A 55,751-nucleotide genomic window follows, 5' to 3' on the forward strand; every position below is an offset into this window, starting at 1 on the left:
CGTTGAGCGGCGGCTGCGTCGCCCAGCCGTTGAGGATCGCGCGATTGCCGTCGAAATACTCCGAGTAGAAGAACTTCGACGCCATCACGCCATGGGTCATGAACTCGCGTACGAACGGCGCCCAGGTGCCCTTGACGTCGTCGAAGCGTGCGCCGTCTGCACCGGTGGTGCGGAACACCCATTCGCCGAAGTCGAGCGCATCCTCGATCGTGACGCGCGGCGGGCGGCAGCGCTGATACGATAGCTCGCGACCGAACGGAAAATCGTTGGGCGGGCTCGGCACGTCATCGTCGGGCACATCGTCCGGCGGCACGCCGCGAAACCAGCCGGGCGACGTGGTGTGCCTGCCATTCAGCGACTGCCCGTCCGCGCCGAGATAGCGAAACACGCCGGGCCCGCCATTCTCGCCGCTGCGCTGATGCAGAACGAGATCGAGATAGACGTCGATATCGCAGGCATGCGCGACCGCGACCAGACGCGTCAGCGACGCTCTTGTGCCGTAGCGCGTGGCGAGCGAGCCTTGCTGGGTCTTGCTGCCGATGTCACGGGGATCGAACACGCCATAGCCGTCGCAGCCCGGCCCGGCACCGCCTTGCGCCTTCGACGTCGGCGGCAGCTGGATCGCGGTGAAGCCGACATTGCGCAGCGCGCGGACATGGGTAGCGAGGAAATCCAGCAGCCAAGGTGCGCCACGCCCGTCGACCGGCGCCGGCACGGTCACGCGTTCGCCGTGCGGACCGAAGAAGCGTCCCCAAGCTAGCAGCGCTACTCCCATGACGCGGCCTCTGGCTGGCTGCGTCAATCATGCCTTGCACAGGGATCATCCGGAAGTTGAAAATTGAGGCAAACGCCGCCGCGGAGCGAACCGCCGCTCACGTTCGCGTGCGCGGCCTCAGGCGCTAGTCATCGTCGTCAGAGCCAAACAACCGGATTTGCGGGAAGCCACCGCGCCGACGGCTGGCATAGTCATGCGCATCAAAATCCTCGCGGACGTTGCGTGCGACATCATCCCAATTGGTCTGATCGCGCGCGCCACGTGCATCGCGCGGGTCATATCGGCGGCGCTCGGCCCAGCGCTGCTGCCGCTCCGCCCGCCGCCGCTCCGACGCGGCGCGCTTCAGGTCAGAATCCCTGGCCTTGGCATAAGCATTGTCAGGAGAGGATGTTGGCTCTGTCGAGACCTGCTGCTCGACTGGCTTTGTCGCTTGCGGAGGCGGTGGCGCTGGCTTGGGTGTCTCAACCGCTACCGCTTGTGGAGGCGGCGCCGGCGGTTCAGCATTGGCCTGCGAAGTTCCCGCATCGGGCTTGGATTCCGGCCTGGCTTCGTCCTGCGCCTGCGCGGGCGCGGCGATGATCGCGCCGAAGCTTTGCGAACCAGTGAGATATTGGATGCGCTCAGACGGCGCGTTCGTCGTGACCGGAATGGCTGCGGCGCGCTGCTCCAGCTTGCTGGTGTCCGAGTCCTGCTTGGGCGCGATCGGATGCATGATGTTGCCGGCGACGATACCGCCGCCGAGACCAATGGCAATGGCGGCGACGATCGAACCGGCACCGACGAAATAGGCTGTCGAGGCGCGCATTGGTCCACTCCCTGTTTGGAGCGAGCAACGCCTGAGGATTGCCGGATGTTCCTGACATCAGCTGTTCCCTAAAGCACGATGAGTCGTCGTGCTTTAGCTCATTGTTTGCGCATGATCTTTACGGAAAATCACTGCACACTTTTCCGGATCATGCGCGCGGGAACGCCATATCAAATCTGCTGCGCGACCTTTTCCAGCCCGATGACGCGGGCGAGCTTGCGCACTTCTTCCTTCTGATCCTCACGCAGCTGGAACAGCAGCGGCATCGCGGCCGACTTCAGCTGCTGGACCTCGTCGCAGTTCGGATCGATCTGCACGTTCGGCCCGTTGGGATTTGAGAGCTTGTTGGCCGATATCTTGCGGACGACGTTGCGCAGCGCGGTCTCGACCGAGGGCCAGTAATATTCCTGCGACGACGACAGCTTCAGGCGATCTCTGATCCCCGCAATCTGCACATCGGAGAGCAACGAATAGGTTTTCTGCGACTGCGGCTTGGCGACGGCCTTCGGCTTGGCCGGGGCATCGTGAAGCGCGCCGGTCGGCACCTCTGCGGTGGCAGGTGCCTCCAATGAGGCAACTTTGGCCTCGGTGCCCTTCAGCATCGGGAAATCAGATGAGGTGGCCGCAGCAAAGGCCTGGCGCAGCGGTTCGGTCAGCATCGGCGCCTGCGACAGCCGGTCAGCCGGAACCTGCACCGGATCAATCGCGGCGGAGGCCAGCGCCAGCGTCGGAACCAGCCGGTCGGCCTTGGCGGCGCGGTTGGCGGCGAGCGGCTTGGGCGCAGGAGCCTGCGTAATCATCTCGGCGCTGACACTGGGCACACTATCGCGGCCGAGAATGGCAGTGGTGGCGGCACCGAGGACGAGGATACAGGTCAGCACGGTGATGGTGATGGCTCTGGACAAACGTCTCTCCGGAAGGACCGCTTCACGATGTTGTTAACGATGCCCGGGAAAAGGGCACGAAATAAGGCTCGAGTGTGCTTTTGCGGCGACAATCATCCTGCTTGCGGCGACAAACCAAAAGCCCTTTGATATCAAGTAGCTGCGGCCAGATCATAGGCGTCCTGGATGTCGGCGACGATCTCGGAGGCCTCCCAGACGCCACGCGGTTCGACCGATTGCAGCGTCACCGTCCAATTGCCGCCCCGGCGGGTGCGGGGGACGCTGACGATGTCGAAGCGGACATTGCGGCACAGCGGGTGACGGGCCAGCGCATGGGCGACGCGGACGCGGATCTCGTCCAGTGTTGCGGCTGTCTTGCTGTTGAGAAAATCGAAATCCATCGCCTGTCCCTCCCGTCCCGATTGACGGCCGTGAGGGGGATTCTTGGCGGGCGATGGTTAATCTGCCGTTAAGTGCGGGCTTGCGGAGCCATGCGGGATTAACCGTGCTGGGGCGGCACGGAACGCTATCGCCCCCTCGCGGTGCGGTACTCGGCGGCCGTCCGGGCCACGAGATCGGAAACCGCCATCACGTCGGTGACGCCCGATGTCGAATGTCCGCCGCTCCAGATATCGCGCCAGCGTTTGGGGCGGTTCTCGCGCGCGGCGACGTCGATGTCCTTGCCGATGTCGATCGCGCCGCGCGCCGGCAGATCGTCGGGGTCGAGACCGGCAGCGACGATCGACGGCTTCAGCATGCTGGTCTGCAAACCCGTGAACGCGGTGGTAAGCAAAATGTCGTCGGCACTGCTGTCGACCAGCATCTGCTTGTGGCGATCATCCGCCATGCTCTCGCGCGTCGCGATGAACTTTGTGCCCATATAGCCGAGATCGCAGCCGAGCACTTCGGCGGCACGCAGCGCATGGCCGTCGCTGATGCCGCCGGCGAGCACGATGATGCCATCATAGAACGCGCGCACCGCACGGACGAACGCGAACGGATTGAGCCAGCCGGTCTGTCCGCCCGCGCCCGCGGTCAACAGCACCAATCCGTCGGCGCCCGCCGCTGCCGCACGCTCGGCGTGGCGGATGGAGGCGACGTCCGCCAGCACCAATGCGCCGGCATCATGCAGCGGCTTCAGCACGGGCGCCGGCGAGCCGACCGAGGTGATGACGATCTCCGGCTTGTGCTTGAGCAGCACGGCGAGATCCTGCTCCAGCCGTGCGTTGGAGCGATGCACGATCAGGTTCGGACAGAGCGGCGCGGCTTTGCGGCCGGTTTGATCCTCGTGCTCCTGCAACCGCGTGGCAATTTCGGCGAGCCATTCATCGAGCTGCTCCGTGCTGCGGCAATTCACGGTGGGGAAGCTGCCGATCACGCCGTTGCGACAGGCCGCGACCATGAGCTCGACGCCCGACACCAAGAACATCGGCGCTGCGATCAGCGGCAGAGCGAGGCGGTCGCTGAAGCGTTGCAATCGATCGGATGTCACTCTTCCTCCCCGCACGGGCTTTGTCGTTCCATCCCGCATTCTCTGTGCTAGCGTCATCGGCAACATTGGCACGTGAGAAGCCGATGACAAAGCAACGAGGAAACATATGTCCGATCCGCTCCACGCATCGTCCCCGACTTGTGCGCAGACGCTACGGGCGTTGGCCCGCTATCCCGGCCGCACTGCTTTCGCATGGCCCGGCGGATCGCTGAGCTATCAGGGCACAATCGATCTGATCGGACGCATCCAGGGCGTGATCGCGCGGCTCGGCTTGCAGCCCGGTGCGCGCGTCGCCTTCCTCACCGCAAACCGCGCCGACACCTGGTGCGCCGGTGTCGCCGCGCAATTGTCGCGCTGCTGCATCACCTGGCTGCATCCACTGGGATCGGAGACGGACCAGCTGTTTCAGCTCGAGGATTCCGAAGCCGAGGTGCTGGTGGTCGATGTGGCCGCCTTCCGCGATCGTGGCGGCGAGCTCGCTGCGAAGGCAACACGGCTCAAGGCTATCTTCACCATGGGACCGGCCGATTACGGCGTCGATCTCTTGCAGGCAATCGAGAGCGCGGGACATGCCAGCCCGCAGTGCCTCGCAAATCTCGACGACCTCACCACGCTGAACTACACCGGCGGCACGACGGGCAAATCCAAGGGCGCGCTGCGCCGTCACCGCGAAAACGCCGGCGCAGCCGGCGCGATCCTCGCCGACTTCGAGATTCCCGACGCCGCGCGCTATCTCACCGTCGCGCCGATCAGCCACGTCGCCGGCACAAAAGTGCTGCCGACGCTGATGCGTGGCGGCACAGTGCACATGCTGAAAGGTTTCGATCCCGAGGCGGTGCTGGCGACGATCGCGCGCGAGCGCATCAATTTCACGCTGTTCGTGCCGACCATGATTTATGTGCTGCTCGATCATCCCGCGCTGAGCAAGACCGACCTCTCCTCGCTCGAGCTCGTGCTCTACGGGGCGTCGGCGATGTCGCCGAGCCGGCTGGTCGAGGGCATCGAACGCATCGGCCCGGTGTTCTCGCAGCTCTATGGCCAGACCGAATGCTACCCCATTTCGGTGCTGCGCAAGAAGGATCACGATCCCAAAACGCCGGAGCTGTTTTTGTCCTGCGGCTTCCCGATCTTGGGCTGCGAGGTCAAAATCCTCGACGACAATGACCAGGAAGTGAAGACCGGTGACGCCGGCGAGATCTGCGTGCGGGCGCCGCATGTCATGGCGGAATACTGGAAGCGGCCGGACATCACCGCCGAGACGCTGAAGAACGGCTGGGTCCACACCGGCGACGTCGCGCGCCAGGACGAGCGCGGCTACATCTTCATCCTCGATCGCAAGAAGGACATGATCGTCACCGGCGGTTTCAACATCTTTCCGCGCGAGGTCGAGGACGTGCTGTCGCAACATGCCGATGTCGCCATGGTCGCGGTCGTCGGAATCCCCGACGAGAAATGGGGCGAGGCCGTCACGGCCATCGTCGTGCCGCGCGATGGCGCAAAGCCCGATCCGGACGAGCTGATCAATCTGGTGCGGACGCGAAAGGGTTCCGCGCATGCGCCGAAGCAGATCCAGTTCGTCAAGCAGCTGCCGATGACCGGCGTCGGCAAAGTCGACAAGAAGGTGCTGCGCGCAGGCTTCTGGAGCGGCCGGGACCGGATGGTGGGGTAATCTCCCTGATTGCGGCGATGGGTTCGGAATACACGTATCGCGCGAAATGCCCCGGAATTATCGGCGTTCTCACCGGGATTCTACGGTGTCATTGTGGCCCCGGCACCACAGCGCGCGACGGAGTGCGCGCCCGCGCTGGCCACCCGATTGCCGGCGAATCAGGGAATCAACTAGACCGCTGATGGGGCTGGGAAGCGGAGTAAGACATGAGAGTCGCTTCCCTGGAAAGTGCAGTCGCCGCGGTCACGCTGATCACGGCCATCATCGTGGTGCTGTGGGAGATCAAGATCTTCTACGGAGTGTGAACAGGCAGGATGCCCTGGTCGAACACGACCAAGCATCCCTTCCGCGGCGGCGGAAGCCTGCCGTTCCATCGGCTCACGCAGCAATAATCGTGCTTTGCGGTGAGGCCTACCGCTTCTCGATCACCAGGCTCTGCACCGCGCGGCCGAAATAGCCTCGGCGGTCGGCGAGCCGCGACATCGCGAGGCCGGCGCCGTCGGGGCCGATCCAGGATTCGCCGTCGAGCAGGATCCAGTCGCCGACCGGCTGGCGCGCCAGGTTCACCGAGAGGTCGGCGTTGATGTAGGTCCAGGTGCGGAAGTCGAGCGTCGAGGCGGTGCCGTTGGAGAAATCGGCAGCGACCACGGCGCGCATCGCCTGCGAGACCGCTTCGCCCGCGACCAGCGGATGGTCGAGGCGAAACCAGATCGCGCCCGCGCCGGCCTGGCCGAAGCGGCCGCGCGCGGCGCGCATCGACATCATTCCCGCGAAGGGACTGGTCGCGCCGTGGCCGTCCTCGACCAGCGAATGCTCGGGCGACGGCAGCGTGACCGGCAAATCCCTGACGTCATCGGGCAGCGGCTGCGGCTGCCGCTTGATCTTGAGCACGGTGGCGCCGACGACCTGCACGCCGTCGGCAAGCAGCTTGATCGCGCAAAGCTGGATCTTGCGGCCCTTGCGCAAAACCTCGGTCTCGATCGTGAGCGGCGCCACCGGCACCGGGCGCATCAGGTCGATGGTGACGCGCGCGACATTCATCGGCACCGGCGTCGGAATCCGCTCCGCCGCCCACGTCACCAGCGCCGACGGCGCTGACCCGTGCTGCATGCGCCGGTCCCATGGACCGGCGGCATCGGGGCTGGTGACAACGCTGTTGCCGTCGACGCGGTAGATGGCGCTCATCGTTTCTCCGCAGGCACATTCGAAGTTCAGCAAGTGCTGTCGTCCCGGCGAAGGCCGGGACCCATACTCACAGGCCATAGTTGGTGAAGTGATATCGGGGGTTGATATCGACCGCAAACAACGATCAGTCGGGATTATGGGTCCCGGCCTTCGCCGGGACGACAAGAACTTACAACGGCGGGTCGATCGCCTCGTCGTATTCCTTCTTGAAGCGCGCGATCAGATCGGCGGCGGGGATGACGCCGTCGATGCTGCCGATGCCCTGGCCCGAGCCCCAGATCTCCTTCCAGGCCTTCGGCTTGGCGCGCTCGCCGGAGGCGTCGGTGCCGAAATTCATCTTGGTGGGATCGGAGGTCGGCAGGTTTTCCGGATCCATGCCGGCGGCGAGGATCGACGGCTTCAAATAATTGCCGTGCACGCCGGTGAAGAGGTTGGAATAGACGATATCGTCGGCCGTCGAGCCCGCGATCATCTCCTTGTACTTTTCGACTGCGTTGGCCTCCTTGGTCGCGATGAAGGCCGAGCCGATATAGGCGAAGTCGGCGCCGAGAATGCGCGCGGCGCGGATCGCCTTGCCGTTGCCGATGGCGCCCGACAGCGCGATCGGGCCATCAAACCACTTCCGCGTCTCGGCAACGAAGGCGAGCGGCGAGATGGTGCCGGCATGGCCGCCGGCGCCGGCCGCAACCAGGATCAGGCCGTCGGCGCCCTTCTCGATCGCCTTGTGGGCGAATTTCTGGTTGATCACGTCGTGGAAGACGATGCCGCCCCAGCCGTGGACGGCCTGGTTGAGCTCCTCACGCGCGCCGAGCGAGGAGATGATCATCGGCACCTTGTACTTGGCGCAGAGCTGCATGTCGTGCTCGAGCCGGTTGTTCGACTTGTGCACGATCTGGTTGACCGCGAACGGCGCCGACGGCTTGTCGGGATGCGCGCGGTCATAGGCCGCGAGCTCTTCGGTGATCCGCGCCAGCCACTCGTCGAGCAATTCCGGCGGCCGCGCGTTCAGCGATGGGAACGAGCCGACCACGCCCGCCTTGCACTGTGCGATCACGAGGTCGGGCACCGAGATGATGAAGAGCGGCGAACCGATCACGGGGATCGACAGGCGTCCCTTGAACAGAGCAGGCATGGACATTGCGGAACGATCCTTTGTTGGTCAGACGCATTGAAGGTTGGGAGCCATACCAACAAGGCAATCTTTCCACTGTCAAGTATTGCGTTTTGGCGCCGTGGCGGACGCCGTTACCGCAATTCCAACGCGCGGAATTCCCTCCTCACGCGGCAGGCAGCGTTACCCAAGCAAATCCGGATTGATCAACCGCTCGAACGAGAACATCTCGTCCCATTTTTCCTGCGTCAGCAGCTTGCGCTCGGTCACCACGATCTGGTGCAGCGACTTGCCGCTCTTGTAGCCCTCGCGCGCGATCTCGGCGCATTGCTTATAGCCGAGCAGCGGCTTCAGCACGGTGACGATGCCGAGCGAGTTCAGCACCATGTTGCGGGTGTGCTCCTCGTTGGCGGTGATGCCGACGACGCAATTCTCGCGCAGGCTGTTGACCGCGCGCTCCATGGTGCGGATCGAGAAGAACAGCGCAAACGAGATCACCGGCTCCATCACGTTGAGCTGGAGCTGACCGGCGCTGGCCGCCAGCGTCACCGTGGTGTCGAGGCCGATGACGAGGAAGCTGGTCTGGTTGACGACCTCGGGGATCACGGGATTGACCTTGCCCGGCATGATCGACGAGCCCGGCTGCAATTGCGGCAGGTTGATCTCATTGAAGCCGGCGCGCGGGCCAGAGGCGAGCAGGCGGATGTCGTTGCAGATTTTCGTCAGCTTGCTCGCGGTGCGCTTGAGCACGCCGGAGAGCTGCACATAGGCGCCGGTGTCCGAGGTCGCCTCGACCAGATCGCCGGCGAGAATGAAATCGACGCCAGTCAGCGCGCTGAGATGCCGGACCGCGAGTTTGGGATAGCCGACCGCGGCGGTGACGGAGGTGCCGATCGCGGTGGCGCCGAGATTGATCTCGCGCAGCAGTGCGCGCGCTTCCGAGATGCGTTCGACCTCCTCGCCGATCGTGGTGCCCCATCCGCGGAATTCGGCGCCGAGCGACATCGGCACCGCGTCCTGCAGATGCGTGCGCCCCATCTTCAGCACGCGCTCGAATTCGCGCCCCTTGGTGAAGAAGGCCTCTTGCAACTGGCGCAGCGCCGTCATGTAGCTCTCGAGCCGCAGGACCAGCGCCAGCCGAAACGCGGTCGGATAGGTGTCGTTGGTCGACTGGCCGTAATTGACGTGGTCGTTGGGGCTGACGTGCTGATAGTCGCCCTTTTTGAAGCCGAGCGATTCCAGCGCGAGGTTGGCGATCACCTCGTTCGCATTCATGTTGGTCGAGGTGCCGGCGCCCCCCTGGATGAAGTCGGTGACGAACTGGTCCATCATGTCGCCGGCGATGACGCGGTCGCAGCCGAGGATGATCGCATCGGCGACCTTGGCGTCGATCGCGCCGAGATCGCGGTTGGCCATGGCCGCAGCCTTCTTCACGTAACCCAGCGCCTTCACGAAGTAAGGCTCCTGGTTCATGGGAATGCCGGTGATGTGGAAGTTCTCCTTCCCGCGGATGGTCTGGACGCCGTAGTAGATGTCGTCGGCGATCTCACGCTGTCCGAGGAAGTCCTGCTCCGTGCGGCTCATAGGCGCTCCTTGCTGCTCGCGCGCGGTGTCACTTGCATCAGTTCTGGCACAGCGCGCTGGTGACGACGGTATCAGTGCGGCAATCATCCGGTTTGCGTTGCCTGCCCGGAATGAGAACTTTGGCCGAGCACTTCTCGGCGGAATCGGTGTTCAGGCTCTTGCCTTCCCTGTAGCCCTTGCCCTGGCAGAGCTGGTTGGCGGCGAGCTTGCAGTCGGGCCCGCCGCTTGACGAGACCGGACAGGCCACGCGCCCCGACACCATCGTGGACGGCCGCGCCAGGCGCGACAAATCGTTCATGGTCTCGCTTGGGCTTTTGATCGGCGGCAGGATCGAGGGCAGCTTGTCGAACAGCTTGCCCATTTCGTTGATCAGCCCGGGGTTTTCCTCACCCGCCGGCGCGGCCGACGGCGCGGGCGTCGAGGGCGACGGCGCAGCCTGCGGCCCCTGCTCCTGAAGACCGAGCGTCGGCGGCGCCGATTGCGACCATCCGGTCCCGCCGACACCGAGCAGGAGCAGCAGCACCGCTGAGATCAGTGTCCCGAGCCGCACTGCCGGATTGCCGGATCGAACCATCATGCGGCAACCGTAGCCGAAGCCGGCGCGGCGTAAAAGCGCGACGGATATGAATCCTAGATCAGCTTGATTGCCACCACGAAGCCGAGCACCAGCACGGCGGCGCCGAGCGCCACCCAGAGGCCGAGATGCTTCTCGATCCGGACCCGGATCCAGTCGCCATACCGGTTGAGCAGGATCGCCACGATGAAGAAGCGCCCGCCGCGCGCGACGATCGAACACAGGATGAAAAGAACGAGATTGTAGCCGGCAAAGCCCGAGGTGATGGTGACGAGCTTATAGGGGATCGGCGTCAGGCCCTTGAGCAGGATGATCACCGCCCCCCACTCCGCGTAGGAGGCGCGGAAAGCATCGACCTTGTCGCCGAGGCCGTAGACCTGGATCAGCCAATGGCCGACTGAGTCGAACAGCAGCGCGCCGATGGCGTAGCCGAGCAGGCCGCCGATCACAGACGTCACGGTGCAGATCGCCGCGTAGAGCCAGGCGCGCTGCGGGCGCGCCAGTGACATCGGGATCAGCATCACGTCTGGGGGAACGGGAAAGAACGAGCTTTCGGCGAAAGCCACGGCACCCATGATCCAGAGCGCGTAAGGCTTGTGAGCGGCGTCGATGCACCATTCGTAGATACGTTTCAGCATGGCGTCGCGATGAAGCACCATGGGACGGATTTGTCCATCGTCAGTTTTTGAGCGATTTGTGACGTTTCTAATGCCGCTTGCGCGCGACGCGGCCCTCGAGCGCGACAATTGGCCGCCGCGCAGCCACCCGCGGTGACGCGACTTTGGGCAGCTTCATCGGCGACTTCGGCAGCTTCTCGGCGATGCCAAGCATATCTTCACGCCGCGCCATCTCGCGCCAAACGTCCTCGGGACGCACGCCGACAGAGGCCCAGAGCACGGTGAGATTGTAGAGCAGATCGGCGCTTTCCCGGATCACGGCTTCGCTATCGCCATGAACGGCATCGATGACCACCTCGATGGCTTCCTCAGCCAGCTTCTTCGCCATTTTGGCCGGGCCGCGCTGAAACAGCCGGGCGGTACGCGATGTTGCCGGATCAAGATCCCTGGCCGCGAGCACAGCCAGATATAGCCGCTCAAGCGAATCACTCATGGTCCTCAAAACTACTCTAAACCAATGGTAGACACGTTAACATCCGACCATAAAAGCAAAGTTTAAGCCGGAGCGGCAAGCGCGCCGGCTTGTTGGTCGATGGCTTATGGCCGATCGGTTAATCGCAACCGTACCCGGAATAGCCGTGGGCGCAGACCTTGTTGTAGCCGCCGTAGCGCTCTTGGTAGCCCGAGCCGTAGTAATATGGACCATAGCCAGGGTAATATGGACCATAGCCAGGGCCGCTGTAGTAAACCGGGCCGCTGTCGTAATAGTAACCGGGACCCGGATCATAGGCGTAGGCGTCACGGCTCGCTGCGATCGCAAGCCCCGTGCCGATGGCACCGGCAATGGCCGCGCCGGCGAAGGCCGCGCCGCCGCCACCATGCCAGTGACGGCCGCCTGCGAACGATGCGGTGGGGGCGACGGTGGTCAGCGCCAGCACCGCGGCGGTGGCGAGAACGGCCTTGCGGCCGGCAAACTTCGAAAATCGGTCAAACATGGCGTGGACCCTCCTTGGGACCTTCATTGGTGCCTCGAGACAGGCTCATGTCTTCGAAACACCCGCATCCCATGTTGGGTTCCCCAACCCCAACAGAAGATGAACGGGGTTGCGTGATCGTGACGCAACCACCGCTCATCTGCCGTTCAGGTTGACGTGATCAGACTTGCCCGCAGCCAGCGCTGCGAGCGTCACGAAACCACAACAATGCGGAACCGGCGCGACCGATGGTTGGATTCAAGACGATCCTCTCTCACTGCCTGCAGGTCTTCTCGATCGTGCTTGCCGCACGCGACGTCGATGCGGCCGAGACGGCCGCGCCGTCTATGGCGATCCACCTCACCTTCGACCGCCCGGTCGATGCGAGCATGGCGCCGCTCTTCATGGCGGCAAAGGACGGTAAGTTCGGCGCCGAACACCTCAACGTGTCCTTCAACAGCGCGGCCGGATCGCCGGAAGCACTTGCGCGCGTTGCCACCGGCAATAGCGAGCTCGCGCTCATCGACATCAACGAGCTCATTCGTTTTCGCGACAAGGCCGATACGCCGCCCATCAAGGCGGTGTTCATGCTGTTCAATCGCGCGCCCTATGCGATCGTCGCTCGCAAGAGCCGCGGCATTCATTTGCTCTCCGATCTCGACGGCAAGACCGTCGGCGTCGCCGACAGCGATCTGTCGATCCGGCTGTGGCCGGCGCTGGCGCGGCAGAACGGCATCGACGTCGCGCATGTCAAATTCTTCAAGATGAGTGCGGCGGTGCGCGAGCCGGTGCTCTCGGCAGGACAGGTCGACGCCGTCGCCGGCTTTTCCTATCTCTCGGCCGTGAATTTGCGCGACCGCGGCGTGCCGGCCGACGATCTCGCGGTGCTGCGTTATGCCGACTATGGCTGCGAGGCCTACGGTTTTGCCGTCGTCGCCAATCCCGCCTTCGCCACGACGAAGCCGGACGCGCTGAAAGGCTTCGTCCGCGCGCTGATTGCGGGCATCAACGCAACTGCGAAGGAGCCGACGCGCGCGGCGGACGAGGCTGCCGGACGCATCGACGACGGCGACCGCGACCTCGAGCTCGCCCGCCTGCGCACCGTGCTCGCCGACAATATCCTGACCGACGAGGTCAGACGCAACGGCCTCGGCGGCGTCGACCCGGCGCGCCTGGAGCGCTCGATCGACCAGGTCGCGGCGGACTTCAAATTCCGCAAGCGTCCGACCGCGGACGACATCTTCGACGGCCGGTTCCTGCCGCCAATCGAGAGCCGGCTGATCAATTGAGCAAAACCGAAAGCTTCCGCTGTATCTCGCGGTCGATCCCTGCTTAGAATATGGGCCCCGCCATTCGCCCGAGTTCTTCGCCCGCATGTCCATCCCCCGCCTCTACACCCGCGTTCTCGAGCTGCTCGGCAAGGAAGCGCGGCTCGGCTGGCTGCTTGCAGTCGCCAATCTCCTGCTGGCGGCCTCGCAATTCGCGGAGCCCGTGCTGTTCGGGCGGATCGTCGACGTACTCTCCGGCAAGGCCGTGGCCGGATCGAACTCGGCCTGGCCTTTCCTGATGGCGTGGGTCGCATTCGGATTGTTCACCATCGGATGCAGCGCGATCGTGGCCCTGCAAGCCGACCGGCTCTCCCATCGCCAGCGCCAGGCGGTGCTGACCAGCTATTTCGAGCACATCCTGCAGCTGCCGCTGACCTTCCATTCCGGCACCCATTCGGGCCGGCTGATGAAGGTGATGCTCAACGGTACGGATGCGCTGTGGCGGCTCTGGCTCGGCTTCTTCCGCGAGCATTTTGCGGCGATCCTGTCGGTGGTGGTGCTGCTGCCGCTGTCGCTCTATCTGAACTGGCGGCTCGCAATCCTGCTGTTCGTGCTTTGCATCGTCTTCACCGCGCTGACGACCTTCGTCGTGCGGAAGACCTTTGGCATGCAGATGGCGGTCGAGGAACAGTATAGCGAGCTCTCCGCACGCGCCTCCGATGCGCTCGGCAACGTCGCGCTGGTGCAAAGCTTCGTCCGCGTTGAATCCGAAGTGAAGGGACTGCGCTCCATCGCCGATCAGTTGCTCGCGGCGCAGATGCCGGTGCTGTCGTGGTGGGCGCTCGTCACCGTGATCACGCGCGCCTCGACCACCATCACCGTGCTCGCGATCTTCACGCTCGGCATCGCGCTGCACGACCAGGGCCTGACCTCGGTCGGCGAGATCGTGATGTTCGTGAGCTTCGCCACGCTGCTGATCCAGAAGCTCGAGCAGGTCGTGAGCTTCATCAACAACGTGTTCATGGAAGCGCCGCGCCTGCGCGAGTTCTTCAACGTGCTCGATGCCGTGCCCGCGGTGCACGACCGGCACGACGCGATCGATGCCGGGCGGCTCTCCGGCCTCGTCGAGTTCAACGACGTCACCTTCTCCTATGACGGCAAGCGGCCCGCGATCGAGGACCTCTGCTTCACCGCATTGCCCAGCCAGACCATCGCACTGGTCGGCTCGACCGGCGCCGGCAAGTCGACCGCGATCGCGCTGCTGCATCGCGCGTTCGATCCGCAGTCCGGCTTCATCAAGATCGACGGCATGGACGTGCGCGGCGTCACACTGACATCGCTGCGGCGAAACATCGGCGTCGTGTTCCAGGAAGCGCTGCTGTTCAACCGCTCGATCGCGGAGAATTTGCGTGTCGGCAAGCCGGATGCGACCGAGGCCGAGATGCGCAAGGCGGCCGAGCGCGCGCAGGCGATCGAGTTCATCGATCGCAGCGGCGGCTTCGAGACCAATGCTGGCGAGCGCGGCCGCATGCTCTCGGGCGGCGAGCGCCAGCGGCTGTCGATCGCGCGTGCGCTGCTGAAGGACCCGCCGATCCTGATCCTGGACGAGGCGACCAGCGCGCTCGATGCAGTCACCGAGGCCAAGGTGAACACCGCTCTCGATGAAGTGATGAAGGGCCGCACCACTTTCGTGATCGCCCACCGCCTCTCCACCATCCGCAATGCCACGCGGATCCTGGTGTTCGAGAACGGACGGGTGACCGAAAGCGGAACTTTCGATGAACTCGTGGCCAAAGGCGGCCATTTCGCTGAGCTCGCCAAGGCCCAGTTCATGGTGCAGGAACAAGCACAGGCCAACGCGCGGCCCGGCGCGACTGCCGCCGAGGCTGCGGCCTCCGCCGCCAAATCCCCTTAACAAGTCCCCGTAGCACCGTCGAAATTCAGCCTATTTCATTGCGGAATACCCGCCGGAAGCCCCTATTCTCGACGCACGAGCCGGTATAGGTTTGCGCTGCCGCGAGCGGCGGCGCTGGATTTCAGAACCGAACATCAGATCACGAGAACCGTCCGGAACCGGCGGATCTCCAAGGACCGGAATCGGATAGTGCACGCCTTTCGCCCGCTGCTTCGCAAATCCCTGTTCAACCTGTTCGCTGCGACACTCGCCGCCGGTGCGCTGCTGGCGCCGCGCATTGCAAATGCCGAAGCGCTGCTTCTGATCGAAGCCGACACCGGCAAGGTGCTGCAAGCCGACAACGCGACCATTCCCTGGTATCCGGCCTCCGTTACCAAGATCATGACCGCCTATGTAACGCTGAAGGCGGTGAAGGACGGCAAGATCACGCTCGACTCGATGTTGACGGTGTCGCCGACGGCTGCCTCGCAATCGCCCTCGAAGATGGGCCTTCGTCCGGGAACGCAGCTCACCGTCGACAACGCGCTGAAGATGATGATGGTCAAGTCGGCGAACGACATGGCCGTGGTGCTGGCCGAAGGCATCGGCGGCTCGATCGACGGCTTCTCCGTGATGATGAACGACACCGCGAAGAAGCTCGGCATGACGCAGACGAACTACGTCAATCCGAACGGCCTGCCTGCGGACGGACACGTCACCTCGGCGCGCGACCTCGGCATTCTCGCCCGCTCGTTCCTGCGCGACCTGCCGGAGTATGAGTACTTCGTGCACATCCCGGCGATCCGCTTCGGCAAGCGCGTCACCGGCAATTTCAACAAGCTGATCGGCCGCTATCCCGGCGCCGACGGTTTCAAGACCGGCTTCATCTGCGCCTCCGGCTACAACCTCGTGGCATCCGCCACGCGCAATGGCCGCCGCCTGATCGCGGTGGTGCTCGGCGCCAATTCCGGCACCGCGCGCGCGGTGAAGGCGGCGCAGCTGCTCGAGCGCGGCTTCAGCCAGGACAATCTGTCGTGGCTGCGGCCCTCGCTCGGCACCGTCGAGAACCTCGTGCCGATCGACGCCTCGCCGCCGAACCTGCGCGAGGAGATGTGCGGCGGTCACCGCAAGCGGCCGGCCAGCGACGACGACGATGCGCTGATCGCGACCAATGGCGGCACCAGCGGATCGGCCTCCATGACCGGCGGCGAAGCCCAGGTGACGTTCTTTACCGCAGGCCTTCAGCCGCCGCTGATGAAGGCGTCCGAGCTGATGGCCTCGGCGCCTGCAGCTGCAGAGCCCGTGGTAGTCTACACCGGCCCGACCCGCACTGGCGCCGCCCTCGTCGCGGCGGTCGCAGCCGACACCGACCAGCAGAACCCGCCGAAGGCGCGTGGCAAGAAGTCGCGTATCGCCAAGAAGCCCGACGCCGGCAGCGACGCCAAGAGTGACGCCAAGAGGGACGCCAAGACTGCCTCCAAGACAGCCGCGGCGAAACCGGCGGCCACCAAGCCAGACGCGACTGCCAAAAGCGACGCCAGGAGCGACACCAAGACCGCGGCCAAACCGGCGGCGAGCAAGCATGCCGCAGCCAAGCCCGATGCGGCGGCCAAGCCTGCGGAGAAGCCGGTGGCGAGCGGCGACCAGGCTGCCAAGCCGGCCAAGCCCAAGGCGGCCACCAAGCCGAAGCCCGCGCCCAACAACAGCTAGGTTACGCTCCAGTCCCGTTACGCTGCGCCCGCACTTCGCACCTGCGGCAGGCGTTTGCGACGATTCCTGTAGCCACTTTCCAACCTTTGCCCTAAGCCTCGACCGCTTGCCAGCCGTTCCGGCAGGCTCGATACTGCCGGCAATGAGGCAAGCCCGAGACACAACGGGCTCTGGCGTTAGAGAGGGGAGTTTCCATGGAGCGCATCTGGCTCAAGCAATATCCGCCCGGCGTGCCCGCTGATATCGAGCCGACGCAATACGCATCGCTGGTCGATCTCCTGGAGGAGAGCTTTGCCAAGTTCGCCGACCGCAAGGCGTTCATCTGCATGGACAAGGCGATCAGCTATCGCGACCTCGACCAGATGTCGCTGGCGCTCGCTGCTTACCTGCAGGGACGCGGCCTGCAGCGCGGCGCGCGCGTCGCGATCATGATGCCGAACGTGCTGCAATATCCCGTGGCCACCGCCGCGGTGCTGCGCGCCGGCTTTGCCGTGGTCAACGTCAACCCGCTTTACACCCCGCGCGAGCTCGAGCATCAGCTCAAGGATTCCGGCGCCGAAGCCGTCATCGTGCTGGAGAACTTTGCGCACACCGTCGAGCAGGTGATCGCCAAGACCCCGGTCAAGCACGTCATCGTCGCCAGCATGGGCGATCTGCTCGGCTTCAAGGGCGTGATCGTCAATCTCGTCGTCCGCCGCGTCAAGAAGATGGTGCCGGCCTGGTCGCTGCCGGGCGCGGTGTCGTTCAACGACGCGCTTGCGGCCGGCCGCGGCCAGACCTTCAACAAGCCGAAGCTGTCGCCCGGCGACGTCGCCTTCCTGCAATATACCGGCGGCACCACCGGCGTCTCCAAGGGCGCCACGCTGCTCCACCGCAATATCGTCGCCAACGTCTTGCAGAACGACGCCTGGCTGCAGCCGGCGCTCGCCTCGCCGCCTCATGTCGATCAGCTCATGATTGTCTGCGCGCTGCCGCTCTATCACATCTTCGCGCTGACGGCCTGCTACCTGCTCGCGGTGCGCGCCGGCGGCTGCAATCTCTTGATCCCCAACCCACGCGACATCGCAGGCTTCGTCAAGGAGCTCGCAAAATACCAGGTCAACAGCTTCCCGGCGGTGAACACGCTCTACAACGGCTTGATGCATCACCCTGATTTCAAGAAGCTCGACTTCTCCAAGCTGAAGATCTCCAACGGCGGCGGCATGGCGGTGCAGCGCCCGGTGGCCGAGCAGTGGAAAGCCGTGACCGGCTGCTTCATCGCCGAAGGCTACGGCCTGTCCGAGACATCGCCGACGCTGACCTGCAATCCCGCGACCACGACCGAATTCTCGGGATCGATCGGCATTCCCGTGCCCTCGACCTGGGTCTCGATCCGCGACGACGACGGCAACGAGGTCCCGCTCGGCCAGCCCGGCGAGATCTGCGCCAAGGGTCCGCAGGTGATGTCGGGCTACTGGAACAGGCCGGAGGAGACCGCGAAGGTCATGACCGCGGACGGCTATTTCCGCACCGGCGACATCGGCGTGATGGACGAGAAGGGCTACACCAAGATCGTGGACCGCAAGAAGGACATGATCCTGGTCTCCGGCTTCAACGTCTATCCGAACGAGATCGAGGAGGTGATCGCGAGCCATCCGGGCGTGCTGGAATGCGCCGTGATCGGCGTTCCCGACAGCGGGTCCGGCGAAGCGGTGAAGGCCTTCGTGGTCAAGAAGGACCCGAACCTCACCGCCGAGGACGTGATCAAGTTCTGCCGCGAGCAGCTCACCGGCTACAAGGTGCCCAAGCAGATCGAATTCCGTGCCGACCTGCCCAAGACCAATGTCGGCAAGATCCTGCGCCGCGAGCTGCGCGACGAGAAGAAGGCTCAGGCGGCGTAAGGCCGCCTCTCCGGTTCATGACTGACATCGGCAACATCACGCCGGCCGGCATTCTCGCCTTCTGGCGCGAGGCCGGCCGCGAGCGCTGGTACAGGCCCGGCGACGCTTTCGATGCGGAGGTCCGCCGTCGCTTTCTCGGGCTCTGGCAGAAGGCGGCCGCCGGCGCGCTGGCGTCATGGGAAGACAGCGATGACGGCGCGCTCGCGCTCATCATCGTGCTCGACCAGTTTCCCCGCAACATCTTTCGCGGCTCGCCGGACGCCTTCGCCAGCGATGCGCAGGCGCGTGAGGTCGCCCGCCGTGCCATCGCACGGGGAACAGACGCGCGAGTTGATCCCATCCTGCTCGAATTCCTCTACATGCCCTTCATGCATTCCGAGCACCTGCCCGACCAGCTGCATTGCGTCGCGCTGTTCGAAAACACCGACAATGCCGAAAACCTGAAATACGCCCGCGAGCACGCCGATATCATCCAGCGGTTCGGCCGCTTCCCCCACCGCAACCACCTGCTCGGCCGCGATACCACCGCCGAGGAGCAGGCCTTCCTCGACGGCGGCGGTTTTGCCGGCTGATGACATAACGGTGAAGGGCCGGTGGCCCCTCAGCTTCCCTCGCCCGCAATATTGTGCAGTCCCGCCGCACGGTCTAAAAAGCGGGACCGATTTTCAGGGAGACTGACGATGGCGATCCAGACTGGCGACAAGCTGCCCGAGGCGAAATTCCGCGTGATGACGGCGGAAGGCCCACAGGTGAAGACCACCGACGATATCTTCAAGGGCAAGAAGGTGGCGCTGTTCGCGGTGCCCGGCGCCTACACCGGCACCTGCCACAAGATGCATCTGCCGAGCATCTTCCTCAACGCCTATGCCATGAAGGACAAGGGCGTCGACACCATCGCCATCGTCTCCGTCAACGACGCCTTCGTCATGAACGCCTGGAAGCGCGACACCGACCAGCGCGACGAGGCCATCTTCCTCGCCGACGGCAATGCCGACTTCGCCAAGGCGATCGGCATGGAGCTCGACGCCTCCGGCAACGGCCTCGGCATCCGCTCCAAGCGTTATTCGATGCTGGTCGAGGACGGCGTGGTCAAGAAGCTGAACTTGGAGGCGATGCCCGGCAAGGTCGAGGTGTCCGGCGGCGATACGCTGCTGGGGCAGCTGTAAGGCTCTCATCGCGCTCAGCCTCATTCTCGGTGTCGTCCCGGCGAAGGCCGGGACCCATACCCCCAGGATAGAGTTGCGGCGCGAGCTGGCAACCGCGAGTCTTCGTCAAACTCGATCCTGTGGTTCTGGATCCCGGCCTTCGCCGGGATGACGATGGAGAGAGGGCGCAATGCGCCCTCGCTACTCCCCCACCCTCTGCTGCAATCGTGCCTTCGCGATCCCATCACGCGCGAGCTGATCGGCCCGCTCGTTCTCCGGATGCCCGGCGTGGCCCTTGACCCAGTGCCAGCGGACCTCATGCGGCTTCAGCGCGGCATCAAGGCGCTGCCATAGCTCCACGTTCTTGACCGGTTTCTTGTCGGCGGTGCGCCAGCCGTTGCGCTTCCAGCCGTGGATCCAGCCGGTGATGCCCTGCCGGACATACTGGCTGTCGGTGTAGAGATCGACGGTGCATGGCTTCTTCAGCGCTTCGAGCGCGGAGATTGCCGCCATCAATTCCATCTGGTTGTTGGTGGTGTGCCGCTCGCCGCCGTTCAGCTCTTTTTCCTTGTCGCCGAACTTCAGGATCGCGCCCCAGCCGCCGGGCCCGGGATTTCCCGAGCAGGCGCCGTCGGTATAGATCGTGACATTGGGAAGCGCGCTCACGCGACCAGTCCTGACGGCATCAGCCCGTAGTCGCGCGCGCTGGAGACGCTCTGGTGGAAGCGCAACTTGCGAAAATATTCCAGCGGGTCCTTCGGCTTGACCAGCGCGCCGGGTGGCACGTTGAGCCAGTCGACCAGCCGCGTCAGCAGGAAGCGGATCGCGGCACCCCGCGCCAGCAGCGGTAGCGCAGCCTCTTCCGCTGTGGTGAGCTTTCGCACGCGACCATAGGCGTTGAGGAAGGCGCGCGCCTTGGTGACGTTGAAGGAATGATCCGGCTCGAAACACCACGCATTCAGGCAGATCGCGACGTCATAGGCCAGCATGTCGTTGCAGGCGAAGGTGAAGTCGATGATGCCTGAGAGCTTGTCGCCGAGGAAGAAGACGTTGTCGTTGAAGAGGTCGGCGTGGATCACGCCCTCGGGCAGATTGTTCGGCCAGACGCCACTCGAGAGATAGTCGAGCTCGGCCGCGAGGAGCGCACGCAGGCCCGGCTGCACCTCATCGGCGCGGTTCGCCGCCGCTTCGAACAGCGGCCGCCAGCCCGCGACTGACAACGCGTTGGCACGCTTGATCGCAAAATTGGCGCCAGCCAGATGCATCCGGGCGAGGCCCTCGCCGACGCCGGCGCAATGCGTCGCGTTCGGCTTGCGCGGCCAGACACCTTCGAGAAAGGTGATGATTGCGGCGGGGCGTCCTGACAGCTCGTGCAGCGCCTCACCGTCTTTCGCCTTGACCGGCAGCGGACAGCTGACGCCGTGCTCGGCGAGATGCGTCATCAGCGCGAGGAAGAACGGCAGATCGTTCTTCGCCACGCGCTTCTCATAGAGCGTGAGGATGAACGAGGCCTGCCGGTTTCCTTGGCTGGTATGCAGCAGGAAATTGGTGTTCTCGACGCCCTCGGCGATGCCCTTGTAGGAGAGCAATTCGCCGAGATCGTATTGCTTCAGGAAGTCCGCAAGCTCGTCGGCGGCAACGTCGGTATAGACCGCCATAAAAGTCTACTCGGCGGCGGCTTCGGGGCGCACCTGACGCGGCAGCGGGAAGAACTCGTTTTCTTCCGCGGCCGAGACCGTCTCCACATGCAGCGTGTAGCGCTCGGCGAACGCGTCCATGATCTCCTCGACGATCACTTCCGGTGCGGACGCGCCCGCGGTGATGCCGAGGCTCTTGATGTTGCCGAACCTGGTCCAGTCAATGTCGGTGGCGCGTTGCGCCAGCACCGCGATCCCGCAGCCTTCGCGCTCGGCGACCTCGCGCAGGCGCTGCGAGTTCGACGAATTGGGGGCCCCGACAACGATGAGCGCGTCGACCACCGGCGCCACCTTCTTCACCGCGAGCTGGCGGTTGGTGGTGGCGTAGCAGATGTCTTCCTTGTGCGGCCCGTTGATGTTCGGGAAACGCTCCTTGAGCAGCGCCACGATCTCGGCGGTGTCGTCGATCGACAGCGTGGTCTGGGTCACGAAGGCGAGGTTGTTGGGGTCCTTCGGAGAAATGGTCTTGGCGTCCTCGGCGGTCTCGATCAGGGTGACGGCGCCGACCGGAAGCTGGCCGAGCGTGCCGACCACTTCGGGATGATGCGAATGGCCGATCAGGAAGATCTCGCGGCCGCGCTTGAAGTGGATCGCGGCCTCGCGGTGCACCTTGGTCACCAGCGGGCAGGTCGCATCGAGCGAGAACAGGTTGCGGGACGTCGCGTCGGCGGGAACCGACTTCGGCACGCCATGGGCCGAGAACACCACCGGCGCCGTGGTGTTTTCGGGGATTTCAGCCAACTCCTCGACGAAGATGGCGCCCTTTTTCTTCAACCCGTCGACGACGTATTTGTTGTGCACAATCTCATGGCGAACATAAACGGGGGCGCCGTATTTATCGAGCGCCCGTTCCACGGTGTCGATCGCCCGGACCACCCCGGCGCAGAAGCCGCGGGGAGAACAAAGCACGATCTTGAGGTCTGGTTTGGCTGACATTGAGCGATCTCGGGACCGAATCACCCAATCGCCTTCTGGCGGGGGACGGTCGATGGATGGAAAAGGGCCTAAAACGGTCTGCTTGGACTTTATAGCGACTTGAGAGGGAATTGGGCCCCCTTTCGGGCGCTGTCAAGGCACTATCTATAGCAGAACCATTGCGTGGCTGCCCCCTCCGGGCTTATATAGCGCGCATTCCCTGTCATCGCTGATGACCACCGGTTTCGCCTCCTGAGGGGGTGGGCGAAGCACAAAGGAGATTTGCCATGAGCAACGCACCTCTGATGCCCAAGGCGACCGCCGTCTGGCTGCTCGACAATACCGCGCTGACTTTCAACCAGGTCGCCGATTTCACCAAGATGCATCCCCTGGAGGTCCGGGCGATCGCTGACGGTGACGCTGCGCAGGGGATCAAGGGCATGGACCCGATTTCCAATGGCCAGCTGACCCGCGAGGAGATCGAGAAGGGCGAGAAGAACGAGGACTACCGGCTCCGTCTCCAGGAGAGCAAGGTCGTGCTGCCGCCCCAACCCAAGCGCAAAGGCCCGCGCTACACCCCGGTGTCGCGCCGCCACGAGCGCCCCAGCGCCATTCTCTGGCTGCTGCGCAGCCATCCGGAGCTCAAGGACGCCCAGGTCATGCGTCTGGTCGGCACCACCAAGAGCACGATCGCCAGCGTCCGCGACCGCACGCACTGGAACACCTCCCAGCTGACCCCGATCGACCCGGTCACCCTCGGCCTCTGCTCGCAGATCGAGCTCGATTTCGAAGTGGCGCGCGCGGCCAAGGAAAAGCCGATCGATGCAGCCTATGGCGGCGCCACCCTGCTGCCGGCCTCCGAGACCACCAAGAAGGACGAGTACGAGCCGTCGGAGAAGTCGAGCGACGACCTCAACGTCGACGCCGTGTTCGCCAAGCTCAAGACGCTGGGCGGCAAGAAGCACGAGGAAGAGGAGGAGTAGTCCTCTCTCTTTTATTCGTCATCTAATGCAAACGCGGCGGGAAAACCCGCCGCGTTTTTGTTTCATTGTGAGAGGAGATCCTCGCCACACTCTCAGGTGTCGTCCCGGCCTGGTGCGCAATTGCGCACGGGGGGCCGGGACCCATAACCACAGGGTCGGGTTTGGCGAAGATTAGCCGCTCGGTACGCTTACCGCCGCGATCGACAGATCACGCGGTAGGGTCCCGGCCTTCGCCGGGACGACGACGTGCCTCACGGCCGATCGGGATGGTTCAGCATGTATTCGCCGAGATCGCGCTGACGCCGATCGGAGCGGGCGGTGGCGGCGTTGCGCTGGACATCGCGGTCCTTGCGGCAGGCCACGTATTCCGGCGAGCCCACGGCATAGCCACGGCTCTGGCAGACCGCGTCATCGTCGTCACCGCCCATCGCGGTCGGCGTCTGGTAACGCGTCGAGCAGGCGGAGAGAATGAGGCCCGCGATAGCAATCGCAAGCAACGGCTTCGCATTCATGGCAGGTCTTTCATCCTCATGGTGAGGAGCCCGCGCAGCGCGCGTCTCGAACCATGAAAGGCCCGGATGCAGCAGCGAGGCCTTTCATCCTTCGAGACGCGCCAAGCGCGCTCCTCAGGATGAGGGTTGAGCGGAAAAATGCGGCCTATTCAAGCCCCATCTGCACCGTCACACCCGCCCCTTCAGCGCCTCCCCGATCTCGTCCAGCACCTTGGGGTCTTCGATCGTCGCCGGCATGGTCCAGGCCTCGCCGTCGGCGATCTTCTTGATGGTGCCGCGCAGGATCTTGCCCGAGCGCGTCTTGGGCAGGCGACCAACGGTGATGGCGAGCTTGAACGCGGCAACGGGGCCGAGCCTGTCGCGTACCAGCGCCACGATCTCCTTCTCGATCTCCGCGGGCGGGCGCTTCACGCCGGCCTTCAGCACCAGGAAGCCGCAAGGCACCTCGCCCTTGATCGCATCCTTGACGCCGAGCACGGCGCATTCGGCCACATCGGGATGCGAAGCCAGAATCTCCTCCATGCCGCCGGTGGAGAGCCGGTGGCCGGCGACATTGATGATGTCGTCGGTGCGGCCCATCACGAAGACATAGCCGTCCTCATCCTTGTAGCCGGCATCCGAGGTCTTGTAGTAGCCGGGAAATTCGCTCAGGTACGCGTCCCTGAAGCGCGCGTCCTGATTCCACAGCGTCGGCAGGCAGCCCGGCGGCATCGGCAGCTTGATGACGATCGAGCCCATCGTGTTGGGACCGACAGGCTTTGCGGCTTCATCCACGACGTCGACCTGGTAGCCCGGCATCGGCACGGTCGGCGAGCCGTGCTTCACCGGCAGCTGGCCGAGGCCCACCGGATTGCCGGCGATGCACCAGCCGGTCTCGGTCTGCCACCAATGATCGATGACAGGCACCTTGAGCTGCTGCTCCGCCCATTCCACCGTCGGCGGATCGGCGCGCTCGCCGGCGAGGAACAGCGTGCGGAATTTGGAGAGGTCATATTGCCGGATGAACTTGCCTTCCGGATCCTCTTTGCGGATCGCGCGGAACGCGGTCGGCGCGGTGAAGAAGGCGACCGCCTTGTGCTGGCTGATCACGCGCCAGAACGCGCCGGCATCGGGCGTGCCGATCGGCTTGCCCTCATACATGATCGAGGTCGCGCCATGCAGCAGCGGGCCATAGATGATGTAGCTGTGGCCGACCACCCAGCCGATGTCGGAGCCGCACCACCAGACCTCGCCCGGCTTGACGCCATAGAGGTTGAACATCGACCATTTCACTGCGACGAGGTGCCCGCCATTGTCGCGCACGACACCTTTGGGAATGCCGGTCGTACCTGACGTGTAGAGGATGTAGAGCGGATCGGTCGCGGCGACCGGCACGCAAGGCGCTTTCTTGCCGTCGTTCATGGCCTTGCGGCGCAAGCTCGCCCAGTCATAGTCCCGCCTTGGCGTGAGGTCGCAGATCAGCTGCGGACGCTGCAACACGATGCAGGCCTTCGGCTTCGCGGTCGCGAGCTTGATCGCCTCGTCGAGCAGCGGCTTGTACTGCACGATGCGGCCGGGCTCGATGCCGCAGCTTGCGGAGAGAATGAGTTTTGGTTGCGCATCGTCGATGCGGGTCGCAAGCTCTTTTGCGGCAAAGCCTCCGAACACCACGGAGTGCACCGCACCGATGCGCGCGCAGGCGAGCATGGCAACCACGGCCTCCGGCACCATCGGCATATAGAGGATGACGCGGTCACCCTTGGCGACGCCAAAATCCTGCATGATGGCGGCGAGCGCCTGCACCTCGGCCAGCAACTCGGCATAGATGAATTTCGTGACCGAACTGGTGAGCGGCGAATCATGGATCAGCGCGACCTGGTCGGCGCGGCCACGCTCGACATGGCGATCGAGCGCGTTGTAGCAGGTGTTGACCACGCCGCCGGTAAACCAGCGGCCGTAGACACCCTGGGTGGCATCGAAAATCTTTTTCGGCGGCTCGATCCAGTCGATCTCCTTCGCCGCCTCGGCCCAAAATCCCTCGGGATCGGCCAGCGAGCGCGCATGGACCTCGTGATAAAGACTCTTTCCCTGGGCATTCATGCAGGCGCTCCCGTTCCCTTGATTGGCCTCGCCTTGACCTGACGGCAGGGTAGAAGTCCCGCCATGACAGGGATCAAGTGCCGGCCTTGTTTGAGGGGTATTGTCCCGGGAACGGGCCGCGGTTCAAGCTGAAAAGAACGTATCTTGTCCCTCTCCCCGTTCTTACGGGGAGAGGCGAAGAGCGGCTACCCCTCCATCGCATTCAACCGCTGCAACCGGTCCCGCATGACCTTCTTCAGATCGTAGCCAGGGCGGCGGAAGCTGGCGTCGCGGGTGGCGAGGAAATCGTGCTGGGATTTGCGCAGGTCAGTCGCCGAGCGCCGGCTCATCGATTTCAGCACGCGCTCATAGGCCTCGGCGAGCTGGCGGTCGAGCATGCCAAGCTGCGGATCGGCGCAGATCACTTTCTCGACCTCGCGCTTCGCATCCGCGCAATCGAATGACGGGCCGTTGCCGGAATTCGCGGCCAGCGGCTGCGGTGGCTCGGCGCCGAACTTCGCGATCTCCGCCATCATGGTGCGGCGGCCATCCGCGGCGTTGGCGTTGCCGGGGTCGAGCCGCAGCGCCGTCTCGTAGTCGGCCAGCGCCTTCTTGCGGTCGCCCATCTTGGAATAAAGCACGGCGCGGTTGTTGTAGGTCTTCGCGAAATTCGGATCGAGCTTCAGCGCGTCGTTATAATCGCTGAGCGCTGCGCCGAACTCTTCCTTAAACTGGTAACTATCGCCGCGATTGGTGAAGAAGTTCGGCCGCGGAGCCAGCCGCAGCGCCTGGTCGTAATCGGCGATCGCCTTGTCGTAGTCTTTCATCGCGGCATAGGAGAGCCCGCGATTGTCGTAATATTCCGGCACTTTCGGATCGAGCCTGATCGCCTCGCTGTCGTCGGCAATCGATTTGTCGAGCTGGCCGAGCTTCTTGTAGGCGGCGCCACGGTTGGTGTAGCTGCGCGCCCGGTTCGGATCGAGCCGCAACGCCTCGCTGAGATCGCTCACCGCCTTGTCGTTGTCGCCGTTGAGATAATAGGTCGCGCCGCGATCGGACCAGGCCTGCGCATAATCCGGCTTCAGCTTGATCGCCTTGTCGTAATCGGCAAGCGCCCGGTCGAGCCGGCGCTGGTTGGTATAGGCCACGCCGCGCAGCTCATAAGCCTCCGCGTCCTGCGGATCGAGCTCGATCGCCTTGCTGAGATCGGACGTGGCGCGGTTGAGATCACCGCCCGCCTCGCGCAACAGATCGCCGCGCAGGCGCCAGGCGCGCGCATTCTTCCCGTCGAGCGCGATGGCGCGGTCGATGTCCCGCAGCGCCTCCGTGAGACCACCGGAGGTCCGCGCATTGGCATCGGCCCGAACCAGCAGCGCCGCGACGCGGTCAGAAATTGGATTCGAGCCTTGGTCGATGATCGCGCTGCACGCTGAGATCAACTCGGCCGGCGCGGCCTTGCTGCCCATCACGCAATCGGTGGCGGCTGAGGCTGGCGCCACCAGAATGAGGCTCATCGCTGCGCCAAGCAGGAAGGCGCGCAGCGAGGTTTTGGATATTTGCGCGGAAGAACGCGTGCCGCACATGGCCTAAAGCTCCGTGACATCGGGTTTTCACCATTGTCGCGGCGGACGAGGGATCGGTTCAAATCGGGCCTTTTCCGGCCATGACGACCCCTCAGGTGGCGAAGAACACCGTCAATAGCCGTCCACACCATTCAAGCGCTGCAGCCGCGCCTGCATGGTCTTCTTCAAATCATACCCCGGCCGGCCGAACCCCGCGTTCCGGCGTGCAATAAAGTCATCCTGCTCCCGCTGGAGGTTCTTCGCCTCGCCCTCGTTACGCGCCTCGCGCAGCACGCGCGCATTGGCCGCATAGACCTCGCGATCGAGGTCGGCGAGCTCGCGGTTTCCGCAGATCGCCTTCTCGACCGGGCGGCGCGCGCCTGCGCAATTGAAGCTGGGCTTGCCGGCGACCGCCATCTGCGCGCCAATCCGCTCGAGCTCGCGCGCGATCGCCTTGTGATTGGCCTTGGCTTTTTCGTGGTTCGGATTGATCCGGAGCGCCGCGCCGAAATCCTGCACAGCCTTGGGCTTGTCGCCCTTCTTCAGCCAGAGCTCGCCGCGCGCGTTGAAGACATCGGCAAGCGTGGGATCGAGCAGCAGGGCGCGGCTGTCGTCGGCGATGGCGCGGTCGACCTGGTCATGCCGCGCCAGTAGCGCGCCGCGCGCGACCAGCGCCTTGATCAAATCGGGCTTTGCGGTCTTCTCGTTGTCGATGATTGCGGCGCAGGCCGGGCCCGCTTTGTCCATGTCATCAGCCGCGGTTGCGGACAGGCATGCCGCAACGTCAATCTGCGCGACGGCGGCCGGCTCGCCGCCGGTCGCGGCCTGGGCCGTAGCGAGCGAAAGCGTTGAGAGCACCACGGCTCCGGACAATTGAAGAAGTTTTTGAAAACGCATGCTCGCTGCAGTCGGAAAGTCTTGCCTTGAGGCCGTACTATCCATCATACGGCCGGATTGGTGCTAGCTTGTGGCGTCGCTCAAATCGGTTTCGGGGATCTCGTGTCGACATTCGAATGGATCATCGCGCTTCTGCTCGGCGCCGTTGCATTATCGGCGCTGGCGCGGCGGATCAAGGTCCCTTACCCGACCTTTCTCGCCATCGGCGGCGCGCTGATCGCTTTCGTGCCGAACAGCCCGACCTGGACGCTGGAGCCGGACCTTGCCTTGGCACTTTTTGTCGCACCGGTGCTGCTGGATGCCGCCTTCGACACATCCTTGCGCGATCTCCGCAATAACTGGGTTCCGGTCGCAACCCTGGTCGTGGCTGCGGTCGGCCTGACCACGATCGGCGTGGCTTTCGTCGCACACCGGCTCTTCCCCGACATGCCCTGGGCCGCCGCGGTGGCGCTCGGCGCCATCGTTGCGCCGCCGGATGCCGCGGCCGCGGTCGCGATCCTGAGCCAGGTCAAGCTGCCTTATCGCATGGTGAAGGTGCTGGAAGGCGAAAGCCTGCTCAATGACGCCAGTGCGCTGCTGATCTATCGCATCGCCGTCGGCGCGGTCGTCATGGAGCACCTCAAATGGAGCGAGGTCGCGCCGACGATCGCGCTGGGACTGGTCGGCAGCGTACTGGCCGGCCTTCTTGCAGGCCGCATCATCCCGTTGTTCATGGAGCGCGTAAGGGAGGTGCCGAGCGCGATCATCATGCAGTTCGCCACCACCTTCATGGTCTGGATCGCCGCCGAGCATCTTGGCCTCTCCGGTATCCTCACCATCGTCGTCTACGCCATCACCGTCGCACAAACGGCGCCGGCCCGCATCCCGGCGCGGCTGCGGGTGCCGTCCTATGCGGTGTGGGAGACCACGGTGTTCGTGCTCAACGTGCTCGCCTTCATGCTGATCGGCATGCAGATGCGGCCGATCTGGACGAAGCTGGACGCGGACGTCCGTTGGGAATATTGCGTGGCGGCCGCCTGGATCCTGCTCACGGTTGTACTGGTGCGGCTGCTCTGGATCACATTCTACCGCACCACGCTGCGCGTGCTGATCGCCCGCGGAATTTATCATCCCAAGGATCCAAAACAGGTGGCCTCGCCGAAGGGCGGCCTCATCATCTCCTGGTGCGGCATGCGCGGCCTGGTCACGCTCGCCACCGCCTTCGCACTGCCGGAGAATTTTCCTTATCGCGATTTCATCGTCTTTATCGCCTTCGCGGTGGTGCTGGGCTCGCTGATCATCCAGGGCCTGACATTGCGGCCGTTGATCCTCGCTTTCGGCCTCAGGGATGACGACCCTGTTGGCATCGAGGTCGCGCGCGCACGCGCCATCGCCTATCGCGCCGCGCTCGATGCGATCGAGGACGATCCGTCGGAGGAGGCTGAAATCCTCCGCCTCGAATACCGCGCCATCCTGATGCAGGCCGACGACGATCCGCACGGCGGCATCACCAACGGCGAACTGCCCGCCGATCCCCTGCGCCGTCGCGCCATCGAGGCCGCACGCAAGTCGATTTTCGGCCTGCGCGCCACCGAGGTGATCGGCGACGACGCGTTCCACCGAATCGAGGAAGAGCTCGATCGCGCCGAATTGAGCGCGGGAGGATAGTTCCGCAGACGCCGTCGTCCCGGACAAGCGAAGCGCAGATCCGGGACTACTTTGGGCGGCAGCCAGCGTTGAACCAAACGCACCCTGCCCAGACTCATTTCCGATGACAACCTTGATTGACGACCGTCGTGTACGCGCGCGTGATGCGTCGCCTGCACGATATTTTTATCTCCACATGGCGCTGGCCTGTGCGGCCACCGCGTTTCTCGGCTTCACGCCGACCTATTTTGTGCCGCTCGCCCACCGGACATTTTCCGCAAGCCCGGTGATCCATTTTCACGGACTGTTGTTCTTTACCTGGTCTCTCTATTTCGTGATGCAGACCTGGCTCGCGGCGTCCGGCCGCGTGGTCAATCACCGTTCGTTCGGCATCGTCGGCGTCTCGCTTGCGACCGCGATGACGATCTTCGGCTTCCTCGCCTCCGTGCATGTGATGAAGCATTCGGCGGCGCTCGGACAGCTGGAGGCCGGCATCGGCTTCTCGATCGTGCCGATGAGCGGCATCGCGTTCTTTGCGGTGGTGTTCGTGCTCGCGATCATGAACACGCGCAAGCCGGAAGTTCACAAGCGACTGATGCTGCTCGCCGCAGTCTCGATCCTCGATGCCCCGATCGCGCGCTGGTTCATCACCTTCCTCGCGCCTCCCGGACCGCCCGGCCCGCCGCCGGTGCCGGTGACGATCGCGCCAGCCGTGGTCGCCTCGCTCCTGCTCGTCGTCGCCATGGTGCGCGACTGGCGCACCGAAGGCCGCGTCCATCCAGTCTACATTTGCGGCACGATCGCGCTGCTGACGCTGAAGGTGTTGAACTGGCCAATCAGCGAAAGCGCAGCCTGGCATGCATTCGCTGGCGGGATATTGGCGCTGGCGCAGTGATCGCTGTACAGCCATAACGCAAACTCAGCTGCGAATCCGTCACGCTGAGGTGGCGGCTCCTTCAGCGGCCCTCGAAGGGCGACGGCCCGGATGCAGCGGGCCGCTCATCCTTCGAGGCTCGCGGCGCAGTGCAAATGCACTGCGCCACTCGCACCCCAGGATGACGGGTCTTGCAGGATTGCTTCAGGCCCCTGCCTTGCACGTGATCCCGCCGTCGACCACGAGCTCGATCCCCGTCACATATTTCGACTCGTCCGACGCCAGGAACAGCGCGGCGTTGGCGACATCGAAGGCGTCGCCCATGTGGCCCATCGGCACCTGCGCGTCGCGGGTGCGCCACATCGCCTCGACGTCGCCCTTGGCGTAGCTGTTGGCGAGCCCGGCGGAATGCTCGACCATCGGCGTCTTCATCAGGCCGGGCAGGATCGCGTTGACCCGCACGTGGTGGCGCGCGAACTCGATCGCGGTGGTGCGCGTCATCTGGTTCATCGCCGCTTTTGAAGTGCCGTAGGTGACGTAGGAGATGCCCATGTGGCGGATCGAGGCGATCGAGGAGATGTTGATGATGGAGCCGCCGCCCTGCTTCACCATGACAGGGATCACGTGCTTCATGGCGAAGTAGGCGCTCTTGAGATTGACGGAGAAGACGCGATCCCAGCTCTCCTCGGTGACCTCGACCACGCTGCCCATCTCGGCGATGCCGACATTGTTGTCGAGCACATCGATACGGTCATAGGCTTTGAGGCATGCCGCGACCATTGCCTCGATCTCGGCAGGCCGCGACACGTCGGCGGTGAACGCCGTCGCCTTGCCGCCCTCGCCGTTGATGATCTTCGCGGTCTCCTCGGCAGCCGTGCCGTTGCGGTCGACGCAAAACACCTGCGCGCCCTCGCGCGCAAAGGTCACCGCAGTCGCCTTGCCGTTGCCCCAGCCGGGCCCGATCGAGCCGGCGCCCACCACCATCGCAACCTTGCCCTTGAGCCGGTCCATCGCGTGTCTCCCTTATTTCTGCTGTTCGTCGCAGACCTTCATGGTCGTGACGTTAGCACCGATGGGGTGGCCGACAATCTCGGAAAGCGTCTGGCATGTCCCGTCATGGCATAGCCGCCATTCACCGGCCGCGCCGGAATTGCCGAGCACGACCTCCGGCATCGGCGCGCGCTCAGGCCTCCATTGAAACCAGCCGTCGACGAGCCGCGCCTCGGGCGGCGGCTCCATGCCGGGGCCGGTGCCCTTGATGCGGGCCTGCACCAGTTCGAGGCCGGCAGGCGTGACGCGCCAGTCTTCCTGCCAGTCGACCTTCGCGATCGAATGCGTCCACACCAGCGTGAAGGCGGACAACGCCAGCGCCTTCACGCCGCCGGCTGTTGCGAAGCAGAGACTCACGCCGCTTCGACGACGGCAGGCGGACGCTGCCGCCACTGCCACAGCACGATTGCGGCCGAGAGCACGAAGCCCGCGGTGTCGCTGAACGGGAAGTCGCCGAGCAGGCACATCGCGGCGCCGAGCGCGACGACGCGTTCAAGCAGCGTCAGCCGCGTGAACAGGAAGCCGATCGCGACCACGCCGAACAGCGCGATCGCCACCAGCGCCTTGAAGCTCGCGAGCGCCACCGCACCGTAGAAACCGAGCTTTGCCGCCATGGGATCGCCGGCCTGCAGCATGAGCGCCGGCGAATAGACGAAGATGAAGGGGATGACGTAGCCAGCAAGGGCAATGCGCATCGCCTCCCAGCCGATCTTGTCCGGATTCTCCTTCGCGATCGGCGCCGCCGCGAGCGCGGCCAGCGCAACCGGCGGCGAGAGGTCGGCCATGATGCCGTAATAGAACGCGAACATGTGGCTCGCGATCAAGGGCACGCCGAGCTTCGCGAGCGCAGGAGCCGCCAGCGCGGCGGTGATGATGTAGGTCGGGATCGTCGGAATGCCCGTGCCGAGCAGGATCGACAGCAGCATGGTCATGATCAGCGCCAGGAATAGGCTCTTCTCACCAAGCCCGATCACCCAGCCTCCAAAAATGGTGCCGACGCCGGTCTGCGACATCATGCCGATGATGACGCCGACGATGGCGCAGGCCATGCCGACAGTGATCGCGGACTTGGCGCTCTCGGCAAGCGAGTCACGGCAGGAGCGTAGCGCCGCCATGCCGCCACGGATGAAAGCGGTGATCACGATCAGCGCCACGACGACACAAGCAACCGGCACGATCTGAAGGCCGTCATGCGACAGCGCGGCGACGACCAGCGCAAGCCCGATCCAGAAGATGGTGCGGATCAGCATCGAGGACGCGCCGGCCGTGATGCTGGCGCCGAGGATCAGCGTCACCGTGAGCGCGAGGCCCATGCTGCCGGCATAAAGCGGGGTAAAGCCCTCGAACAGCATGTAGACGAGGGCTGCGAGCGGCAGCACGAGGTACCAGCGCGTCACCAGTGCCCGCCAGGCGCTGGGGATTTCCGAGCGCTTCATGCCGACGAGGCCGTGCTTGCCGGCTTCGAGATGCACCATCCAGAAGGCGGAGGCGAAATAGAGCACCGCCGGAATTGCGGCCGCCTTGACGATCTCCGAGTACTGGACGCCGAGCGTCTCCGCCATGATGAAGGCGACCGCCCCCATCACCGGCGGCATGATCTGCCCGCCCATCGAGGCCGTCGCCTCGACGCCTGCCGCGAACGCGCGGCGATAGCCGAACCTGATCATCAGCGGAATGGTGAACTGGCCCACGGTCACGACATTGGCCACGCCGGAGCCAGAGATCGTACCCATCATGCCCGAGGCAAATACCGCGACCTTCGCCGGGCCGCCGCGGGTCCTGCCAAACAACCCAAGAGAAACGTCGGTGAAGAGCTGGATCATGCCGGCGCGCTCCAGGAACGAGCCGAACAGGATGAACAGGAAGATGTAGGTCGCCGAGACGTAGATCGGCACGCCATAGAAACCTTCAGTCCCGTAGGCGAGATGCGTGATGATCTGGTCGAAATCATAACCGCGATGGTTCAGCGGCGACGGCAGATACTGGCCGAAGAACCAGTAGACCAGACACGCGCCGCACATCAGCGGCAGCGCCGCGCCCATCAGGCGCCGCGTGCCCTCGAAGATCAGCACCGCAAGCAGCGTGCCGACCGCGAGGTCGAGCCTGGTCGGATCGCCATCGCGCGCGATCAAATCGGCGTAGAAGATCCATTGATAGAGCCCGCAGAAGAAACCGGCGGCGCCGATCACCCAGCCCAGCGCACGGCCGGCGTTGCTCTTCGCGGTGAAGTTCGCGATCAGGCCGAAGGTGAGCAGGACGAGGAAGCCGACATGGACGCCACGCACGACCTGGCTCGGCAGATAGTTGAAGGCCGCGACATAGAGCTGGAAGGTCGCAAACGCGATGCCGATCCAGTAGGCGAGCGTGCCCCACCAGCCCGGACCAAAGCCCTCCGGAAAACCATGCTCGAAATTGTCGAATTCAACCTTGATGGGCGCCGCGTCGGTGCCCTCTGCCTCTTCCAGCATTTTACTCGTCCTCAGCCGTCCAGCGCTCATAGCTTGGCACGGTCCACCCGCGCCGTCATGCCCGGGCTTGTCCCGGGCATTCGCGAAACTTCCATGCATGGCCGTACAACGTGGATGGCCGGCACAAGGCCGGCCATGACGTTCGACAGCGAGAGCTAATCCCTACTTGATCAGCCCTTTTTCCTTGTAGTAGCGGATCGCGCCGGGGTGCAGCGGAACCGGGCTGCCGGTGGCCGCCGCCTCGAGCCTGATCTCCTTGCCCGCCGCGTGCGCATTGGCGAGCTCGGGCAGCGATTCGTAGACCAGTTTTGTCATTTGATAGGCGAGGTCGTCGGAGACGGCGGAGCTGGTCACGAGGTAGTTGACCACGGCCGCGGTCGGCACGTCCTTGTCCTGGCCGGTATAGGTGTTGGCGGGAATGACCACCGAGATGAAGGGCGGGCCGATCTTGTCCACGGTCTCCTTCGGTACGGCCACCACCGCAATCGCGCTCGAGCTCGAAAGATCCTTCAGCGAGGCCACGCCGAGGCCGGCAGACTGCAAGGTCGCACCGAGCTGCCTGTTCTTCATGAGGTCGACGGATTCGGCGAACGGCAGATATTCGACCTTGCCGAGATCCTTGTAGCTCATGCCGGCGGCGGCGAGGATCGCGCGCGAGTTCAGCTCCGTGCCCGACTTGGGCGCACCGACCGACAGGCTCTTGCCCTTGAGGTCGGCGAGCGTCTTGATGCCGCTCTCGGCGGTCGCGACGATCTGGATGTAGTTCGGATAGATCGCGCCGATGGTACGCAGCTTGTCGAGCTTGCTCTTGAAGCCGGCTTCCTCGTCGCCGTCCCAGGCGGCTTTCAGCGAGTCACCCAGCGTGAACGCCAGCTCGCCGCGGCCCTGCTGCAGCAGGATCAAATTCTCGACCGACGCCTTGGTGGCCTGCACCTGCGTCTTCACGTTCGGAATCTTGTCGCCGTAGATCTTCCCGATCGCGACGCCGAGCGGATAGTAGACGCCGGAGGTGCCGCCGGTCAGCACGTTGATGAAGGATTGCGCCTGCGCGCAAGGTGCCGACGCCGCCAGAGCAAAAGCCGTGGCCACGCCGAGAATCGTCCGTTTCATGGTTGTTGTACTCCCCAAACCGGCGGCGAAATTGGCCGGATGAGGCGTTCGGGTCAACCCATCCAAAAGACAAAATAGGGCTGCGGTAAACGGCAGGAACTCGGCAGGTGCGGCGACGTGGCGCAGCCAGATGAATTCATCTGGTTGAGTCGGTCGAGCAGCGGGCTCAGTCACCTCTCCCGCTTGCGGGAGAGGTCGGCGCAACGCGCCGGGTGAGGGCTTTCTCCTCTAGGGGATTGCCCCATTGCGGAGACACCCTCTCCCCACCCCTCCCCCGCAAGCGAGGGAGGGAGCGCACCGTCCTCGCGGCGACAGCGTGTCAGCCGCAGCGAACCGTTACTGGAACGTCATGTCCAGGCACTTGGAGATGTCGGAGCCGAGCCCGGAGGAGATGGTGATGCAGCCGCGGATCTTCTGCGCGGCCATGTCGGCGGCCCAGATCGAGTAGCCGCCGGGGCCGAAGAACGAGTTGGTGTTCGGAGGCTCGGTCTCGGTCGCATCGAAATCATAGTGCCCGTCGGTCTCGAAGATGCGCGGCTTCTTGGTGCAGCCGCCGTCGGTCTGGACGTTGATGACTTCCTTGTTGTCGCGGGTCAGCGCCAGCGAGACCTGGCAGCGGAAATATTCCGAGGTCTTGGTGTTGAAGAGATAGGTGTAGGACTTGCAGGTCGCGGTGTTGAGCTTGCCCGGCGCAAGGCCACGGCTGCACGAAATCCGCTGGTTGTGGCTGAGCTGGTAATCATCGGCCCGGGCGGCCGGCGCGAGCGCCGTCAGCGACAACCCGGCAATCCAGCAAAATTTAATGACATGGCGCATTCGAATCATCCCCACCAATATCTTTGTCGTGTTGCGTTCTAGACTGAAAGCGGAACATAGTCGCGAGGGGACCAAGGGAAAATCACAAACTGCTGGGCAAGACGTGAGGCGCTGCGGCGGCATCGCAGATTGACCCGGACACGCCGTTCGTGATTTGTTCAAAATGGGCGCCCCCACGACGGGGAGGATGATGATGGCATTTTCAATCAAGACATTTGCTATGGCGGCTGCGCTGGGTGCGCTCGCCGCCCCCGCATGCGCACAAAGCGCGGCGACGCCGTGGGAGCTCAAGCCGGACACCGGCTATGCCTATGACAAGGAAGGCAAGACCTTTTCCTACAAGATGGGCACCAGCAATGCCGGCGAACTGCTGAAGGGCGCCAAGAAGGTGCCCAAAGGCACGCTGTTCTTCATCGGCCAGAACGGCCAGCTCTACATGCGTAGCGGGCAATACCTCGAAGGCGACGGCAAGTTCAAGTTCGGGTCGGATCATTAGGCTCGCGGCTCTCGCCACAAACGAAGCTGCCGTAGGGTGGGCAAAGGCGCGTTAGCGCCGTGCCCACCATTTATCAGCATGCTCTGATCTTGAATGGTGGGCACGCTCCGCTTTGCCCACCCTACGGCAGCGCCACTAAAACGCCGCCGCCAGCTCCCGCGCGCCGGCATTGTTGCTGTTGCTGTCCATCCGCGTATCCGTCACCGCGAGCAGCTTCGCCACCGTGTTGTGGCGGATCGCGACCGGGTTGCGCTCGTAGCCGCCGCGCTGGAAGAAGTTCGAGGTCGGCACCTGCTCGCGCATGGTCTGCGGCATCGTCACCATGTCGAGGCCGGTGCCGTCGCCGGTGAGATTCATCATCTCGAGCTCGGCCGCCGTGAGCGGACGGGTGTAGCCCTTGGCACGGGCGAACAGCACCGAGGTCAGGAGCTTGTGGGTCTGCAGCATCGGCCCGATGTCGATGTCCAGCACCATCGCATGCATGGCCCAGCCCTGCGCGGTGTCGCCGATCTTCTCATGCTCCGACCAGGTGTCCGGCACCGACTTCGCCTGCGCCACCATTTTCTTCAGAACGGTGAGCTTGTGCTCGAGCGATTGGCGCGCCGGCCCCGAGGTGCGCGCCACCTTGTCGGAGAGCGCACGGATGAACTCATGGCCCTGCTCGGCCAGCAGCTCGACGCTGTTGGTGGTGAGCAGCTGGTTGTAGCCCATCGCGGTCGAGATCGCGCGCTTGCCGCCATGCTCGATGCCCGCCTGCACGTCGAAATTGCCGGTGCCGCCGGTCTCGAACGAATAGACCCGCACCGCCTGCTCGCGCGTGAGCCCGGACGCGAGCGCGTAGCGCGCATACGCGCGCTTGAACTCGACCTCGGAGGTCGGCCGCTGTGGCGTGAATTGATAGAGATCCTGCGCGGCGCGCAGGAGATCGGAGGCCACCGGAAGCGGCTTGCGCGTGGGGCGCTCCGGCGTTTCCTCGGGCTCCGGATTCACCGGCCGCTTCGGCCCGGTATAGACCGGCGGTTGGTCCAGCACGTAATCGTCGAGCGTGATCTGCTGGCCGCTGCGCCGCTTGGCGTTGCGGCCGCGCCGCTTCTCCGTGACCTGGCCCCAATAGGCGCCGGCCTCGGCATCGAAGGCGCCGCGGATCTGCTGATACTCGGCCAGCTTGCGGCGATAGTCGAGCACGGCCGGCGATGCGCCCCCACTTTGCGCAAAAAACTGCGACAGGAGCTGGGCGTTAGCATTTCTGACGGCCGGCGGCAGCGTGTCGGACTCGCCACCATGTGCGGCGGGGACGAGCAGGACGAGCGCGAGTGGAACCAGCGCCAGATGTGTTCGAATCGAATGATGCATGCTGCCCTCTTAGCAGGCATCCGGTAACCGTCACGTTAACGCGCCGTTTACCTCTTTTTTCGTCTCTTGCATCACTTCCAGGCGAATACCGGCTGTTCCAAATCGGTGACGCGGGTGTGTCGCCCCGCCAGCACCTCGCGGAACTGGTAGATCAGCGCCGCCGTCGGCGCGTGGATCACGCTCATCTGGTGATGGAAGCGGATCACGCGACGGCTGCTTTCGGGGATATCAGTGAAGTCGAAGGCGTCGTCGCGCTCGATCGTGTCGAGCGCAATGCGATGAACGGAGGCGACCTCGTCCGGGTTTGGCACGATCGCGTCGCTGCTCGCGGCCCAGACCACGACCGGCGTGATCAGATAGCCGGAGCGCGTCGGATAGTCGTCGAGCAGGCCGAGCACGGCGTCGGCCGGAAGCTTGAGCGCGAGCTCCTCGTCGAGCTCGCGCAGCGCCGCTTCGACCGGCGTCTCGCCGGCATCGCAGCGTCCACCCGGCAGTGCCCACTGGCCGCGATGGGCGCGCAGATTCGATGCGCGCTTGGTCAGCAGAAACGCCGTGTCGTCGCCGTCATGGGATGCAGTCAGCGCCAGCACCACCGCGGCGCGCTTCAGCGCCAACGGCGCGGCCGCATCAGGCAGCCGCATGAATGAAGCGCAGGCATCTGCGATATTCCGTCTGGTGGCATCGCCGAAAGCTCTCATGATGCTTGACTACACCAGGACCGCGCTCGATGAAACGAGGAGAGATCAAGCCTTGCAAGGATGGACGGAGCGATGACCAGCAAGACCGCCGCAAAGCTCAAATCAGACGGCTGGACCATCCTGGAGGCCACCGGCTTCATGCACCTCGTCGGCCCGTTGTGGGAGCGCAAGGTCGACGGCCAATACGAATTCGCACTCGCCACCGAGGACAAGCACCACAACCGCCGCGGCATGGTCCAGGGTGGCGTGATGATGACGTTTGCGGACCGAACCTGCGGCATGACCGCCCGCTACGTCTCCGGCAAGGAGTACATGGCGACGGTGCAGCTCGACACGCATTTTGTCGAGGCCGGCCAGATCGGCGACATCCTGATCTCCCGCCCCCGCGTGGTGCGCTCGACCCGCAGCCTGATCTTCATGAGCACCGAGGTGACCGTGGATGACCGCTGCGTGGTGATGGCCAATGGGGTGTTCAAGATTTTGAAGGGGCCGAAGTAGGTCGCGCCGGGCTGCACCGCTGCCTCCTCATCATTGCGAGCGTAGCGAAGCAATCCAGAGTCTTTCCGCGGACGCAGTTCTGGATTGCTTCGCTGCGCTCGCAATGACGGAAGTAGGTGGCTATGCTGCTCCCAACGAAGCTCAAGGAAACAGCCCATGCAATACCGCCAACTCGGCCGCAGCGGCCTGAAAGTGTCGCCGATTTGTCTGGGCACCATGATGTTCGGCGGGCCGACGGATGAGGCGGCATCAACGCGGATCATAGCCAGGGCCCATGACGCCGGCATCAATTTCATCGACACCGCGGACGCCTATTCGAAGGGCGGCTCCGAGGAGGTCGTGGGACGCGCGATCGGCAGCAACCGTCACGCCTGGGTGCTCGCGACCAAGCTCGCCAATCCCATGAACAGCGATACGCGCAATGATCCCAATCGCGTCGGGCTGTCGCGGCGCTGGGTGCTGCAGGCTGCGGATGAAAGCCTGAAGCGGCTCGGCACCGACCACATCGACATCTACTATCTGCACAAGGAAGACCATGCGACGCCGCTGGAAGAGACGGTGCGCGCGATGGGCGATTTGATCCGCGCCGGCAAGATCCGGTACTTCGGCGTCTCCAATTACCGCGCCTGGCGAGTCGCCGAGATCTGCAACATCTGCGACCGGCTCGGCATTGACCGTCCCGTAGCAAGCCAGCCCTATTACAACGCCATGAACCGGATGCCCGAGGTCGAGCACTTTCCGGCCTGCTCCTATTACGGCCTCGGCATCGTGCCCTATAGCCCGCTGGCGCGCGGTGTGCTCACCGGCAAGTACAAGCCCGACGCCGCTCCGGACAAGGAAACGCGCGCCGGCCGCAACGACACCCGCATGATGCAGACGGAATGGCGGCCGGAATCGCTCCAGCTCGCGCAGAAGATCAAGACTCACGCCGAGAAGAACGGCATCACCGCCGGCCAGTTCGCGGTGGCCTGGGTGCTCAACTCAGCCTTCGTCTCCTCGATCGTCGCCGGTCCGCGCACCGAGGAGCAGTGGGACGGCTATATCCGCGCGCTGGACTACCGCTTCACTGCGGATGACGAGGCGCTGATCGACCGCCTGGTCGTGCCGGGTCACCCCTCGACGCCGGGCTACAATGACCCCGCCTATCCGATCGAGGGACGGCGCGCGCGGACGGCGTAAACTTTGGAGACAAGATGGTGCTTGAAGACCGCTACGGCCTGCCGCTCTCTACCACCTCCGATCAGGCCGCGTCCGCCTATCGCGAAGGCGTCGACCTCATGCTCGCCGGCTGGACCGGCACGGCGGAGACACTGGAGCGCGCGATTGCGGCCGATCCGGATTTCGCGCTGGCCCACATTGCCCGCGCCCGCGTGCACGCGTTCTACCAGCAAGGCGATCTCGCACGGAGCAAGGCGGCGCTCGCGCGCGAGCTCGTCGCCAAGCGCGGCACGGAGCGCGAGCGCTCGCATGTCGAGACGCTGGCACTTGCGATCGAGGGACGCGGGCTCGACGCGATTGCGGCAATGTTCAAGCATATCGACGCGTGGCCGCGCGATGCCGTGGTGCTGTCGCTGCCGCTTGGCGCATTCGGCCTGTTCGCCTTCTCCGGCATGGCCGATCACGACCGCGCCCGGCAGGAGCTGTGCGAACGCGTCGCGCATCATTACGGCGAGGACTGGTGGTTCCTGACCATGTCCGGCTGGGCGATGACGGAGAATGGCGATGTCGCCCACGGCCGCGCCGTCACCGAGCGCGGCTTCAATTTGCGGCGGGCGAATGCCCACGCAGCACACGCGGTGCTGCACGCGATGTTCGAGGACGGCTCGATCGAGGCGGCCGATCGTCTCGTCGACGAGTGGATTCCGACCTATGACCGCGCCGGCATCCTGCACGGCCATATTCTCTGGCACCAGGCGCTCGGCGCGCTCGAGCACGACGATGCGGCCCGCGCGCTTGCGATCTATGCCGACGTGCTGCAGCCCACTGCCACGCAGGCGCCGCCGCTCAACGTCGTCACCGACAGCGCCTCGCTGCTCTGGCGCCTGTCGGCCTATGGCCATGCCGTGCCGAAGGCGCTCTGGGTCGAGGCCGACGCCACTGCGCAAAAACTGTTCCCGAAATCGAGCCTGCCCTTCGCTGACGTCCACATGGCGCTGTTTGCGGCCGCGACACAAAATCGCGAGGCGTTGGCCGCACGCCTTGCCGTGATCGAGCAGCGGCTTGCCGACGGCAAACTGCCGGCAGGCCCCGTGGTACCCGCGATCTGCCGCGCGCTGGCAGCCTTCGCGGATGAGAATTACGCTGCTTGCGTGCGCGAGCTCGCGCCTGTCCTCGCCGACGTCGTGCGCATCGGCGGCAGCCACGCCCAGCGCGAGCTGATCGAGGACACGTTCCTCGTTGCCCTGATGCGCAGCGGCGAGCTGCCGCGCGCCCGCAACCTGCTCGACGCCCGCCTGCACCGCCGCCCGTCCCTGCGCGATACGCGCTGGCAAGCGGCGACGGCTTGAGGCAGGATGGAGAAAACACGGCCGGAGGACGCCCATGACCGAGATCGTTGCGCTGGAGGCGCTGGCCGCGCGCGTTGCACCCGGGCAGTCGCTGGCGATCCCGGTCGACGGTTCGGGCGTGGCGATGGCGGCGACCGCGGCGCTGCTCGAAACCGGTATCCGTGACCTCAAGCTCATCTGCGTGCCGATCTCGGGCCTCCAGGCCGATCTCCTGATTGGCGCCGGCGCAGTCGCCTCGCTGGAAACCAGTGCGGTGTCGCTGGGCGAGGCCGGTCCCGCGCCGCGCTTCACCGCGGCCGTCAAGAACGGCGCCCTCACTATCCGCGACTCCACCTGCCCCGCAATCTATGCCGGCCTGCTCGCCGCGCAGAAGGGCGTGCCGTTCATGCCGATTGCCGGCATCATCGGCAGCGATCTCCTCAACGTGCGGCCCGACTGGCAGGTGATCGACAGTCCTGTCGGCGAAGCGCGCAAGGTGGTCGTGGTGCCAGCGATCTCGCCCGATGTCGCGCTATTTCACGCGCCCGAGGCCGACCGCGCCGGCAATGTCCGCATCGGCCGGCATCGCGAGCTCGCCGACCTCGCTTATGCCGCGAAGCGCACGCTGGTCACCGTGGAGCGCATCGTCGATCGCAATCTGCTGGAGAGCGAGGATTCCGCCGCCGGCGTGCTGCCCTCGCTCTATGTCGATGCCGTCGCGGTCGCCGCGCGCGGCGCCTGGCCGCTGGCACTGTGGGACGAATATCCGGTCGACGAGGCCGAGATCGCGCGCTATGCGGCGATGGCGCGCAGCGAGGACGGCTTTCGCGCCTATCTCTCGGCCTTCCCGACGCATCGCAAGCGGGTGGCCTGATGTCGGCGGAACGCGAGCGGCGCGAGATCCTGATCGCCGCCATTGCCGATCTGCTCGACGGCATTCGTCACGTCGCGGTCGGCGCGTCGTCGCCGATCCCCGCCGCCGGCGCCATGCTGCTGCGCGCCCGCAACGAACGCGACGGCAAGCCGCCGGTGCGCATCTCGATCCTGGGATCGCAGGCGCACAACTTCTTCACCAATGGCGGCATCGAGCTGTTCGACTGCGCCGCGCAAGGACGGGTCGACGCCTTCTTCCTCGGCGGCGGCCAGATCGACGGCCAGGGCAACATCAACCTGGTCGGCGCCGGCGATTATCCCACGAGCCACGTGCGCTGGCCGGGCTCGTTTGGCTCGGCCTATCTCTATCACCTTATTCCGCGCGTGATCCTGTTTCGCGAGGAGCATTCGCCGCGCGTGTTCGTGCCCAAGGTCGATTTCGTCAGCGCCCGCGCGATCACGCCTGAGGTGCCGCGCCGCGGCGGGCCGCATGCGCTTCTGACCAACATGGCGCTGTTCGACTTCGATCGCGAGGCGGGCGGCTTCGCACTGCGCTCCGTGCATCCGCCCTTCACCCCGGCTGACATCCGCAAAAACACCGGCTTCGCCTATCAGGAGCAGGAGGTGGTGCGCGAAACGCCGCGGCCCGATGCCGCAACGCTGGCGCTGCTGCGCGGGCGGATTTTCGACGAGCTGGCCGAGGCTTATCCGGCCTTTGCGCGGACCATGAAGCAGGCGGCGACGGGCTAGCTCTGCCACGAAAAAAACACCGGCTTGGCGGCAAGTGCCTGCCGGGACGGATTGGGGTGATCGGGGTGAATCGCCGATGGGTGGCGCGGTGGTATTCCAGGCGGGTTTGGCGGAGCAAACGGGATCGCAACCAATTTGCGATTCGATGGTTATCGGGCGGAACTTCTGCCCGTCCGTGGCCCCCTGGCATAAGAGCCTGACGATGCGCCTCCGCCGACCGGTTCTGGCTGCAATCCTCGTCTCTCTCGCAAGTCCTTGTTTTGCCGAGTCTTCCAGCGCGATCCCGGTGAACAATCCGCCGGCTAAGCAGCATTCCTTCATCGACCTGCTGGCACTGATGTCAGGGCACTGCAAGACGCTGAAGATCGCGGGACGCACCTTCGCCTGCAAGACGGTGGCCTACGCCCATGCCGACAAGGGCCGGGTCAATTTCGCGGTCGCTGTCGACGACCCCAGCGACGCGAACCACGTCGTGTCGTTCTCCGGCGAGAACGGCAAGCGGGCCGACGACAATTCCTACGAGCTGCTGATCGACCGCATGCTGCTCAACTCCAAGGACCGGCCCAAGATCGACGGCCTGCCGGTGCCGGCGGAGCAGACCTCCACCGGCGTCTGCCGCCAGACCGGCAATTTCGCTGCCAAGAAGGTGAACGACGTCACCTGCTCCGCCACCGACTACGAAGGCCGGAAGTATGAACTGCTGTTCGTCTCCGACGGTACGCCGGTGAGCGTGCGTCGCATCAGGCAGTCGCAGCCGTCGGCCCAGGATCCGTTCAAGTAACGGCATCATTCGTCGTCGTGAGCATGTATGATCGCGGCCATGTTCTGGAGTGACCATGACGCGTGACCGCCTGTTTCTGCTGCGCCCCAATTTCGAAGATCCGGCCTATCCGGGCCGGCGCTTCTATTGCTGGCACTGCGCGCTGATCGAAGGCGTGCTCGCCTCGTTTCCGGCGCTGCCAGACAAGCTCGAGGTCGAACGCATCGCCTGGCCGAAGCCGCGGCAGGAGGTGATCGCGCTGGTCGGCGAGGAGAACCAGTGGTTGCCGCTGCTCGTGCTCGCGGGCGGCGCGACCTCGCCGCACCAGACCGGCAGCCATCGGGGACGCGCCTTCATCGCCGACAAGGACGCCATCCTTGCCGCGCTGTCAGAGCGCCACGGTTTTCCAGTTCCGCATCCGTAAGGGAGCCGTCCCTAAACGAGGGAAAATCGGCATTGCCTGGCCCCGCGATCGCCTCGCATACTCGACCAAACTGCGGAATCCGCACGCCATGCCCCACCCCCTCCCGGCCCTCATCGTCGTCGACGTCCAGCGCGCATTCGACGAATGGGAGGCGGCCGGCAAGCGGCGCAACAATCCGGATGCGGTGGCGCGCATCGTTGATCTGCTCGCCGCGTTCAGGGCGCGCGGCGCCCCGATCTTCCACATCCGCCATGAGGGCACCAAGCCGAACTCGACATTCCTGCCCTCGCGCACCGGCTACGCCGTCAAGGACGAGGCGCGCGAACAGGCCGGCGAGCCCGTGATCGTCAAACGCGTCAACAGCGCCTTCATCGGCACCGACCTCGAGACGCGCCTGCGCGCGAGCAACATCGCCACGCTCGTGATCTGCGGCGCCACCACCAATCATTGCGTGGAGACGACGACGCGAATGGCCGGCAATCTCGGCTTCGACGCGGCCCTCGTGCGCGACGCGACCTGGACGTTCGATCGCGTCGGCCCCGACGGCGACACGCATTCGGCCGAGTCCATTCACGCGATGACGCTGTCGAACCTGAACGGCGAATTTGCCCGTATCGTGACCACGGACGAGGTGATCACTGCGCTCGCAGCGGTGCGACAATAAATCTCAGCGCGATTAATCGTCGATCGTCTGCGTCGTTTCGACGCCCGCTCTCGCCGGAACGCGACCAATGCCCATCTGTTGTCACTCGACATCTCAACTGGAGTGATGACATGAAGTATCTCTTTGTCGCGATGGCCATTGGTGCGGCTGCGCTCACCGCGTCCACGGCCAACGCGGCCGGCGACGGCAAGGCCAAGCCGAACGCGCAAGTCAGCCAATCGACCGACATCAGCGCGCAGCACCGTCATGGCTATCGCCATCACAATTGGCGTCCTCACCACTACGGTTATTATCGGCCGCACTATCGCAACTATGGCTACTACCCGCGGCACCGGGGCTATTACGGCGGCGGACCCTACGGCTATTATGGCGGTGGCGGCCCCGGCGTGACGTTCAGCTTCGGTGGCAATCGCTGGTGAGACCAAAGGCCCGCAGGGATGCGGGCCTTCTTGCTCGACCCTGCAAGATGAGGGCAGCCGTCTCCAGGCCGCTCGCAAGTGCCGCCTCGACCGTTCCCATGTCGCGGCCGCGATAGAGTGCCTCGCCGGACAACAGCACGGGGCCATCGGCGCGCGCGAGAATCTCCTGCGCCGCGCGCGTCCGCGGGGTTGCCCAGGAATAGGCACCGCGGGCAAAGGGATCGTGCGCCCAATTGGCGGCTGCGGCAGCCACGACATCCCGCGCAATGTCCTCGCGCGGCAGGCCGAAGATTTTGGCGAGCGAAGAGATCCCTGCATCGATCAGTCCTTGCGGATCGAGATGCGACAGCTCCGCCGTTCGCGGACCACCGAACCATCCCGTCAGCACGGGGTGCTGATCCGGATAGCGCGTCCACCACACCGGAATCGTCTCGTCCGACAGCAGGAAGATCATGTCGGCGAGCTCTTCGCGCCGCTCGCGCCACCATGGCCGCGTGAACCGCAGCAGGATTTTGATGACGCTGCCGAAGCCGATGTCGTCCGCGGCAGCGGCCTTTGCACGTGTTGCCGCCGGCAGCGCGATCTCGCGCAGCAACGGCAGCGGTACGGTGAGGATCACGCGCTCGCAGACCTGCACCGCGCCGCCGGCGCAGCGGACATTGATCTTGCCACCGCTCTGCTCGATCGCTGAAACCACGGCGCGGAGGTGAATCGCAGCGCCAGACTTGCGGCACTCGGCCGCCAAGAAATCGATCAGGCCGCCATAGCCGCCGTCGATGCGCGCCTGCGTGGCGTGTCCGTCATTCATCCATTCGTCGCGCAGCGCCAATGTCGAGGCGCGCTCGGGGTCGGCGGCATCATAGCCCTCGACCATGCGTTCGACCGCGTGCCGCAGCCGCGCGTAGTCCGGCCCGGGAAAATGCCGGCGCAGGAAATCTGCGACGGTGAGATCGTCGGTCAGATCCCTCACCGCGGCATGAAGCTTCTCGTCATAGGGATCGCGCGGATTTTCTCGCGAGAATTCGGTGCCGTTAAAACTCCATTGCGCGCCGCCGATCGTCCGCAACGACAGCCCCGCTTCACGCAGCAGGCCGCGCGTCACCGGCGCCTCACCATGAACGAACTCGGCGCCGCCATCGGCGGGATAGCCGAACTCCGATGCCGGCAGCGGATGGATGCGTCCGCCGCAGCGGTCGCGCGCCTCCAGGATCGTGACCCGTTTGCCGCCACGCGCAAGCTCGCGCGCTGCCATCAGGCCGGCCGCGCCCGCGCCGACGATGACGATATGCTCTGACGGGTCCGACATGCTGCTATTGGTGCGTGGCGTCGTTCTGGATCAGATAGCGCAGCAGCAGGACGCCACCGCCGAGCGGCCGCGTGCTCTCCAGCGTCATCGCCGTGAGCGGCGCGCGCTTGTCGCTGTCGGCTTCCGTCGAATCAAACACGAAGGGTGCGCCCTTGGCGCCGTCGATCGCGGGGCTGAGGATCAGATTGAATTCGTCGATCAGGCCGGCGCGCAGGAACGCACCATTGGCGACGCCGCCACCCTCCACCAGCAGGCGCTTGACACCAAGCTCGCGATTGAGGATATCGACCGCCAATGCGAGATCGATCTCCGCTTGGCCTGCAAAGATGTAGGACACGCCGTCGCCGCGCAGGCCGGCCAAATGTGAATCCGGCACGCTCTCGGTCAGTACCACGACGATCGGATCGCCGCCGATGTCGGAGCGGCCCCAGCCGATCTTGCCGTGCGCGTCGAGCACCACGCCATAGGTTTTCGCATCGCGCCGCATCAACCAGCTTTCGCGGGCGAATTTTTCGCTCGACGTCTCGGGATAGGGCTTGCCCTTGGCGAACTCCGAGCCGGTGACGCGGCCGATCACCCAGGCATCGCCGCCGAGCTCGTCATGGATCTTCTCGAACCAGTCGGTGCCGGCGCCCTTCGGGCGCCAGCGGCTGGGATGCGTGCGGCCGTCGAGGCTCGAATGCATCAGACAGATGACGTAGGGTTTCATGCAAATTCTCCGTAGCCGCTTCTCAGGCCGGCTTATCGTTCTTGGCGCGATCCTTCGCGATCACCGCGAGCGGATTGAGTTTTGGCGGCGCGACCAGCAGAAGCGTGTTGCTATCATGATGATTGAACGGCGCGCCACGCACGAACAACTCGGTCTGGATCAGATAGCTCCAGCTATTGTCGTCATTGAAAGTGATGTCGCAACGGTAAGAGTCGGTGCGGAAGGCTTGTTCCAGGAAGTCGGTCGAGCAGATCCCGTAAGCCGTGTCGCCGCGTTTTGCCGTAACGGAGATTGTCTTGTCATCCGGCTTGGCTTTGCCCGAGGCCAGCAGCACCTGCCCGCGCGGGATCGCCAGTGTCTGCATGATCAGCCCGGTCGCGGGCTCCCACAGCCAATAGCCGACCTGGTCGTGGAAGGTGATGTCTTCCTCGGGCGTGTTGATGTGGATGTGATAGCGCAAGCCATAGAATAGCTGCGGCCCGTTGGCCTGCGGATCGATCGGGTCCATCCGGATGTGCTCGATGAAGGTCCGCCGCTCCGGCCCCTCCGCCTTCGGATTGATGTCGATGCCCTTGTCCGCCTGCCAGGTGCCGGCCAGCCGGCGGAGCGGCCCGAGATTGGCAAGGCTGTCCGGGGAAACGTCCTCGGGCTCGGTGAAGATGTCGGCGGGAATGGGGAGCATGGAGACCTCGCATCGTTGCGCGGAGCAGCAATAGCACAAGGGCGGCGCGAAATGTCCCGGCCTAGCGCTTCGTCTTGTGAAGCACCATCCGGCCCTGTGAAGCAATGTCACCCCATTTGGCGGACCAACTGACCTCCGAGGCGGAGGATCGCTCGATGCCCTTCTGATCCCACGCCCCCTGCAACGCAAACAGCGCGCCTTGGGGATCGACGCATCGCAGGATCCAGCAACCATCGGGCAACTCGATCGGCTCTTGAAGAACCCGGCCCCCGTCAGCATTGACCCGCCGGGCCGCCGCGCCGACGTCGTCGACATTGAAGTAATGCAGCCAACACGCCTGCGATACGCTCGGAAGCTTGGTGAGCATGCCGCCGATCGTCCGCCCGGCCACCGAAAACAAGCCATACACGCTTTCCGGGCCGGCTTCGACGGGGGGCTGTTGCCAGCCGAGAAGCTCGCCGTAAAATGGAAAGACCTTGCTTCGGTCTTCAGCCAGCAATTCGTGCCAGCCCACGCGCCCAGGCTCGTCCAGCCCGCTCGGTTGCGATTGGCCAAATGTCAGTCCGGTGACCAGCGCAAACGTCGCTCCTTGCGGATCGGCGACCACCGCAATGCGGCCTATGTTGCTGTCAGTCGGCGATACCAGGATGGCGCCGCCAAGTCGGCGGACCTGCGCGGTCCTCGCGTCCAGGTCATCGACGGCGAGGTAGCCGAGCCATCTCGGCGTCGCTCCCATTCGCACCCCTTCTTCGGGGAGTTCCATGAGCCCGACGGCCGGAGTGCCGCCTGCAGTCAGCAGCGTGTAGGCCAGTTCCGGGCTCGACACATCTTTCACCGCCCAGCCGACCACCCCGGCGTAAAAAGCAGCCGCCGACGGCATATCCGTCGTCAGAAGCTCATACCAAACGAAGCATCCGAGTTGATCGACCAAGCTAGTGTCCCCGTTCGGACGGACAGACGGTTGCGCGCTGCATCATGCGCCGCAGCCCGGTGACATCGACAGGAATTTGCGGCAAATGCCATTCATGAAGATGAATGCAAGCTGAACGAGCGCCATTACATTTCGTGTTCACGTGAATCTTGCTCGCTTTGACTGCTCGGCGTACGATGATTTCAGAAGATCGTTCTTCCGACTATGGAGGATGCGGCCATGCAGCGGGCGAAGCAAGCTTCGAAAAAGAAGCGAATGACCAAAGCCGCAGTACCGGCGCTCGGACTCGCCGGACTGACTTTTTCGATGGCGGGAAACGCGATGGCGTCCGCGGTGCCGGCAGCCGAGCCTGAGCAAAGACCGAATTTTACGCCCGGCCACTTCAGTGCGCTCAGCGAGGAAGAACTCGCCGACGTCAACCTCGCGACCTTCCATCTTGCCAGTGATGAAAAAACCTTCAGCGGCGTGCTGCTTGCGCGCGGATGCGGTGGCTGCAGAGGTTGCGGCGGTTGCAGAGGTTGCGGTGGCTGCCGAGGCTGCGCAGGCTGCAGGGCTTGCCGCTGCGGCGTTGGTTGCGGTGGCTGTGGTGGCTGCGGCGTTGGCTGGATCGGCGTGCCATTGCCGGTGGCATGCACGGGGTGCTGCGCATCGTGGGGCCGCTGCCGCTGGTGCTAGGCGTCGGCGCTTCTTGACCGGACATCGACAGATCGCGATTTCATTGGCCGGGTTCGCTAACGACCCGGCCACTTTGCTGTTATCGCCACAGGGTTCGTTTCGCCCGGCTCCTCAGCTTGCCGATGGCGAGCGAGTGTGTTCCAACTTGTTCGAAGAAGGCCGGTCGAGCTCGGCGCGCAAGTCGGGCCGCGCCAAGCGTCCATCGCGTGACGGCAATCAGACATGACGGCAACAGGATCAGCGTGCTGACCCGATGACAGTCAAGCGAAAGAGCCGTGCTGCGAAGCAGACCCGCAAGGACTTTTTGCGCTTCGCACCAAACTTCACCGCCTATCTGCTTCCTCCCAATGCGGTCTGTCTCTATTCCGAGAACCGCAAGTTCTTCCTGCACGGCGATCTCTATTGCGGCGTGGCAAACGCAATCGGAAAGAACGGCAGGACTGCGCCGGAGATCATTCGCCAACTCTCGAAGCGTTTTCCCGTCACCGAGATCGAGGAAGCGATCCGGCGGCTGCTGGAGCGCCGCTACGTCATCAGCGGAGCATCGCGCGCATACGCAGGCGCCGTTGATGGTTATTGGGCAAGCCTCGGCCTGCCTCCGGAGGTCGCCGAAGAGAACCTGCGAAATTGGCCTGTGCGGGTGGAATCGATCGATGTCAAAGGCGCGGGCGAACTGAGTGCGGCGTTGAGCAAGCTCGGGGTTCAAGTCACCAAACGGTCGCCCAGGCTCGTCGTCACGCTTGTGAACGATTATCTCGAGCGGCGGCTCGCCGACGTGAACACGGGACGCGTGGCCGTCGGGACGCCCTGGCTGCTGGTCCAGCCGTCCGGCGTGTTTCCGCTGGTGGGACCTGTGTTCAAGCCAGGCGAGAGCGCCTGCTGGACCTGCCTGCACGATCGCATGATCCGCAATCGCGAGATCAAGGGATTTCTCGACCGTGGGGCGGCGCAAGCGGTCGCCGTATCGCCCCTGGTCAGCGACAGCATAGGACAGACCGCGATCCACTTCGCTGCTGTTGAAATCGCGAAGGCGATCGCCTCGGGATTTCGCACTGACCTCAACGATCACGTCGCAAGCTTCGACCTGACCGGCGCTGCCATCGCCAAGCACTACGTCGCAAAACGCCCACAATGTCGGACCTGCGGCAGCAGGAAGCTCAGGAATCCGCGACGGGCAGCAGAGCCGATCGACATTGCCGAGGGCAGACGGCTCGTCATGACCAGCGGCGGGTACCGCACCGTGACGTCGCGAGCGACCGTGGCGCGGTTTCGCAAACATGTCAGCCCGCTGACGGGCGTGGTGTCGCGGCTCGAGCGGATCGAGGTCGACTTGCCGATGAACACCAATTTTTTCGCGCATCACAATTTCTCGGCGCCGGCCTGGAACATCGACCAGCTCAGATCCGGCCTGAGCGGCGGCAGCTTCGGCAAGGGCTCCACGGCCGAGCAGGGCGAGGCCAGCGCGCTGATGGAGGCGATCGAACGCTATTCCGGTATTTTCCAGGGTGACGAGATCAGGACGACGCGCCGCTTTGCCGATTTCGCTCCCGGCGACGCTCTTCTTCCGAACGACGTCCAGTTCTTCAGCGACAGACAGTTTCAGAACAGGCACACCCCGCTGCCGGACGATTCACATCCGGTTCCCGAGCCGTTCGATCCCTCGAGCAGGACCGAATGGTCGCCGGTCTGGTCGTTACGCGACAAGCGTTTCAAATATCTTCCGACCGGCCTTTTGTATTTCTTCTATGGCGGCTTCCACACGGATTCCAACGGATGCGCGGCCGGCAACACCCGCGAGGAGGCTATCGTTCAAGGCTTCCTCGAACTGGTCGAACGCGATGCCTACGCGATCTGGTGGTACAACCGCGTGCGGCGTGCCGAGATCGACCTCAGACAATTCGAGGATTCCTACGTGCGGGATCTTCAAGTCCAGTTTGCCGATGCGGGGCGCCGGCTCTGGGTGCTCGACATCACCAGCGATCTCGGCATTCCCTCCTACGTTGCGATCGTGCACTGGACGCAGAACGGGCACGAGAATATCGAGTTTGGGTCCGGCTCGCATTTCGATCGCCGCATAGCCTTGCTGCGTTCGCTCACCGAGCTGACCCAGTTCATGTCGATCGGGATGATGGGCGGCGGAAGCGGCGAGAAGCCGTCGCTGGACGGTGTCACGCCGCTGCGGCTGGACGATTATCCGTTCCTGATCCCCAGCGACAATCCGATCGTCCCGCCGGCGCCTGGCATCGAGCTTCACGACAACACGCGCGACCAGGTCAATGCCTGCGTCGAGACTGCGATCCGGGCCGGATACGATTTCCTCGTGCTCGACCAGACGCGGCCCGATGTCGAGGTCCCCGTCGTCAGAGTGCTCGTTCCAGGCTTGCGGCATTTCTATCGCCGCTTCGGGCCCGGCCGGCTTTACGATGTCCCGGTGAAGCTTGGGCTGCTGGATCGCCCGCGACTGGAAAGCGAACTGACTCCGTTCCTGCCACACACCTGAGGCTGGTCTCGTTGCGCGCTCCCCGGAAAAAGCCGAGCAGGACAATCGCACCGATCATCGCCGCCCGGCTGAACGGCCGTTTCACCCTTCACATGCAGGCCGATGGAGGCATTGCCGCGGTATCGAGCGATTATTCGGTCAGCCTGGGACAATTCGGCGCCGCGGCAACCGCTCGCGCGGGGCATCTCGCGACCGGCCTGCCGCTCGCATCCCTTGCCGGCAAGAGCGTCCTCGCGCAACAGATCCATGCTCTGGTGCGACGACTGGCGCAGCATGGGCTGCTCGACTATCGCCTGTTCTCTCCTCGTGACGCGCAAGATCTGGTGGTCATCGAACCACAGATCGCCGAATACTGGCCGCAACGCGCAAAGCTGTCGGGCAGCGATACGATCGTGTTGTCGCGCTTCGCCTATCTGCGCCGACGCGGCAATGAGATGGTGCTGGAATCGCCGTGCGCCGGCGCGCTGTTCCGGATTTGCGACCCCGCCGTCGCCGCCACGCTCGCTACCCTGTCGCAGCCTCAAAAGATCAGCAGACTTCGCCGCCAAGCGGCCTCGCTGAACCTCGACCTGCTGGGATTGCTGCTCGACAGCGGGATGTTGATCAGGCTCGATATGAAAGACGGAAATGGCCTTCGGGTGACCGAAGGCGACCACAATCTCGTTCTCTGGGATTTCCACGACCTCGTGTTTCACACGCGGAGCACGGAGGGCCGGCATACCGATCCGGTCGGCGGCACCTACGCCTATGCTGGCGCCGTTCCACCGCTGCCCGCGGTACGCCCGCCCTGGCCTGGCAAGAAGGTCACCCTCAACAAATTCGCCACGCCGGAGCCGGCGTCACCCTTCGCGAAGCTGTTACGCGAGCGCCATTCGACACGGGATTTCGACGACCAGCATCCGGTCACGCTCGCCGAACTCGCGCAGTTTCTCGACACGACCGCCCGCGTGCTGTCGGAATGGAAGAGCGGCGTAGATGTCGATGGTGGCCCGGAGGTCACCTACAGCTCAAGGCCATATCCGGCGGCGGGCAGCGCGTACGAGCTGGAGCTGTACCTGACGGTCTCGAACTGCGAGGGGCTTGCGCGTGGACTTTATCACTACGACGCCGGCGGCCACGCACTGGTCGCGATCGACGCTTCGGCCCAGCATCTCCGGGCGCTTTCGATGGCGGCCGAGTTTGCCATGGACGCATCCGGTCCGCCGCAGATCCTGATCACGATCGCCGCGCGCTTTGGGCGGATCTCCTGGAAATACTCCTCGATCGCGTATTCGCTGATCCTGAAGGATGTCGGCTGCCTGATCCAGAATTTCTATCTGGCGGCGACCGACATGGGCCTCGGCGGCTGCGCCATCGGCACCAGCAACATCGATCTGTTCGCAAGAATGACGGGGCTCGAATTCCACGTCGAGGGCCCGGTGGGGCAGTTCGCGCTTGGGCGCGGGAGGAAGGCGGAGGGCCAAGGCTAGGAAGATATTTTCCGGGAATTACGGTGCACTTTCACCGTAATTCAGGTCGATCTGGTCAGGCTCGCGAGGTCGCTGACGTTTCCGGTGTGAGGCGCAAGCCTGTTCTCAAGCCGCTTCGGACGTCGATCTCGCACGCTGCTCGAGCACGCCGATGGTCGAAACCAGATTGTCGCGTCGCGCGCGAAGGTTCGCCGCGAGCACCGGATAGGTCGGCTGCTGCGCGTCGAACACCCCGGCTCTGGCCTCTTCCTCGAGAATGTCGGTGTTGAGCAGCCGAACGCGCCACCACAAATCGGCGATCAGCGCATCGAGCCTGAGTTCTCCAGCAGCACCAGAATGGGACACTTCCTGCATCACTTGCCTCAACCTGAAACGGCCTCCCTGCTGAGGCCTGGCTTTGGCCCTGACTGAGCAAGCGAAGTGCCAGGAAAAGGCGGGCGGGATGCGGGTCGGGAATTGGCGATAGAGCGGCCAACGCGGCGCGAACGGCGGGCCGCTGACAGCCGCACGGGATCAATCGGTGACGATCGGCCCGAACGCCTCCCATCGTTCGCCCGTGAAACGCATCATCCGGAACTCCTTGACCACACGATAGTCGGTCGGGCTGGTGTTGACGGAGAGCCCCGGGAGCAGCAGATCGAGTTTCACGTTTTTCAGGCTCGTCGCTTGCGCCATGACATTCTCGCGCGAGAGATTGTCGCCACATTGCTTCAAGACCTGCACCAGCAGCTCGGCGGCGCTATAGCCATAGACCGTGAAGATGCTCTTCCGGTCGCCTCCCGGATAATAGCCATCCATGAAGGCGCTCCATCGCTTCATGCCTTCGTCATCACGCCAGGTCGGGTCAGCGGCCTCCTTGAACGAGCTCGCCGAGATGATGCCCTTTGCGTTCTCAATGCCCGCCGGGCTCAGGACCGCGTCGATCGAGGACGAGCCTACGCCAAGGAGGTGAACGGGCTTCCAATCGAGCTCTGCCATCTTTCTGATGACTTGGGCGGCGAATTTCGCGGCAGCCATGTTGATGAGGACGTCGACACCGGCCGCCTTGAGACGCACCACCTGCGAGTCGACGGTCGGGTCCGACACATCGTATGAAGCGTCACCGACGATGAGTTCGCCTGCCCTTGCGCCGAGCGCGTCCTTCACCCCGGTCAGATAATCCCTGCCGGTCTCATCGTTCTGATAGAGCAGACCGATTCTGGCATGCGGATAGTTGTCCAGGATGAAACGCGCGTAGACGCGAATCTCCGTGCGCAGATTGGGAGCAAATCCCATCGTCCAGGGGAAATTGATCGGATCCTCGAAACGCGTCGACCGCCCGGCCACGAAGAGCTGAGGGATCTTGCGGTCATTGAGATATTTCTGAATCGCGATGTTCGAGGCATTGCCGAGCGTCTCGAATGTGAACAAGACCTCGTCGCTCTCGATGAGCCTGCGGACCTGCTCGACGGTCTTGGACGGCGTCGCCGCATCGTCGTAGGAAATCAACGTGATCTTGCGTCCATTGATGCCGCCATGATCATTGATCATGCGGAAATAGGCTGCCTGCACCTTGCCGATCACCGAGGATGCGGAGAGCGGACCGCTATAGGGCATCGTCTGGCCGATCTTGACCTCAGTATCGCTTGCGCCTTGACCGTATTGACGATCACCTGCGAGCAAAGGGGTCGTGACGAAAAGTCCGGCAGCAAGGATTGCCGCTCTGGCAGCATTCGTTCGCAAGCTTTTGCTCATCGCTGCAACCCTCATCGCTGGAGCGGAGTTCGTGGATCCCGGCGCCGTGCTGTTCGGCCGGATTGGATCCGGGCGGACAAGCGCAGTCCAGCGAGCCCTGCCCGCAGTGCGTTGGGAAATCTTCCTGACGTTCGGAAAAGCCTACGATCGGCAACAGCCAGCAGCGTTGGGACAGGGTGGCGTTAGGCT

Annotated in this window: 55 protein-coding genes (1 of these 55 cut by a window edge); 23 read left to right on the forward strand and 32 right to left on the reverse strand. The window is 64.4% G+C overall.

Annotated elements, in window-relative coordinates; translation table 11 throughout:
- From YUA_RS0108390 to YUA_RS0108410, 5 genes are all read right to left on the reverse strand, one after another.
- On the reverse strand, positions 1-775 hold the 5' portion of the coding sequence (locus YUA_RS0108390; RefSeq protein ID WP_027530272.1) for a hypothetical protein. 968 nt of this gene lie to the left of the window's left edge; the window shows 775 of its 1,743 coding nt (coding positions 1-775); the start codon lies at positions 773-775; the stop codon falls past the left edge of the window.
- Positions 776-899: 124 nt separating this feature from the next.
- Positions 900-1,580 (reverse strand): hypothetical protein, encoded by a 681-nt coding sequence (locus tag YUA_RS0108395; RefSeq protein ID WP_027530273.1) that lies wholly within the window; start codon positions 1,578-1,580, stop codon positions 900-902.
- 170 nt (positions 1,581-1,750) lie between these two features.
- Complete coding sequence (locus YUA_RS0108400) at positions 1,751-2,485, reverse strand: hypothetical protein (RefSeq protein ID WP_027530274.1); 735 nt, start codon at positions 2,483-2,485, stop codon at positions 1,751-1,753.
- A 131-nt stretch (positions 2,486-2,616) separates the two neighbouring features.
- On the reverse strand, positions 2,617-2,865 hold the full coding sequence (locus YUA_RS0108405) for a hypothetical protein (protein ID WP_027530275.1): 249 nt from the start codon (positions 2,863-2,865) through the stop codon (positions 2,617-2,619).
- A gap of 125 nt (positions 2,866-2,990) precedes the next feature.
- On the reverse strand, positions 2,991-3,956 hold the full coding sequence (locus YUA_RS0108410) for a nitronate monooxygenase family protein (RefSeq protein WP_027530276.1): 966 nt from the start codon (positions 3,954-3,956) through the stop codon (positions 2,991-2,993).
- A 106-nt stretch (positions 3,957-4,062) separates the two neighbouring features.
- On the opposite strand from YUA_RS0108410, the gene YUA_RS0108415 reads away from it, so the two are divergent.
- Positions 4,063-5,625, forward strand: coding sequence for an AMP-binding protein (locus YUA_RS0108415; protein ID WP_027530277.1), 1,563 nt, complete (start codon positions 4,063-4,065; stop codon positions 5,623-5,625).
- A 411-nt stretch (positions 5,626-6,036) separates the two neighbouring features.
- Here the strand turns inward: YUA_RS0108415 and YUA_RS0108425 are convergent, their stop codons facing one another.
- From YUA_RS0108425 to YUA_RS0108455, 7 genes are all read right to left on the reverse strand, one after another.
- The gene (locus YUA_RS0108425) at positions 6,037-6,810 is read right to left on the reverse strand and encodes a thioesterase family protein (protein WP_027530278.1); all 774 of its coding nucleotides are present in this window, start codon (positions 6,808-6,810) and stop codon (positions 6,037-6,039) included.
- A 169-nt stretch (positions 6,811-6,979) separates the two neighbouring features.
- A complete protein-coding gene (locus YUA_RS0108430; RefSeq protein ID WP_027530279.1) occupies positions 6,980-7,948 on the reverse strand; it encodes a nitronate monooxygenase family protein in 969 nt (322 codons plus the stop codon).
- Between the two features lie 156 nt (positions 7,949-8,104).
- Positions 8,105-9,505 (reverse strand): aspartate ammonia-lyase, encoded by a 1,401-nt coding sequence (locus YUA_RS0108435; RefSeq protein WP_027530280.1) that lies wholly within the window; start codon positions 9,503-9,505, stop codon positions 8,105-8,107.
- Between the two features lie 37 nt (positions 9,506-9,542).
- Positions 9,543-10,082: a hypothetical protein gene (locus tag YUA_RS0108440; RefSeq protein ID WP_027530281.1), complete on the reverse strand. Its 540-nt coding sequence runs from the start codon at positions 10,080-10,082 to the stop codon at positions 9,543-9,545.
- A gap of 53 nt (positions 10,083-10,135) precedes the next feature.
- The gene (locus YUA_RS0108445; protein ID WP_198029384.1) at positions 10,136-10,738 is read right to left on the reverse strand and encodes a YqaA family protein; all 603 of its coding nucleotides are present in this window, start codon (positions 10,736-10,738) and stop codon (positions 10,136-10,138) included.
- A 46-nt stretch (positions 10,739-10,784) separates the two neighbouring features.
- On the reverse strand, positions 10,785-11,189 hold the full coding sequence (gene hisE / locus YUA_RS0108450; RefSeq protein ID WP_027530283.1) for a phosphoribosyl-ATP diphosphatase: 405 nt from the start codon (positions 11,187-11,189) through the stop codon (positions 10,785-10,787).
- Between the two features lie 118 nt (positions 11,190-11,307).
- Complete coding sequence (locus YUA_RS0108455; RefSeq protein ID WP_027530284.1) at positions 11,308-11,691, reverse strand: hypothetical protein; 384 nt, start codon at positions 11,689-11,691, stop codon at positions 11,308-11,310.
- A gap of 227 nt (positions 11,692-11,918) precedes the next feature.
- On the opposite strand from YUA_RS0108455, the gene YUA_RS0108460 reads away from it, so the two are divergent.
- From YUA_RS0108460 to YUA_RS0108485, 6 genes are all read left to right on the forward strand, one after another.
- Positions 11,919-12,959, forward strand: coding sequence for an ABC transporter substrate-binding protein (locus YUA_RS0108460; RefSeq protein ID WP_027530285.1), 1,041 nt, complete (start codon positions 11,919-11,921; stop codon positions 12,957-12,959).
- Positions 12,960-13,044: 85 nt separating this feature from the next.
- Entirely contained in the window at positions 13,045-14,853 is a 1,809-nt protein-coding gene (locus YUA_RS0108465) for a glucan ABC transporter ATP-binding protein/ permease (RefSeq protein ID WP_027530286.1), read from the forward strand.
- A gap of 189 nt (positions 14,854-15,042) precedes the next feature.
- Positions 15,043-16,542, forward strand: coding sequence for a D-alanyl-D-alanine carboxypeptidase family protein (locus YUA_RS0108470; protein WP_027530287.1), 1,500 nt, complete (start codon positions 15,043-15,045; stop codon positions 16,540-16,542).
- A gap of 194 nt (positions 16,543-16,736) precedes the next feature.
- Positions 16,737-18,422 (forward strand): long-chain fatty acid--CoA ligase, encoded by a 1,686-nt coding sequence (locus tag YUA_RS0108475; RefSeq protein ID WP_027530288.1) that lies wholly within the window; start codon positions 16,737-16,739, stop codon positions 18,420-18,422.
- A gap of 17 nt (positions 18,423-18,439) precedes the next feature.
- Entirely contained in the window at positions 18,440-18,994 is a 555-nt protein-coding gene (locus YUA_RS0108480; RefSeq protein WP_027530289.1) for a DUF924 family protein, read from the forward strand.
- A 108-nt stretch (positions 18,995-19,102) separates the two neighbouring features.
- Positions 19,103-19,588 carry a peroxiredoxin gene (locus tag YUA_RS0108485; RefSeq protein WP_007597501.1) on the forward strand — a complete coding sequence of 162 codons (486 nt, stop codon included), beginning with the start codon at positions 19,103-19,105 and terminating at the stop codon, positions 19,586-19,588.
- A gap of 180 nt (positions 19,589-19,768) precedes the next feature.
- Here YUA_RS0108485 and rnhA read toward each other — a convergent pair whose 3' ends face one another.
- From rnhA to ispH, 3 genes are read right to left on the reverse strand one after another with little or no spacing between them, the layout of a single operon-like run.
- On the reverse strand, positions 19,769-20,233 hold the full coding sequence (gene rnhA, locus YUA_RS0108490; protein WP_027530290.1) for a ribonuclease HI: 465 nt from the start codon (positions 20,231-20,233) through the stop codon (positions 19,769-19,771).
- Positions 20,230-21,225 (reverse strand): homoserine kinase, encoded by a 996-nt coding sequence (locus tag YUA_RS0108495; protein WP_027530291.1) that lies wholly within the window; start codon positions 21,223-21,225, stop codon positions 20,230-20,232. Before YUA_RS0108495 ends, rnhA begins: the two co-directional genes overlap by 4 nt.
- 6 nt (positions 21,226-21,231) lie before the next feature.
- On the reverse strand, positions 21,232-22,200 hold the full coding sequence (gene ispH, locus YUA_RS0108500; RefSeq protein ID WP_027530292.1) for a 4-hydroxy-3-methylbut-2-enyl diphosphate reductase: 969 nt from the start codon (positions 22,198-22,200) through the stop codon (positions 21,232-21,234).
- Positions 22,201-22,466: 266 nt separating this feature from the next.
- Between ispH and YUA_RS0108505 the strand changes: the two genes are divergently transcribed.
- The gene (locus YUA_RS0108505) at positions 22,467-23,162 is read left to right on the forward strand and encodes a DUF1013 domain-containing protein (RefSeq protein ID WP_027530293.1); all 696 of its coding nucleotides are present in this window, start codon (positions 22,467-22,469) and stop codon (positions 23,160-23,162) included.
- A 251-nt stretch (positions 23,163-23,413) separates the two neighbouring features.
- On the opposite strand, the gene YUA_RS0108510 is transcribed toward YUA_RS0108505, so the two are convergent.
- From YUA_RS0108510 to YUA_RS0108525, 4 genes are all read right to left on the reverse strand, one after another.
- Positions 23,414-23,674: a hypothetical protein gene (locus YUA_RS0108510; RefSeq protein ID WP_035970672.1), complete on the reverse strand. Its 261-nt coding sequence runs from the start codon at positions 23,672-23,674 to the stop codon at positions 23,414-23,416.
- A 168-nt stretch (positions 23,675-23,842) separates the two neighbouring features.
- Complete coding sequence (locus YUA_RS0108515) at positions 23,843-25,753, reverse strand: propionyl-CoA synthetase (RefSeq protein ID WP_027530295.1); 1,911 nt, start codon at positions 25,751-25,753, stop codon at positions 23,843-23,845.
- 185 nt (positions 25,754-25,938) lie between these two features.
- Positions 25,939-27,315, reverse strand: a complete 1,377-nt coding sequence (locus tag YUA_RS0108520) for a tetratricopeptide repeat protein (RefSeq protein ID WP_027530296.1) — start codon at positions 27,313-27,315, stop codon at positions 25,939-25,941.
- A 111-nt stretch (positions 27,316-27,426) separates the two neighbouring features.
- Complete coding sequence (locus YUA_RS0108525) at positions 27,427-28,191, reverse strand: tetratricopeptide repeat protein (protein ID WP_027530297.1); 765 nt, start codon at positions 28,189-28,191, stop codon at positions 27,427-27,429.
- Between the two features lie 102 nt (positions 28,192-28,293).
- Between YUA_RS0108525 and YUA_RS0108530 the strand changes: the two genes are divergently transcribed.
- Together YUA_RS0108530 and YUA_RS0108535 are read left to right on the forward strand one after the other, a co-directional pair.
- Positions 28,294-29,838, forward strand: coding sequence for a sodium:proton antiporter (locus YUA_RS0108530; protein WP_027530298.1), 1,545 nt, complete (start codon positions 28,294-28,296; stop codon positions 29,836-29,838).
- Between the two features lie 103 nt (positions 29,839-29,941).
- Complete coding sequence (locus YUA_RS0108535) at positions 29,942-30,712, forward strand: hypothetical protein (protein WP_027530299.1); 771 nt, start codon at positions 29,942-29,944, stop codon at positions 30,710-30,712.
- Between the two features lie 183 nt (positions 30,713-30,895).
- Here the strand turns inward: YUA_RS0108535 and YUA_RS0108540 are convergent, their stop codons facing one another.
- From YUA_RS0108540 to YUA_RS0108560, 5 genes are all read right to left on the reverse strand, one after another.
- The gene (locus tag YUA_RS0108540) at positions 30,896-31,702 is read right to left on the reverse strand and encodes an SDR family NAD(P)-dependent oxidoreductase (protein ID WP_027530300.1); all 807 of its coding nucleotides are present in this window, start codon (positions 31,700-31,702) and stop codon (positions 30,896-30,898) included.
- Positions 31,703-31,714: 12 nt separating this feature from the next.
- Positions 31,715-32,098, reverse strand: coding sequence for a DUF1850 domain-containing protein (locus YUA_RS0108545; RefSeq protein ID WP_198029385.1), 384 nt, complete (start codon positions 32,096-32,098; stop codon positions 31,715-31,717).
- A complete protein-coding gene (locus YUA_RS0108550) occupies positions 32,095-34,209 on the reverse strand; it encodes a TRAP transporter permease (protein ID WP_035970674.1) in 2,115 nt (704 codons plus the stop codon). Before YUA_RS0108550 ends, YUA_RS0108545 begins: the two co-directional genes overlap by 4 nt.
- A gap of 162 nt (positions 34,210-34,371) precedes the next feature.
- The gene (locus tag YUA_RS0108555; protein WP_027530303.1) at positions 34,372-35,319 is read right to left on the reverse strand and encodes a TAXI family TRAP transporter solute-binding subunit; all 948 of its coding nucleotides are present in this window, start codon (positions 35,317-35,319) and stop codon (positions 34,372-34,374) included.
- Positions 35,320-35,655: 336 nt separating this feature from the next.
- Positions 35,656-36,135 (reverse strand): hypothetical protein, encoded by a 480-nt coding sequence (locus YUA_RS0108560; RefSeq protein WP_027530304.1) that lies wholly within the window; start codon positions 36,133-36,135, stop codon positions 35,656-35,658.
- Positions 36,136-36,328: 193 nt separating this feature from the next.
- Here YUA_RS0108560 and YUA_RS0108565 point away from each other — a divergent pair, with 193 nt between their 5' ends.
- Entirely contained in the window at positions 36,329-36,631 is a 303-nt protein-coding gene (locus tag YUA_RS0108565; RefSeq protein WP_027530305.1) for a hypothetical protein, read from the forward strand.
- Positions 36,632-36,766: 135 nt separating this feature from the next.
- On the opposite strand, the gene YUA_RS0108570 is transcribed toward YUA_RS0108565, so the two are convergent.
- Together YUA_RS0108570 and YUA_RS0108575 are read right to left on the reverse strand one after the other, a co-directional pair.
- Positions 36,767-37,984, reverse strand: coding sequence for a hypothetical protein (locus YUA_RS0108570; protein WP_027530306.1), 1,218 nt, complete (start codon positions 37,982-37,984; stop codon positions 36,767-36,769).
- A 71-nt stretch (positions 37,985-38,055) separates the two neighbouring features.
- The gene (locus tag YUA_RS0108575; RefSeq protein ID WP_027530307.1) at positions 38,056-38,685 is read right to left on the reverse strand and encodes a CoA pyrophosphatase; all 630 of its coding nucleotides are present in this window, start codon (positions 38,683-38,685) and stop codon (positions 38,056-38,058) included.
- A 69-nt stretch (positions 38,686-38,754) separates the two neighbouring features.
- Here YUA_RS0108575 and YUA_RS0108580 point away from each other — a divergent pair, with 69 nt between their 5' ends.
- The 9 genes from YUA_RS0108580 (at position 38,755) to YUA_RS0108620 (ending at position 45,556) form a co-directional block, all read left to right on the forward strand.
- Positions 38,755-39,180: a PaaI family thioesterase gene (locus YUA_RS0108580; protein ID WP_027530308.1), complete on the forward strand. Its 426-nt coding sequence runs from the start codon at positions 38,755-38,757 to the stop codon at positions 39,178-39,180.
- Positions 39,181-39,336: 156 nt separating this feature from the next.
- Positions 39,337-40,359 carry an aldo/keto reductase gene (locus YUA_RS0108585; RefSeq protein WP_027530309.1) on the forward strand — a complete coding sequence of 341 codons (1,023 nt, stop codon included), beginning with the start codon at positions 39,337-39,339 and terminating at the stop codon, positions 40,357-40,359.
- 14 nt (positions 40,360-40,373) lie between these two features.
- The gene (locus YUA_RS0108590; protein WP_027530310.1) at positions 40,374-41,687 is read left to right on the forward strand and encodes a tetratricopeptide repeat protein; all 1,314 of its coding nucleotides are present in this window, start codon (positions 40,374-40,376) and stop codon (positions 41,685-41,687) included.
- A 34-nt stretch (positions 41,688-41,721) separates the two neighbouring features.
- Positions 41,722-42,540: a CoA transferase subunit A gene (locus YUA_RS0108595; RefSeq protein ID WP_027530311.1), complete on the forward strand. Its 819-nt coding sequence runs from the start codon at positions 41,722-41,724 to the stop codon at positions 42,538-42,540.
- Positions 42,540-43,289, forward strand: a complete 750-nt coding sequence (locus tag YUA_RS0108600) for a CoA transferase (RefSeq protein ID WP_027530312.1) — start codon at positions 42,540-42,542, stop codon at positions 43,287-43,289. Before YUA_RS0108595 ends, YUA_RS0108600 begins: the two co-directional genes overlap by 1 nt.
- A gap of 202 nt (positions 43,290-43,491) precedes the next feature.
- The gene (locus YUA_RS0108605; RefSeq protein WP_027530313.1) at positions 43,492-44,070 is read left to right on the forward strand and encodes a hypothetical protein; all 579 of its coding nucleotides are present in this window, start codon (positions 43,492-43,494) and stop codon (positions 44,068-44,070) included.
- A gap of 55 nt (positions 44,071-44,125) precedes the next feature.
- Entirely contained in the window at positions 44,126-44,473 is a 348-nt protein-coding gene (locus YUA_RS0108610; protein ID WP_027530314.1) for a DUF3088 domain-containing protein, read from the forward strand.
- 88 nt (positions 44,474-44,561) lie between these two features.
- Positions 44,562-45,137: a cysteine hydrolase family protein gene (locus YUA_RS0108615; protein ID WP_027530315.1), complete on the forward strand. Its 576-nt coding sequence runs from the start codon at positions 44,562-44,564 to the stop codon at positions 45,135-45,137.
- Positions 45,138-45,247: 110 nt separating this feature from the next.
- A complete protein-coding gene (locus YUA_RS0108620) occupies positions 45,248-45,556 on the forward strand; it encodes a hypothetical protein (RefSeq protein ID WP_027530316.1) in 309 nt (102 codons plus the stop codon).
- Here YUA_RS0108620 and YUA_RS43690 read toward each other — a convergent pair.
- The 4 genes from YUA_RS43690 to YUA_RS0108640 all read right to left on the reverse strand — a co-directional run bounded on the left by YUA_RS43690 (position 45,531) and on the right by YUA_RS0108640 (position 49,184).
- Positions 45,531-46,862 (reverse strand): NAD(P)/FAD-dependent oxidoreductase, encoded by a 1,332-nt coding sequence (locus YUA_RS43690; protein WP_084292269.1) that lies wholly within the window; start codon positions 46,860-46,862, stop codon positions 45,531-45,533. The two genes, YUA_RS0108620 and YUA_RS43690, sit on opposite strands and share 26 nt — an antisense overlap.
- Positions 46,863-46,866: 4 nt before the next feature.
- Positions 46,867-47,571: a dihydrofolate reductase family protein gene (locus tag YUA_RS0108630; RefSeq protein ID WP_027530317.1), complete on the reverse strand. Its 705-nt coding sequence runs from the start codon at positions 47,569-47,571 to the stop codon at positions 46,867-46,869.
- A 22-nt stretch (positions 47,572-47,593) separates the two neighbouring features.
- Entirely contained in the window at positions 47,594-48,253 is a 660-nt protein-coding gene (locus tag YUA_RS0108635) for an FABP family protein (protein ID WP_027530318.1), read from the reverse strand.
- Positions 48,254-48,314: 61 nt separating this feature from the next.
- A complete protein-coding gene (locus YUA_RS0108640) occupies positions 48,315-49,184 on the reverse strand; it encodes a VOC family protein (RefSeq protein ID WP_027530319.1) in 870 nt (289 codons plus the stop codon).
- 219 nt (positions 49,185-49,403) lie between these two features.
- Here YUA_RS0108640 and YUA_RS50915 point away from each other — a divergent pair, with 219 nt between their 5' ends.
- The 3 genes from YUA_RS50915 to YUA_RS0108655 all read left to right on the forward strand — a co-directional run bounded on the left by YUA_RS50915 (position 49,404) and on the right by YUA_RS0108655 (position 53,828).
- Positions 49,404-49,859, forward strand: coding sequence for a hypothetical protein (locus YUA_RS50915; RefSeq protein WP_198029386.1), 456 nt, complete (start codon positions 49,404-49,406; stop codon positions 49,857-49,859).
- A gap of 253 nt (positions 49,860-50,112) precedes the next feature.
- Complete coding sequence (locus YUA_RS0108650; protein WP_027530320.1) at positions 50,113-52,359, forward strand: TOMM precursor leader peptide-binding protein; 2,247 nt, start codon at positions 50,113-50,115, stop codon at positions 52,357-52,359.
- A gap of 92 nt (positions 52,360-52,451) precedes the next feature.
- Entirely contained in the window at positions 52,452-53,828 is a 1,377-nt protein-coding gene (locus YUA_RS0108655; protein WP_027530321.1) for a SagB family peptide dehydrogenase, read from the forward strand.
- Between the two features lie 105 nt (positions 53,829-53,933).
- Here the strand turns inward: YUA_RS0108655 and YUA_RS0108660 are convergent, their stop codons facing one another.
- Both YUA_RS0108660 and YUA_RS0108665 read right to left on the reverse strand, forming a co-directional pair.
- Positions 53,934-54,182, reverse strand: coding sequence for a hypothetical protein (locus tag YUA_RS0108660; RefSeq protein ID WP_027530322.1), 249 nt, complete (start codon positions 54,180-54,182; stop codon positions 53,934-53,936).
- A gap of 159 nt (positions 54,183-54,341) precedes the next feature.
- Positions 54,342-55,562 (reverse strand): ABC transporter substrate-binding protein, encoded by a 1,221-nt coding sequence (locus tag YUA_RS0108665; protein ID WP_027530323.1) that lies wholly within the window; start codon positions 55,560-55,562, stop codon positions 54,342-54,344.
- Positions 55,563-55,751 lie beyond the last annotated feature (189 nt).

The sequence above is a fragment of the Bradyrhizobium sp. WSM3983 genome (assembly GCF_000473045.1).
Taxonomy (GTDB): domain Bacteria; phylum Pseudomonadota; class Alphaproteobacteria; order Rhizobiales; family Xanthobacteraceae; genus Bradyrhizobium.

Excerpts from the sequence above, each read along its gene's own strand:
- YUA_RS0108465 (WP_027530286.1), top strand. The coding sequence starts at position 13,045 with ATGTCCATCCCCCGCCTCTACACCCGCGTTCTCGAGCTGCTCGGCAAG.
- YUA_RS50915 (WP_198029386.1), top strand. The coding sequence starts at position 49,404 with ATGCAGCGGGCGAAGCAAGCTTCGAAAAAGAAGCGAATGACCAAAGCC.
- YUA_RS0108535 (WP_027530299.1), top strand. The coding sequence starts at position 29,942 with ATGACAACCTTGATTGACGACCGTCGTGTACGCGCGCGTGATGCGTCG.
- YUA_RS0108600 (WP_027530312.1), top strand. The coding sequence starts at position 42,540 with ATGTCGGCGGAACGCGAGCGGCGCGAGATCCTGATCGCCGCCATTGCC.
- YUA_RS0108635 (WP_027530318.1), bottom strand. The coding sequence starts at position 48,253 with ATGCTCCCCATTCCCGCCGACATCTTCACCGAGCCCGAGGACGTTTCC.
- YUA_RS0108485 (WP_007597501.1), top strand. The coding sequence starts at position 19,103 with ATGGCGATCCAGACTGGCGACAAGCTGCCCGAGGCGAAATTCCGCGTG.
- YUA_RS0108525 (WP_027530297.1), bottom strand. The coding sequence starts at position 28,191 with ATGCGTTTTCAAAAACTTCTTCAATTGTCCGGAGCCGTGGTGCTCTCA.
- YUA_RS0108620 (WP_027530316.1), top strand. The coding sequence starts at position 45,248 with ATGAAGTATCTCTTTGTCGCGATGGCCATTGGTGCGGCTGCGCTCACC.
- YUA_RS0108650 (WP_027530320.1), top strand. The coding sequence starts at position 50,113 with ATGACAGTCAAGCGAAAGAGCCGTGCTGCGAAGCAGACCCGCAAGGAC.
- YUA_RS0108405 (WP_027530275.1), bottom strand. The coding sequence starts at position 2,865 with ATGGATTTCGATTTTCTCAACAGCAAGACAGCCGCAACACTGGACGAG.
- YUA_RS0108590 (WP_027530310.1), top strand. The coding sequence starts at position 40,374 with ATGGTGCTTGAAGACCGCTACGGCCTGCCGCTCTCTACCACCTCCGAT.
- YUA_RS0108610 (WP_027530314.1), top strand. The coding sequence starts at position 44,126 with ATGACGCGTGACCGCCTGTTTCTGCTGCGCCCCAATTTCGAAGATCCG.
- YUA_RS0108415 (WP_027530277.1), top strand. The coding sequence starts at position 4,063 with ATGTCCGATCCGCTCCACGCATCGTCCCCGACTTGTGCGCAGACGCTA.
- hisE (WP_027530283.1), bottom strand. The coding sequence starts at position 11,189 with ATGAGTGATTCGCTTGAGCGGCTATATCTGGCTGTGCTCGCGGCCAGG.
- YUA_RS0108395 (WP_027530273.1), bottom strand. The coding sequence starts at position 1,580 with ATGCGCGCCTCGACAGCCTATTTCGTCGGTGCCGGTTCGATCGTCGCC.
- YUA_RS0108480 (WP_027530289.1), top strand. The coding sequence starts at position 18,440 with ATGACTGACATCGGCAACATCACGCCGGCCGGCATTCTCGCCTTCTGG.
- YUA_RS0108445 (WP_198029384.1), bottom strand. The coding sequence starts at position 10,738 with ATGGTGCTTCATCGCGACGCCATGCTGAAACGTATCTACGAATGGTGC.
- YUA_RS0108560 (WP_027530304.1), bottom strand. The coding sequence starts at position 36,135 with ATGCGCCATGTCATTAAATTTTGCTGGATTGCCGGGTTGTCGCTGACG.
- YUA_RS0108660 (WP_027530322.1), bottom strand. The coding sequence starts at position 54,182 with ATGCAGGAAGTGTCCCATTCTGGTGCTGCTGGAGAACTCAGGCTCGAT.
- YUA_RS0108505 (WP_027530293.1), top strand. The coding sequence starts at position 22,467 with ATGAGCAACGCACCTCTGATGCCCAAGGCGACCGCCGTCTGGCTGCTC.
- YUA_RS0108565 (WP_027530305.1), top strand. The coding sequence starts at position 36,329 with ATGGCATTTTCAATCAAGACATTTGCTATGGCGGCTGCGCTGGGTGCG.
- YUA_RS0108605 (WP_027530313.1), top strand. The coding sequence starts at position 43,492 with ATGCGCCTCCGCCGACCGGTTCTGGCTGCAATCCTCGTCTCTCTCGCA.
- YUA_RS0108520 (WP_027530296.1), bottom strand. The coding sequence starts at position 27,315 with ATGTGCGGCACGCGTTCTTCCGCGCAAATATCCAAAACCTCGCTGCGC.
- YUA_RS0108425 (WP_027530278.1), bottom strand. The coding sequence starts at position 6,810 with ATGAGCGCCATCTACCGCGTCGACGGCAACAGCGTTGTCACCAGCCCC.
- YUA_RS0108460 (WP_027530285.1), top strand. The coding sequence starts at position 11,919 with ATGGTTGGATTCAAGACGATCCTCTCTCACTGCCTGCAGGTCTTCTCG.
- YUA_RS0108585 (WP_027530309.1), top strand. The coding sequence starts at position 39,337 with ATGCAATACCGCCAACTCGGCCGCAGCGGCCTGAAAGTGTCGCCGATT.
- YUA_RS0108435 (WP_027530280.1), bottom strand. The coding sequence starts at position 9,505 with ATGAGCCGCACGGAGCAGGACTTCCTCGGACAGCGTGAGATCGCCGAC.
- YUA_RS0108550 (WP_035970674.1), bottom strand. The coding sequence starts at position 34,209 with ATGCTGGAAGAGGCAGAGGGCACCGACGCGGCGCCCATCAAGGTTGAA.
- YUA_RS0108555 (WP_027530303.1), bottom strand. The coding sequence starts at position 35,319 with ATGAAACGGACGATTCTCGGCGTGGCCACGGCTTTTGCTCTGGCGGCG.
- YUA_RS0108455 (WP_027530284.1), bottom strand. The coding sequence starts at position 11,691 with ATGTTTGACCGATTTTCGAAGTTTGCCGGCCGCAAGGCCGTTCTCGCC.
- ispH (WP_027530292.1), bottom strand. The coding sequence starts at position 22,200 with ATGTCAGCCAAACCAGACCTCAAGATCGTGCTTTGTTCTCCCCGCGGC.
- YUA_RS0108570 (WP_027530306.1), bottom strand. The coding sequence starts at position 37,984 with ATGCATCATTCGATTCGAACACATCTGGCGCTGGTTCCACTCGCGCTC.
- YUA_RS0108580 (WP_027530308.1), top strand. The coding sequence starts at position 38,755 with ATGACCAGCAAGACCGCCGCAAAGCTCAAATCAGACGGCTGGACCATC.
- YUA_RS0108665 (WP_027530323.1), bottom strand. The coding sequence starts at position 55,562 with ATGAGCAAAAGCTTGCGAACGAATGCTGCCAGAGCGGCAATCCTTGCT.
- YUA_RS0108475 (WP_027530288.1), top strand. The coding sequence starts at position 16,737 with ATGGAGCGCATCTGGCTCAAGCAATATCCGCCCGGCGTGCCCGCTGAT.
- YUA_RS0108630 (WP_027530317.1), bottom strand. The coding sequence starts at position 47,571 with ATGAAACCCTACGTCATCTGTCTGATGCATTCGAGCCTCGACGGCCGC.
- YUA_RS0108510 (WP_035970672.1), bottom strand. The coding sequence starts at position 23,674 with ATGAATGCGAAGCCGTTGCTTGCGATTGCTATCGCGGGCCTCATTCTC.
- YUA_RS0108595 (WP_027530311.1), top strand. The coding sequence starts at position 41,722 with ATGACCGAGATCGTTGCGCTGGAGGCGCTGGCCGCGCGCGTTGCACCC.
- YUA_RS43690 (WP_084292269.1), bottom strand. The coding sequence starts at position 46,862 with ATGTCGGACCCGTCAGAGCATATCGTCATCGTCGGCGCGGGCGCGGCC.
- YUA_RS0108540 (WP_027530300.1), bottom strand. The coding sequence starts at position 31,702 with ATGGACCGGCTCAAGGGCAAGGTTGCGATGGTGGTGGGCGCCGGCTCG.
- YUA_RS0108440 (WP_027530281.1), bottom strand. The coding sequence starts at position 10,082 with ATGATGGTTCGATCCGGCAATCCGGCAGTGCGGCTCGGGACACTGATC.
- YUA_RS0108655 (WP_027530321.1), top strand. The coding sequence starts at position 52,452 with ATGCAGGCCGATGGAGGCATTGCCGCGGTATCGAGCGATTATTCGGTC.
- YUA_RS0108515 (WP_027530295.1), bottom strand. The coding sequence starts at position 25,753 with ATGAATGCCCAGGGAAAGAGTCTTTATCACGAGGTCCATGCGCGCTCG.
- YUA_RS0108495 (WP_027530291.1), bottom strand. The coding sequence starts at position 21,225 with ATGGCGGTCTATACCGACGTTGCCGCCGACGAGCTTGCGGACTTCCTG.
- YUA_RS0108615 (WP_027530315.1), top strand. The coding sequence starts at position 44,562 with ATGCCCCACCCCCTCCCGGCCCTCATCGTCGTCGACGTCCAGCGCGCA.
- YUA_RS0108430 (WP_027530279.1), bottom strand. The coding sequence starts at position 7,948 with ATGTCCATGCCTGCTCTGTTCAAGGGACGCCTGTCGATCCCCGTGATC.